Raw genomic sequence first — 57,671 nt, 5'->3', positions numbered from 1 at the left:
CATAACGTTAATGCCGGTATATCAAGATATTTATGTGGTATTTTCTGGTTATGTCGTAACTTGGTTTTCAAGCGCGCTGATTATTTTTATCTATTATAAAAAAGGACATTGGCTGCAGGAGGTTTAGGATGAAACAGGATTTTTTAGACCGGATGAAGGAAATGCTGAACGATGAGTACGCGCTGTATCTGGAAACTTTACAGCAGCCGCCGTATCGGGGACTGCGTATCAATACATTAAAAATCGGCATCGATGAATTTCAGAAGCTGGATTTATATGCGCTGAAACCAACACCCTTTGCTAAAGATTCTTTCTATCTTGATGCGGCTGTCAGCGGGGTAGGCAACCATCCATCTCATTTAAGCGGCATGATTTATCTTCAGGAGCCTTCGGCAGCCAGTGCTGTCAGTGTCCTTGATCCGCAGGAAAATGATTGGGTGCTTGATTTATGCGCTGCACCGGGTGGCAAGAGTACGCAAATTGCTGCAAGGCTGAATAATACCGGTTTTTTACTGAGTAATGAAATAGAAAACAGCCGTGCTAATATTTTATTATCCAATATGGAACGCTGCGGGGTCAGTGAAATGATGGTAAGCAATGCTTCACCGGCAGCTTTATGTGAACAGGTTAAGGGCTGGTTTGATAAGGTTTTAGTTGATGCGCCATGCAGCGGTGAGGGCATGTTTAAAAAGAATGCCAAAGCTTTAGAGGATTGGTCGATTGAACATGTAAAGGCATGTCAAAGCCGTCAGCTGCATATTCTTGACAGTGCTTATCAGGCATTGAAACAGGAGGGTGTACTTGTATATTCGACATGTACCTACGCGCCTGAAGAAAATGAATTAGTGATTCAAAAATTCTTGGCAGCCCATAAGGATATGGAGCTTGTTGACTGTAATGTAAAATTTGGCCGGGCTGGGTTAAGCGGGTATGGTATTAATGAAGCCTATGTCAGAAGAATTTTCCCAATGGATCAGGGTGAAGGTCATTTCATTGCGAAAATGGTCAAGCACGGTGAACAGGAACTTTCGCCGATTAAAGAAATAAAAGCATTAAAGCTGAATGAAGCCGTACAGGATTTTATGAATAAACAAGGCTGTGCGCCTTTGCATTTTTATGAACAGCAAGGCAAGGTGTATGGCCGCGCTGCACCTTTTATTAAGCTGGATAAGATTCGTATCTTAAGGCAGGGAATTGAATGCGGAGAAATCATCAAGAATCGTTTTGAACCGCATCATGCCTTCTATCTGGCCAGTGTCAATCAGCCTTATTTTAAACAAAGCTATGAATTAAAGCCGGATGAAATCAAGACTTATCTGCATGGTGATGTAATAAACGCTGAGCTGAAAGGCTATACGGCAATCCTCTATCAAGGGGTAGGCATTGGCTTTGCGAAAGGTGACGGCCGCATTCTAAAGAATAAATTTCCCAAAGGTCTGCGGGTAAACAGCTTTTAATAAAGTTGATTGTATGTGAATGAGCATGTGCAGTTGGAATGGTAAGGGATAAAGTGCATATCAATGTGATTTATTTTAGGCTAGCTAAATAGCTATTTACGAACAAGTAATTAATAACTAGAGAGGGTATAATATGGAAACGAAAACGTATCTTGGTTGGGTGGATTTTTACATGAAATTGGCTGATAAACTCGTGCCATACAAAGATGATAGAAAAATCTTGATAGAAAAGATCAAAACTATTTATGCTTCTATCAATATACGTTTACCCAAATTAGAAGCAAATAATAATATCATTGATATTGACCCATTTACAATATTTGGGCTTTTTAACAAAGGTATAACTGATGCGAATAGAATATCAATTTTACATGGTTTCGCGCAGGAATTTTCAATAGATGTACCTATTCCGGACGCTTTTGATGGCATTCCTGTCTTAAATAATATGGCGGCAACCTTTTATTATTTCATTGGAGATCGTCAAGAAGATGATATCGAGAATTTATGGCGAGTTTTTATTTCTGCGTTAGAATATGCAGACACACATTCTGAAAGTAGCAAAAAGGCATTTATACTTGCTTATGATGCGGCATTAAAGCAGAAAGGTGTTAAATGGAATTTAACAATGGCACTGTATTGGATACGTCCATATGAATTCATTAATTTAGATTCTCGTAATCGCTGGTATATATGTAATCCGGAAAATATGCCTGAAAATTATATTAAAAGTATTGGTGCTTTAGAAAAGGTTCCCAATGGTGAAGAATATCTAAACATTATAAGTAAAAGCCATACTGCTCTTGAAAAAGGTAATTATCGTTATCAGAATTTTCCAGAACTATCCTATTATGCGTGGATTGTTTCTGAACAAGTTAACGAAGAAAAGCGGATAACAATTCTTGAAAATACTCGGCCTAATGCTGGAGAAGCAATCGGAGATAAAGACGTTCATACGATTCACTATTGGGTATTTACACCTGGTTATGGAGCTGAGAAATGGGATGAATTTTATGAACAGGGAATCATTGGAATTGCAAGAGGATATATCGGTGATTTAAATTTGTATGCTTCAAGAACTGAAATGCAGAAAGCTATGCAAAAATATTTTTTGGAGAATCCAGATCCCACAGTGGAAGCAACCAGTTTCAAAAGTGCTTCATTGGAAACTTGGCAATTTATTCATGACATTAAACCAGGAGATGTTATTTTTGCGAAGAAAGGTAAAAAAACTATAATTGGCAGAGGGGTAGTTACCTCAGATTATACTTATGCGCCAGATCTCTGTTCCGAATATCCCAATATTCGAAAGGTAATATGGACTCATAAGGGGGAGTGGGAACATCCTGGTAATGCAATAACTAAAGTATTAACCGATATTACTCCATATACTGACTATGTCAAAGCAATTTCAGAATTGTTTGATGATGAAGCTATTGAAGAAATTGATATTGAATGCCCGATTTATACTACAGAAAATTTTCTTAGTGAAGTTTATATGAACAAGGCTAATTACGATATTCTTACCAATCTTCTCATTAATAAAAAAATATTATTCTGCAGGGAGCGCCAGGTGTTGGAAAAACTTATGCTGCTAAGCGACTTGCTTATTCAATGATGGGTGTTAAAGATCCGAATAGAGTGATGATGGTACAATTTCATCAAAGCTATAGCTATGAAGATTTTATTATGGGATTTAGACCTGCATCTACGGGTTTTGAACTAAGGAAAGGGCCTTTTTACAACTTTTGCAAGAAAGCAGAGAAAGATCCTGAAAACGATTATTATTTTATTATCGATGAAATTAACAGAGGTAATATAAGCAAGATTTTTGGTGAACTCTTTATGCTTATTGAGAGCGATAAGCGAGGAGCGACTTTACAGCTTCTTTATTCTGATGAACAATTTTCTGTGCCAAAGAACATTTATATTATTGGTATGATGAATACTGCAGACAGAAGTCTTGCAATGTTAGATTATGCTCTGAGACGGCGGTTTGCTTTTTTTGAGCTTTCTCCAGCATTTCAAACTGATGGTTTTCTCCAGTACCGACAGGAAAAAAACAATAAAAAATTTGACAGTCTTATTGCGATTATTGAAAAATTAAATATGTCTATTGAAAATGATGAATCGCTAGGCAAAGGGTTCCGCATTGGTCATAGCTATTTTTGTACAGAAAAAGAGATTGATGATATGTGGCTGAATGCTGTAATTACATATGAAATTATTCCACTCTTGAATGAATATTGGTTTGATGAGCCAAGCAAAGTTAGTGATTGGGAGTATGTTATGCATGAGGCAATTCGATGATTTGTGTTCAAAATATTTACCATATGCTTGCATATGCATTTCAAATTTTACAGGAAAAGGGATATGCAAGTTTTGCAACTGAAGAATTTGAAAATACTGCGGAACTATTATCTGCAATTATTGTTAAAGGCGTATCAATTCAAATAAAACGTGGACTTGGTCAGATATATATTGAAAAAACAACACCTCTAAGTAGTCTGCGTGGTAAAATGAATATAGCTGAGTCTATTAAGCAGCAAACAATTATAAAGCAACAGCTTGTATGTACTTATGATGATTTTTCAGTAGATTCATATATGAATCGTGTGCTGAAAGCAACAATGGAACTGCTTCTACGATATGATATAACCAAAGCAAGGAAAAAGGAATTGCGGAATTTACTTTTTTATTTTAAAGATGTTAAAACAATTGATGTTTATAGTATTAATTGGAGGTTTCAATATAATCGAAATAATTGTAGCTATCAAATGCTGATGTTTGTTTGTTACCTTATTATTAAAGGGTTATTGCAGACAACAGCTGACGGCTCTATGAAATTGATGCAATTTTTAGATGAACAAAGAATGTGTCGATTATATGAAAAATTTATACTTGAATATTATCGAAGACATTATCCTCAAATCAAAACAACTGCATCACAAATAGGGTGGGCTTTAGATGATGGCATGAGTGCCATGTTGCCAATTATGCAGTCTGATATTATGTTGAATTATGGCAATAAAACACTCATTATTGATGCTAAATATTATGGACATATAATGCAACAACAGTATGGTGTTTACACGCTTCATTCAAATAATCTCTATCAGATTTTTACTTATGTTAAAAACAAAGCAGTGTGTGGAGGAGAAGTATCAGGCATGCTTTTGTATGCTCAGACTGACGAAAAAATATTGCCAGATAATACTTACATGATGAGTGGCAATAACATTAGCGTAAAAACTTTGAACTTGAATTGTGCGTTTTCTGAAATTGCTTTTCATTTAAATGAAATAGCAGATAACTTCATGGGGAATTGATCAACATAAGATGTTCTAAAGCTGATGATATATAAGTAAAGGTTTCAAAGATAATTTGAAGCTTTTTATATATATAGGTTTATTTTATCTACTCGTTTTTCAGATTTTAAGTTGAACTTTTATTTTAGTGCCATTACATAAATTTGACATGGATTATGCTTATCCCACAGTGTTGGCAATACTTCAAATTCTTTAAAGCCAAGGCTTAAATAAAAGCGATTCGTGTCATCATAAATCTTGTAACAGCCCAGTTTCACCGTTTTTACCTGCATGAACGAATAACCCTTCTTGAGCGCGGTTTCCTTTGCGGCGGTAAATAAGGCACGGCCAATACCTTGATGGTGATAATCTTTTAAGATACCCATCACTGCCAGTTCAACCGTATCCCTGCCGGTTTCCTTTAGACATAGAAAACCTGCCGCTTTGCCATCGATGAAAGCAGCAAAAAACAATTGTTCAGCACTCTCCATGATATATTCCTCAGTGGCTTCAGGAATACCGAACCATTCAGGCAGTGCTTCAAGAATCATGCGTGCTATCATTTGTTTATCCTCATTATTTAGAATTTGTTTAATCATAAGTTTGCTCCCTGTGTATATATGAATTTTAGGACTATAACTTATCGTTGTCAAATTATAACTGCCTTTGATTTTAAATATTGAGGATGCATGGGAACAATTTGCCATAAATTTCTTGTCTAAGAATTTTACGAAATAAAAAAAGCATGTTATAATGTGCGCGAGGTGACGAAATGAAAAAATTACTTTCTGGATTTCTTGCCCTTACCTTGCTGGCTGGCTGTACAACAGCTAAAGAACCTGAAGCAAGTGGAGACGGTGCAAAGTTCAAAGAAGAATATGAAGCATTAAACAATCAGAAAAATGATAATGACAAGGAATATCTTTCTATGTCAATCGATGCTGATAACCCTATCGTCTATGTAACCATTGATGAATTAATGGAAGTATTAGATGACAGCGGTATTGTTTATTTTGGCTTTCCGGAATGTCCATGGTGCCGTAATGCCGTACCGGTACTTTTAGAAGCTGCGAAAGCGCTGAATGTAGAAAAAATCTATTATTTTAACGCACAGCCATATCGTGATACATTAAGCTTAAATGAAGATGGCAGCGTGAATGAGGAAAAAGCTAAAGATCCTGAATATCAGAAAATCTACGATAAGCTGTATGATTCACTGCCTGTTTATGATGGCTTAAATGATGAGACAATTAAGCGTCTCTATTTCCCAACTGTGTTCTTTATTAAAGATGGTGAAGTGATCGGCATGCATGAAAGCACGGTTGATTCACAAAGTGATCCTTATGCGGGAATGAGTGAAGAAGAGCATCAGGAGCTTTATGATATTTATGCTGAATATATCAAAAAGGTACAGTCAGCAGTTTGTGATTTAAAATGTTAATTAAATAGGAAGTCCGCTGCGGACTTCCTTTGTTTCTATATTACCTTTAACTCATCCTGAAGATGCGGTACGATTTGTTTCTTTCTTGAAATAATGGATTTCACAAAATCATGATCACCATAATATTGCCGGAAAGCCTCTTTAACGACCCAAGCTAATTTACCTAAGGATACAAAGTAACTGCCGCTGCCATCGACATTGGTAAATACCATCAGCAGAATATCGTAGTTATTAATGCTGTTGATTTTGCCCATATAAGACTCAAACTCACGGCGCAGTACCTCAAGCTCTAAGCTGTCTACGATGTTAATCTGACCGATTGCCACCTTGTGTCCGTCCATGTTGTATTCCTTAAAATCATTATATAAGATTTCAGAGAAGGTTTTACCCTTTAAGGTTGCGACTGCTTCAAACATTTCCCTCGACAGATCATCGAGATCAAGACGGGCGATTCTCGCTAATTCTTCCCCAATCTGACGATCCACATCGGTGGTGGTCGGTGAGTTGAAATTCATCGTATCTGAAATGATAGCGCAGCACATTAAGGCTGCCATAGTTCTTGTTGGTACGATATTTTTTTCTTTATAGATCATCGCTATGATGGTCGATGTACTACCTAATGTTTGATTACGGAAATTAATCGGATTTAAAGTTTCAATATCACCGATGCGGTGATGATCGATAATTTCCACAATGTCTGCGTCATGAATGTTTTCAAGGCTTTGTGACATTTCGTTATGGTCAACCAATACGATTTGCTTTTTACGATAATTAAATAAATGGAAACGTGAAACTGCCCCCAGAACATGACGGTCATCATCAAGGATCGGATAAGAACGATAACGGCTCTTTGACATTCGCTTGCTGACTTCGTCTACCATATCGCTGATTTTAAATGAGACAGGATTCTTCGTCATAATCAAATGAATCGGTGAGGATTGATAAATCAATCTAGCTACATAAATCGTGCTTAATGACGTTTGAATCAGCGCACAGTCATTCTCTTTCGCAAGCTGCGCAATCTCCGGCAGAACCACATTGTCTTCAACTAAAACAAGACATGTCGCACCGCCTTCAATCACTCGGCGCTGCAAATCAATGTCATTGCCTAATACAACGGTTGACGTTCTGAAATCAATATCGGTATTCAGATATTCACTGTTGACAAGGATATGCACCTGACCATTGCTTTTATAATTCTCAGAATCATTTACCAAGGTTCCTTCAAGGGTATCCACAATGTTTTGAACACTTGTCTCAGCCATCAGCTTGCGGATATCCACACATTCCTTCATCAGCACATTGGATAGATTCGACATGGTTACAACACCCATCAGTTTTTCTTCTTCATCAACTACAAACAAGCTTTTATTTTTTGTGCCTGCGATGCTGTTCCATGCCTGTTTAATCGTATAAGAAGGCTTGACCAGGATAACCTCATCAATTTCAATATCGCGCAGTGAACAGGTTGCGGTATTCATATAGATTGGCTGCGGAACATTGAATTTTTTTAATACAAAGGCTGTTTCAGCATTGATATCGCCATTCCTTGAAGCGATTGCGTCAATACCCAGCTGACGTTTTAAATCAGCGTATGCGATAGATGAGCATATGGAGTCCGTATCAGGATTTTTATGCCCTGTAATATAAAGATTGTTTTTCATGATTGCTCCCATTCTACAAGTAATTACTACTTGCGTCCTATACTAATATAGTATCATAAATCAATGCTTTATAGGACAACAATCCGAAAGAAATAAACCGCTTGCATAAAATATAGGAATCAGACAAAATAAAATGAACAAGCTGTGATGATTTATAAGTAATTCATTGTAATGAAAGATTTTGCAGGATATAATGGATGAATAAAAAGGGGGAAGATTGAATGAAAAAGCTGGTTTTGAAACATTGGGCTTTGAATATACAGGTGTTGATTTTGGGAGCTTTGGCATCAATGCTGATGGTTGTTTCTTCATTAATATTAGCTAAGGTATTAGATACATTAATACTTGGTGATTTTATCAATGCTTTAATTCAAGTGGGGATTATGCTGCTGCTTTGGGCCCTATGCAATTGCTGCGGATATCTGAAAACAAAAAGCAAGGCTAGAGCCTATGAAAAGATGCAGCGGGATATTTATGAAGAACTTGTATATACTTTTTTTAATATGCAGCTGAGTGAATTTGATGCTAAGAAAACAGGTGATTACATTTCGATATTTACCAATGATATGAATCAAATTACAGCGAATGTGTTTGATTCATTTTATGCAATTGTTGATAATCTTACGCTTTTGATTTTTTCCTTTACAGCCCTTGCTAATATTCATATCTATTTAGCTTTTTATACCATCATTGCATTCCTCGTCCTATATTTTGCACCTAAGTTATTTGATAAGCAAAATGAAAAATATAATCTTGCTTTATCAAAAGAGAATGCGGAATTTACCGATCAGATTAAAGATCAGCTGGCAGGCTATCCGGTTTATGAGTTATATCAAAAGAAGCATATCTTTAAGAAACGGGTTATGTGTTATGTTGATAAGCTATTAAACTTTAAATGCCGCTATTCATATTTTCAGGCCTTAATTTCTTATCTTGTTGATTATATGGGAATACTCTGTCAGCTGGGTTCAACATTTGTGACAGCTGTTTTGATTGGTATGAAATATGTTTCGGCGGGTGTGCTGCTTTCACAGGGGAATCTAACGGGTATGTTTTATAGCTCGGCAATTACCGTTGTATCCTCTACATTAAAATTCCGTGCTTCTAAGTCACTTTTAAAACATGCGGATAAGCAAAGAGAAGTATTAATTAAAACAGATATTCAGAAGCGGATACAGGAAGGAATCGTTATTCAGCATTTAGCGTTTACTTATGGAGAAAAAACAGTATTTAAGGATTTCTCTGCTGAATTTAAAATTGGCAATAAATATGCTGTTTTGGGTGAGAGCGGCTGCGGGAAAACAACTATTTTGAAAATCCTATTAAAAATTCTGCCTTGTGAAAAGGGTCATGTGTTTGTTGACCATGAAGATATTTGTGATTGGGATGCAGAAGATTTATTAAAAAATATAGCTTATATTGAACAATCACCCTATTTGTTTCAGGCTTCAATAAAAGATAATATTACTTTATTTGAAGATGTATCAGAAACATTGCTGAAGGAAGTATTAGAACGCTGTAACCTTTCAGCATTTATTCAGGGATTGGATGCGGGTCTTGAAACAATGATTGGGGAAAGCGCTAAGACGATTTCCGGCGGTCAAAAGCAAAGAATTGCTATTGCCAGGGCTTTGATTCAGCATAAAAAGATTATCGTTATGGATGAAGCAACCTCAGCTTTAGATCAAAAAAATTCAATTGAAATTGAAAAGCGTTTATTGTCAGATCCAGAATTAACCGTGATTTTAGTCAGTCATCATTTATCTGATGAAATCATTCCTTTATTAACCCAATGCTATTATTTATAAGTGTCAGTGAATCAAGATTTCACTGACTTTTCTTTAAGCATGCAAGGTTTGCTTGCATAAGTTATAACATAGATATATAATAAATATTAGATAAATATCTAATATAGGAGGAAATATGGAAATTGAAACGGATCGCCGCTTTCAATTGCGGCTGCTGGATGAAAAGGATGCGGCAGAGCTGCTGGCGTTGGATATGCACAACCGTGCTTTTTTTGAAAAGACATTAGCGACACCGGAAAGTGAATACTATACGCTGCAGCAGCATGTGAAAATGCTTGCTGATTTAAGTGTTAAAGCAGAGCAGGGCAGTGCTTATATGTTTGGTATCTTCATTGACGGTGAACTGAATGGCTGTATCAGCATTACGGATATTGTTTATGGCCCGCTGTGTTCAGGGATGCTTGGCTATTATCTGGATGAGCGTTATAATGGATGTGGAATCATGAGTGCCGCTGTTTCGCTGGTGCTGAAATTTGGCTTTGAAAAGCTGAAGCTGCACCGTATAGAAGCAGGCGCCATGGAACGCAATGCAGGTTCGGTTCATGTGCTTAAGAAAAATGGCTTCATGGTTGAAGGCACTAACCGAAAAAATGTTAATATCAATCATCAATGGGAAGATCATCTCATGCTGGCGGTATTAAAAGAAGAATGGGAGGAACAATTTAATGTTTAATTATCCGAAGAATTTGTATACTGATGTGCGTATTGAAACCGTTATGACTACGAATATCGTGATTGAAAATGATCAGCTTAAAGCGAATAAAAGCAAGCGTGAAAAAGGAGCGTTGATTCGTATTTATGATGGCCGGCGCTGGTATTATAAAGCGAGCAGTGAGGTTGAAAAGCTTCAGGAGGCCATTGATGAGCTGGCTTTGATGGCAGAACCTAATGAACAGGTGATGGATACGCCAATCGTAAAGAAGCTGGAAGTAAATAAGGATACGCTGATGGTTTTTGACGGCGAGGCTTTCTTAAATACAGCGAATGATGAAAAAATGGCTTTGGTTAAGCATTGTGCTTCACTGATCGATGCTGATGAAATTAAAATGTGGCAGTCCATTTATCAGGATCGTCGCATTGTTAAGGACTTCTATTCGAGCAAAGGCAGTGAGCTTCATTTCGACACCCAGTCATACGCGATGTGTCTGCGTTATGTGATAGAAGCAAATGGTCAAAGTCATGGCGGCTCTTATGATGTCATGGGACAAACCTTTGATCAATTATTGAATCATGATGATGAGTATAAGCGTGAAATCGCAAAGGATATTGAATATATCAAGCATGCTGTTCCGGTTAAGCCGGGCATGTATACAGTGGTTATGGCACCGAGTGTTACGGGTGTGTTTGCTCATGAAAGCTTTGGCCATAAGAGTGAATCTGATTTTATGGTGGGCGATGAAACGATGCTTAAGGAATGGGAGCTTGGCCGTCAGGTAGGCTGTTCCGAATTGTCGATTGAAGACCGCGGTGATTGGTTCGGCAACGGATATGTGCCTTATGATGATGAAGGAACGAAGGCTAAATCAACACAGATTATCACTCATGGAATTCTGAGCGGACGTCTGCACAGTGCCGCAACGGCAGCGGCCTTAAATGAGGAGGTCAGCGGCAACGCTCGGGCGATGAATTTTCAGTTTGAACCGCTTGTCCGTATGACCGGCACCTATATTAAACCGGGTAAAGAAACGATTGAGGAAGTATTTGCACCTATCAAGGAAGGTGTTTATATTGAATGCATTAATCATGGTTCAGGCATGTCAACCTTTACCATTGCCCCGCGGAGGGCTTATATGATTCGTGACGGTAAGATTGCTGAGCCGGTTCAGGTTTCAGTCATAACCGGCAATGTGATGGAAACACTCTATCATATCGAAGCACTCTCAACTCATTTTGAGGCGCTTTCCTTTGCTTTAGGCGGCTGCGGCAAGATGGAACAATGGCCGCTGCCAGTAGCCTTTGGCGGGCCTTATATGCGGGTCAGTGGAATTAATGTTCAATAGAAAGGAGCCAGGATTATCAGGAATTGATGATCATACAGAACTATGAAAGAAAAATATAAGATTAAAACGGAGGAATATTCATTTAATATCGTAGCGAGCCAGCTGGAATCTGTACGCTGTAAAAATATAGAGAAAACCGGCTATCGCATCTATGAAAATAATTTTCTGGGAGTCAGCGGCATATTGGGTGAAGGCAGTGATGAAGAGGGTTTTCGTCAGGCCAGAGAGAACCTGAAGCTGAAGATTCCTTATCCTTTTGAACCAACCAAGGGAATCAAAAAGATACGTGATTTAACGAGTGAGAAAATAAATCCAAAACAGATGATTCAGGATCTTGAGGCTTATTTAAGCGAATGCCGTCAGCTTTATCCGGAATTTATCTTCTCCAATAAGGTAAATTGGACAGTCATAACTATCGAATTAACAAATGAAAGCGGCACTCAGCTGATCAACAGAGACCAATATCTGGCGGCAAGCATCCTGCTTAAGCATGTTGATTCCGCGGATATCTTTGAATCAGCGATTGAATTCGCAAGCCGCAGCTGGGATATGGCGTTATTAAGGAAAGAAACCAAAGCGATGCTGACTGGTATGCGCACCGCTGTGGACTTGCCGGAAGATGCTGTTATCTTAACAAACTGGGGCTTACCGGCACAGAAAATCATCACGGATTTAAGCGGCAAGGCCATGGGCTATCAGACTTCCTTGTTTAAAGATAAAATGGGTGAACAAGTATTTAACCCTGAATTCTCATTAATTCAGACATCGGCAGACAGTCAGTTGATGGCACCATTTTTTGATGCGGAGGGAACGGTTCAGGAAAAGGATCTGCCAATAATTGATCAAGGCAGGATCGTTCGCTGTTATACAGATAAACAATGTGCGCAGCAGTTTAGCTATGAATGCAGCGGTGCGGCAGACGGCAATTATGATGATGTGCCAACGCTTGGCTGTCCGAATCTTGATCTGCGTCCAAATGGCAAGACCGTTAAAGAACTGCTTGACGGCCGATTAGGTATTATCATCGTGGCAGCCAGCGGCGGTGATACATCACCGGCCGGCAATTTCGCGACACCGGTACAGTACGCCCTGTTAACCGACGGTGAGCAGATGCTTGGACATTTGCCTGAATTCCAAATCAGCGGCAGTATCTATGATTTATTTGGTAAAGATTATATCGGTTATTCTTCTGATAAGTTAATATTTAATCAAAATCTTTTAGCAATTCGCGCTAAGATCCAAAAGTTAAATTGAATTTTATCTGAACAAACTTTACAATAAGTCATGAATTGTTTATAATTGACTTGACGCAAGGGTCAAAAGAGGTAAAGAAAAATGAAAAAGTTAAATAAAAGTGTAATTGCAGTATTAATGTTAAGTGTTGCTTTATTCGGCTGTTCAAGTAATGGTAACGGCGGCGATGCTGAAGGCAGTAAGGGCGGAACTTTCTCTGCTACTGAAAAAGGTTTCGGCGGCGACGTAACAGTTAATGTAACTGTTGACGGTGACGGTAAGATCACAGATGTTACTTATACTGCTGATGAAGAAACAGATGGCTTAGGTAAAGATGCCGCTGCTAAATTAGCTGAAGCTATGAAGGAAGCTGGTTCAGCTGAAGTTGATGCAGTTTCAGGTTCAACTGTAACTTCTGAAGCATTCATCAAAGCTGCAAAAGCTGCAATCGAACAAGCTAAATAGTTTATGCAACAAGACAGCTGAGGTAAAACTCAGTTGTTTTTTTGTAAGTTATCTTTCAAATCAAGCATCTTATTCATGATATATAGATAAATCTTCCAGTATCTGTCATAATAAGACCAGGAAGAGAGGATTGATGGTTATGAAAATAATTAAAAAATTCTTTAGTTTAGTTTTAGCCTTTAGTTTTATGCTTACAGCTATGCCAGTACAGGCAGAGAATGCGGATGAATTGCCAACTCCTGAAACAAAGGTTTTTGTATGGGGAAAGGTTGAAGCAGTGGGTACTAACCGGATTCAAATCATTAACAGCACTGAGGCAGGCAATGACTGCATCTTAAACATTGGTGAAGATACAGTGATAATTGATGCTCTTACCGGTGATCCGGTAGAATTAACCAGCTTAAAACGTCTGGATCGGATTGCGGCTTATGTATCACCAATCATGACTAAGAGTCTGCCGCCGATCACTAATGCGTCTGTTGTGTTTGTGAATGTAGACAAAGATTATCGTGTGCCTCGTTATATCAAGGCTGGCGAGATTATTGAGACAGAGGATGAATTTGTCAGAGTGCTGAGTGCGGATCAGACATTGATTGCTACTTTTATGAAGGAAGACACGGAATTATTTGCTTATAAAACAAAGAATATTCTAGGTCTTGATGATATTCATCAGAATGATGAGTTCATTGTTTGGTATGAAGTTGAAATGCTGTCAATGCCAGGTCAGGCTGTGATGGTAAAAGCGATGAAGCTGCCTGAAAAGAAACAAGGCTGGCATCTTGAAAACGACAGCTGGTATTATTATCGTGACGGTATTAAAGTAATTGAAACTTGGATCGCGTCTACCGGCGGCCGCTGGTATTATGTCGGTATTGACGGCAAAATGGCTGTAAATACGGAAGTCGACGGCTGTGCTATTGATGCTGATGGTGTTTATCATTCTACAGCTGAATAATTGAATTTGACCCTCTTTTTGATGAGGGTTTTTTTCTTTTTCAGCGCATAAAATGGATATGTAGTGTGGAAGCGTTTATCTCATATTTGCTGATCCTGTCAGAGCAGATATGAAAAAAAGCAGCGCATCAGATAGAATTACTTGAACTAGACAGCCGATTAATGGTATATTTAGGTATAAAAAGGAGGAAGAAGATGGAAAGTAAATATATATTAGTCGCCGAATCAGGCTCCGATATTACTAGGGAACTAGCTGAAAAGTATGGGATTGTCATTGTGCCGATGCATGTATCCTTTGGTGAAACTACTTTGGATGATGGCTCATTTCCAATTCAAAAGATCTTTGACCATTACGAAACAACCGGGGAGCTTCCAAAAACAAGCGCATGCAATCCAATGGATTTTGAAAAGGTCTTTGATGAGCTTCATGAACGGTATCCAGAGAAGCACATCCTGCATCTAGCTTATTCAGCAGTAACGACATGTTCGTTTCAGAATGCGCTGATTGCCGGTGAAAATCGTCCTTATATCACAAGCGTTGATACCGAGAATGTTTCCGTAGGACAGGGAATGATCGTGATGCGTACCGCTGAATATCTGAATGATCATCCAGAGGCTTCTTTAACAGAAGTGCTGGCAGAAGTAGAACGTTTAAAAAAGAAAATTCATATGTGCTTCTTCCCGGATACCTTAGTTTATCTTAAGGCCGGCGGCAGAGTCAGCAATGCGGCTTATCTTGGCGCTAAGGTGCTTAACTTAAAACCGATGATTGAGATTATTGAAGGAAAGCTGGTCAGCACCCAGAAGAAGCGCGGATCGATGCTGTTCATAGCACCTAGAATTGTGGCGAAATATGCCGAGCAATATAATCTCAGCAAAGAGGAGATCATTCTGCTGTGGTCAGAAGGAATTGATCCGGCAGTAAAAGAAAAGGCTGAAAAGGCAGCGGTTGATTATGGTTTTAAATCAATCAAGTGGATGGAAACCGGCGGTGTTGTTTCAACTCATGGCGGTCCTGGCTGCTTTGGAATTGTCGCTTTTTCAGAATAATCAGTGAAGATTTGTCAGTGATGGCAAATCTTTTTGTTTGGCGTGGATTTGTTTGTACTTTTAATTCCGATTTATGATTTAGAATTGTCGATATTAGTCATATATGTTAGAATAATGAACATATAAAGGAATAGTAAAGGGGATATTACAATGAATATGCTTAAGGAGTTAAAAAAAGTCAGCCTGAAAAAAGTGCTGCCGATGCTTTTGATTTGTTTTGTAGTGGGACTGGTGCTGTTGGGAATCGGTGCTCCCAGCGCAATTACTGTCTTATCAGGCGGTACGGATATTAACCGTGTGCCGGTGAATGAATTAGAGGGAAAATATGTAAGTGCTGAGATTACCTTTATCATGGATTCATACGCTTATACGGAAAGAAGAAGCAGCGGTAAAAGTAAAGTAACGGCAAAGGAGTATATCATTCCGGTTGGTCAGGCTGAATACATGGGGATTGAAGTACCGGCTAAGTTTGTAGATCAAGCTGATGCCTTGCTGAGAGCTACAAATGATTATATTATCAATGAAAATGAATTTAATGGTGAACCGTTCACCATTCATGGTACGGTTAAAGCGATGAGCAGTCAGTCTAAAAAGTATTATCATGAGGTTGTCGGTTATGATGAAATGACACTGGAAACCCAGAAGCTGATGCTTCCTTTGGTACTTGAAGAAGGTCAAGTCGGTGATAAGAGTCAGACTGAGGTATGGATGTATACCGGCGGCGGTTTGCTTTTAACAGCGCTTGGATTGTTCTTTTTAATTCGTGTGATGAGCGGCAGTTATCAGAAATCAATTACTCAATATTGCGCGGCACAGTTAGATGCGGATTCAGCGCTTGCTAAGGTTGAGGACTTTTACCAAATGGCTGATCAGGTAAGCGGCATTCGCATGGATCGTAATTTTATGATGTTTCAGGTAGGTGCAAAGACTTGGCTGCTGCCTGCATCTTCGGTTGTATGGGCATATCAGCAGACAACCCAGCACCGCACGAATGGTATCCCAACCGGTAAAAGCTATTCGCTGATGATCTGTCAGGAGAATGGCAAGCAGATTGCACTGGGGATGAAGGAAAAGCAGGCTCAAGATGTATTGGCAGCCTTTATTGAACATTATCCGCGTATGTTTATTGGTTACAGTCAGGAACGGGCTAATATGTATAAAAAAGACCGTGAGGCTTTCTGCAAAGCAGCTCATGAACTAGGCGCATAAAAATAAGGGAGTGTTAATTTCATTTTAATAAATGCGATTAATACTCCCTTTAATATTGCAATCTATGAAAATATAAGACTTATCTTTATTTAATCTTCTAACAGAAATCGCAGATAACGTTTTGGGTCTTGCAGGAAGCTCTTGGTTACCTGATAATTATCGGTATCCTGATAGGCTGTCAGCGTCAGGCCTTCATCACTGCAGACATAAATATCAGCCTCTGGATAAGCCATCAGTATTGGCGAATGAGTAGCTATGATAAACTGTGAACCTTCTTTAATCAGATCATGCATTAAGGTCAGCATCGATAATTGACGGTTTGGCGAGAGCGCGGCTTCCGGTTCATCAAGGATGTAAAGACCATGACCATAGAAACGATTGCACATAAGGGCAAAGAAGCTTTCACCGTGTGACTGCGCGTGCAGGCTTTTGCCTCCATAGCTTCTTAACAAACCTGATCGTTCACGTTCATTCTCATCAATGCTGGTCGCAACATTATAGAAGCTTTCTGCCCGCAGAAAGAAGCCGTCTTTAGCCTGTTCAAAGCCTTTTACCATCCGCAGGTTATCCGCTAACGGGGAATGTGTATCACAGGTTGAAAACATCAGGTTGCGGCTGCCACCCTCTGGATTGAAACCATAAGCAATGGCAATCGCTTCCAGCAAAGTTGATTTGCCGGTACCATTTTCTCCGCAAAGAAAAGTAACCGGTTTATTAAAAGACAAGCTGTTAAAGGCTTGAATCATTGGAATATCATAGACATATGAGTTATTGATTGTCTTATCTTTAATCGATACTTCACGCAGAAACATAGTATCACCTCAAGAACATTATACACGCTTTTTTTTAGAATTGATGTATAATAGATAAGGTGAGGTGAATCTATGCGATATACAAGAAATGGTGAATGCTGGTGCGGAAGCGGCAAAAAATATAAACATTGTCATTTTGAATTTGATCAGAAGATTGTTGATCTGCGTTTAAATGGCTGTCTGTGCCCATCCCATGAGTTAATAAAGAATGAAAAAGAAATTCGGGCAATCAAGGAAAGTGCTAAGATCAATACAGGTGTCTTAGATGCGGTGGCTGAAAAAATCGGCCCAGGAATGAGTACCGCTGAGATAGATAAAATCGTCTATGATTATACGACAGCTCATCACGCGATTCCGGCGCCTTTGAATTATGAAGGATTTCCAAAGAGTGTCTGCACATCAATCAATGATGAAGTATGTCATGGAATCCCTGATGAAAAGCGGATTCTTAAAGAAGGCGATATTGTTAATGTAGACGTATCGACAATCTATAAGGGGTATTTTTCCGATGCTTCAAGGATGTTTATGATCGGGAAGGTATCTGCCGAAGCTGAGAAGCTTGTCCGGGTGACTCAGGAAGCGGTTGAAGCGGGGTTAGCAGCGATTAAACCATGGGGATACCTTGGTGATATGTCGGCGGCAGTCCAGCAGGTTGCTGAAAAGAATGGGTACAGCGTGGTAAGAATGTTAGGCGGACATGGTGTCGGCAAGGCATTCCATGAGGATCCCTTTGTGCCGCATGTAGGAACGCCGGGTACAGGCATGATTTTAGCGCCGGGCATGATTTTTACGATTGAACCTATGATTAATGAGGGAACTCATGAAGTCTATGTGGATAAGGAGAATGGCTGGACGATCTATACTCAGGATCACAAACTGTCAGCACAGTGGGAAAACATGGTGCTGATTACTGAAAAAGGCTATGAGATTCTGACTAAATAAAGCGGGGTAAAAAACATGAAAGCACTGTTTGTTATTGATATGGTTAATGGCTTTGTGAAAGAGGGCGCGATGCATGATATAAAAATTATGAGCATCGTACCATGCATTGAAAATCTTGTTCGTGAATTTGACGGTGACTGTTATTTCATCCGTGATGCGCATGACCGTGATGCTATTGAGTTTAAAAGCTTTCCTTCTCATTGTGTTAAAGGAACCAGTGAATCAGAGGTCATTGATGAACTGCGTCCTTATGTGAAAAAGGAAATTCTAAAGAATTCAACGAATGCTTTTCACGCGATTGATCCGCATCTCTATGATGGCTATGATGAATTTGTGCTGTGCGGCTGCTGTACCGATATCTGTGTGCTGCAGTTCGCGTTATCTTTAAAAACCTATCTGAATCAGATTGACAGCAATCATAAGGTAAAGGTTGTCAAAGCGGGGGTTGCCACTTATGACGCGCAGCATCATAAGGCTGAGGGGTATCACAGTATGGCACTGAAGCTGATGGAACAGTCAGGCATTGAATTAATTTAAAATAATGAGGCTCTTCTGACTTGGAAGAGTTTTGTTTTATGACGCTATAAGTGAGAGTCTTCATTTAGGAAAGCAGGCGGCTATGGGTAAAAAACAATTAAGCGATTTCTATAATGCAAAGCATTTCTGTTTTGATGAAAGTACACGTGCCTGCTTGCGGATATGTGGTTTTCACTCTTCCTTTTGTTATACTGATGATCTAAGCATTGGTCCGCTGATTCCTTATGATTCTTCAGACCAATCACCAACCCTTTCTTATACATAAAATGGCTATACTTCTAATACTAAGCGTAAAATACGGGATTTTTCATAAAATCAACCAGCCGTTGGGAGAAATCCAACGAAGCGTTGTTTTATTCAACCATGCGTCTGTTCATTCCTGACGGCTCGGCATTTATAATAAACGTGTAAGAAAGGATGGGGTGAAGAGCATTTCAGCCCCAAGGTATTGTAATGAAAACATTAGGAACTAAAATAAGTGAATATCGTAAAATGAAAGGCATGACACAGGATGAATTAGCTGAAAAACTGAATGTTTCAGGACAGGCGGTGTCAAAGTGGGAGAATGATTTATCAATTCCGGATCTGCCGCTGTTAATTGAACTGGCGAAATTTTTCCACGTTACCCTTGATGAATTGGTTCTGCCTGAGGAAAAGATTCAGCCAGTGCTGCTGCCGGCCGGTGAGCGCAAGGATATCAATCAGATGTTTCTCAGGATGACCGTTGACAGTGTTAAGGGAGATCGGGTCAGAATGAATCTGCCGATGTCTTTAGTGAAGGCGGCGGCTGAGATTGGCTTGGATATTTCCAAGGTTTCCGGCAATGGTACCCATGGTTTTGAAAATATTGATCTTTCCGCAATCATTCAGTTAGTTGAAAATGGTATGATCGGCCGCTTAATGGAAGTTGACAGTGCAGAAGGCGATCATGTGGAAATCTATGTGGAATAATTATGCTGATTAAAGTACGCACAAAGAAGCTGGCGTTAACCGTCCCGGTTCCTAATTGGCTGCTGCTGAATCCCTTTTGCACATCTTATGTGCTGCGCAGGGTTAATCAAGAACAAGTCGCTGTACCGGTAATCAGTTCGCATCAAATGCAGGCTTTTGGCCGACTGATTCATGATATCAAAAGAACACATGGATCTTTGACACTGCTTGAGGTAGAAGCGGCGGATGGAACATATGTCGAAATAAGGTTATAGGATTCATTGATTGAAAATGATTATCGCTTACATAGAAAATGATATAAATATTTTCAGAAAACTATTTACAAATATTTCATAATGAAGTAAACTTGTTTCATAAATAAAAAACAAGAGGTAGCGATGTAGAAGAGTACATTTGTGAGGAGGCATCCTGTGATCAAATGGAAAGGCAGCCATCGCCGAACATGAGGATAAGGCATTATGCTTGTGTGAGACTATGGGAAATACTCATAGGATTCCTACATTTATTGTAGAGGCGCTTTGTTTTACGATAGAAACTATTGTGAAGCGTCTTTTACCAAAGACGTTTTTTATTTTATACAGGAGGATCAGAATATGAAATATTTTAGAAGTTTTATTGGATTTGGTTTGTTGTCCATGATGCTGTGTACGCTTGCCGCCTGCGGCAGTAATGATGCACCGGCTAATGACATGGATAATCAAAATGTATTGCGGGTAGGAATGGAATGTGCCTATGCGCCGAATAATTGGCAGGAGGATCAGGCCAGTGATACAAATCTGCCGATTGAAAATGTGTCAGGCTTTTATGCGGAGGGTTATGATGTGCAGATGGCAAAACAGATTGGGGAGGCATTGGATGCGGAAATCGTAATTGTTAAGCTGAGCTGGGACGGTTTGATTGATTCATTAAAAAGCGGTCAGATCGACATGGTCATTGCAGGTATGGCAGATACCGAGGATCGCCGTCAATCAGTGAATTTCTCTGATTTCTATTCAGTTCGTAAAACTGAGTATATGATTGTGGTTGATGAAAATTCATCCTACGCGGAAGCTGATTCACTCAGTGATTTTGCCGGTGCCAGTCTTTTAGGTCAGAAAAATACTAAATATGATGAAGTAATCGATCAAATCGAGGGTGTCGATCATCTGCCGCCGGTCACTGATGTGGCAAATATGATTGCCCGTCTGAATCAGGGAGCGGCTGACGGTATTGTTTTAGATACTGAATCAGCGGTTGCTTATACGAACGTCTATCCTAATTTAGTAACGATTTCTTTTCCTGATGGACAGGGTTTTGAGTTAGGCTTTAACGGGGCCTGCATTGGATTACGCAAAGAAGACACGGCTTTGCTGGATCAGGTAAATGCCGCGCTGGCTGAAATACCAACGGAAACACGTCAGGAAATGCTGACGCAGGCACAAGCCAAAATGCCGCAGTAGGGTTTGCTTATGCAACTGAAAATACATGACGCTGCCACGCTGCGTGCTTATCCCCAGCATGCCTGGTTTCTGGGCTGGCTGTTTGCTTTGCTGGATGCATGGCTGCTATTAATAAGTAAGGGGAGTTTTACACTATCAATCTATAACCGGATTCCGATGATTTTGTGGTATTTGCTTTTGGCAGCCGCATTTGCTTATATTCCTTTTTCAGCCTATGCGCATAAGAAAAAAGCGTTACAGAAATGGCTGCATCGATATTTTATCTTTACCCTTGTTTTCTTTGGTATCGTACTGCTTGACTGCGGTATTGCCCGATTCATTCAGCTCTTTATTCAGTCGATCCATGCTGAAAGCAATCCGGAAGGCTTTGTGCCATCGATGATTTATATGGCCTATCAATCAAGGGCGACTTACCTTAGAGGCATCAGCGGTACGCTGCAGGTATCGCTGATTGGAACTTTATGCGGCTTTCTATTGGCAATCCTGCTTTCCTTTCTGCGGATACAGGTTCCTGATCGCCGTGATGCTGACAGCATACAGATTTTAAAACTGATAGGTCAAAGCTTTGCGAAAACCTATACGACGATTATCCGCGGTACACCGATGATGGTTCAGGTCTTGATTATCAATGCTATTGGTTTTACATTAGCCCGTATGGCAATGCCAAACGCACCCATCTCCGAGGTTAATAAAATTTGGTCTTTCTTTTTGGCTTCGGCAATTACCGTTTCATTAAATTCAGCGGCTTATCTGACTGAGGTACTGCGCGGCGGTGTGGAATCCTTGGATAAGGGGCAGAAGGAAGCGGCCCGCTCCTTGGGTATGACTCAGTGGCAGGCGATGATGAAGGTTTTATTTCCACAGGCGGTTAAAAACAGTATACCGGCAATCGGCAATGAATTTATCATTAATATTAAAGATACTTCGGTACTTACCACCATTGGTTTTTTTGAACTGATGTTTGCGAATAGTACAATTTCAGGTACTTATTATAAAGGCTTGGAAGTTTATTTGGTTACAGCACTGATTTATTTGCTGCTGACCTATAGCATTACCCGACTGCTTAATTATGCGGCCCGCCGTTTAGATATGCCGGCATCACGCGGTATTCCAAGCAGTAATTAGGAGGCACTTATGGAAGAAATTATCCGTATTGAAAATCTTGAGAAGTCTTTTGATCAGCTGCGTGTATTAAAGAATATTAATTTGAATGTGAAAAAGGGTGAGGTAGTCTGTATTATCGGAGCCAGCGGCAGCGGTAAAAGTACGCTGTTGAGATGTATTAACCTGCTTGAAGAACCAGATGCCGGTCATATTTATTTCAAAGACCAAGACCTGACGGATCTGAGTACCGATATTAACGTATTGCGGGAAAACATCGGCATGGTTTTTCAGGGCTTCAATTTATTTAATAATAAAAATGTATTGGATAACTGTACGTTGGCAATGACGGCGGTAAAGAAAATGAAGCAAGCAGAAGCTGAAGCAATCGCCATCCGGCATTTAACAGCTGTTGGTTTAAAGGAATTTATTTATGCAGATTCACGAACCTTATCCGGCGGTCAGAAGCAGCGTGTCGCCATTGCCAGAGCCTTGTGTATGAATCCGGAAATTATGCTGTTTGATGAACCGACAAGTGCCCTTGATCCGGAAATTGTCAAGGAAGTGCTGGATGTTATGCAGCGGCTGGCTAATGAGGGCATGACAATGGTTGTTGTTACCCATGAAATGCAGTTTGCCAGAGAAGTGAGTGACCGGGTGGTGTTTATGGATCAGGGAGTAATCTTAGAGGAAGCATCGCCTGAACAAATCTTCACCCAGCCGCAAATGCCGCGGACAAGAGAATTTTTAAGCCGCTATTTATAGGAGAAAAATATGAAAACTGTTTATGAAACATATCAAAATGAAATGATGTATCCAGATTTAGATATCCATCAGGCATGCCGCCGGTTGAGTCAGGCAATCCAATGCAGAACAACCTCTTATGTTGATGTCAGCAAGGTTGATGATGCTCAGTTTAAACGTCTGCATGATGTTATCCGCACATCTTTTCCGCAAGTGATGCATCATGGTGAGGTAAGCATGCATGGCAACAGTATGCTGATTAAGCTGACAGGCAGTGATCAAACGTTAAAGCCAATCCTGCTGATGTCACATCTTGACGTTGTACCAGTTGTTAAGGGTACTGAAAAAGATTGGACCTATGGGCCTTATTCCGGAGCGATTGCCGATGGTATGATCTGGGGCCGGGGAGCTTTAGATATCAAAAATATGGTATTTGCCATCTTGGAAGCGGTGGAATATTGCCTGACCCATGCGATGAATTTAAAGCGTACTATTTATTGTGCTTTTGGCGAGGATGAGGAAACGTGCAACACCGGCTCCGCGAGAATGGCTGCTTATTTGAAAAAGCAGGGCGTTCAGCTTGAATTTGTATTGGATGAAGGCGGCGGTGAAATCATTGATGGAGATGTCTATGGCGCAAAAGGCTCACTGGTTTCTTCCATCTGCCTAAGTGAAAAGGGCTATGCGGATCTTTTACTTGAAGCGAAGAGTGTTGGCGGTCATTCTTCCAATCCGGTGCATGGGACATCCTTAGGTCATCTTGCGAAGGCAATCACAGCCATTGCAGAGCATCCGCTGCCTGCGCGGTTAAGCGAATTAAACAAAGCGGCATTGAGAACATTGGCTCCTAAAATTAATCAGGAACCGATGAAGACATATGTCAGCAGCATTGAGGCTCATGAAAATGCAATATTAGATTATTATTTAAACAGTGAAGAATTATACAATCAAGTATCAACAACAATAGCACCGACGATGATCTGTGAGGGGGCGCAGGCAGGCAATGTTATGCCGCAGAATATGTGGGCTGTCATCAACTTCCGTCTGGCCTGCCATGACAGCATTGATACGCTGCTTGAAGCTTGTTCCAAATTGGTTGGTGATGAAATTAAATGCAGCTATATCCAGGCTAATGATGCATCTGCCATTTCCCGTTATGACAGTTATGGTTATCAAAAACTGACAGAAACATTGCAGACCTTCTTTGGCGGTGTGAGCTTTATTCCTAATCTGGTTACCGGCAGTACCGACGCTCGTAATTATGAGTGCATCTGTGATACCGTTCTGCGTTACGGTCCTTTTATTGAAGAAGCGGAAATTGTATCAAAGGGCGTTCACGGTACGAATGAGCGAATCAGTATCCGAGCCTATGCGCAGGGTATTCGTTCATTAATTCATTTGATTCAGCAGACATGTAAATAAAAGATGGCGCGCCGCGCCATCTTTCTTTATAAACTTTCAGATATAAAATTATTCTCATGAATCGGCAGATGCAGACTCATCATTGAAGGCTCTTCAATCGTATCACCGACAATTTCATCATCGACATGATAAACAATGATTTCTTTATCACTGTCACAGATACAGCACATCATCGCATTGGCTGTTTTCTGTGAACGGCAGATTAATTCATTGACAATCAGCTGATCTTCATTTTCATCATATACCAAGTAACCGTCAATTTCATCTTGTGAGCGGTGAATTAAGATTCGTCCGCTGCATTTCGCATAGGGAATCAGATAATCTTGATAATAGCTCAGATCACGGATGCGGTAACCATTCTTGTCCTGTACATATTCATTATACAAGCTAAGCAAGGCCGCGGCGTCTTCACAGCAGTCACAATGCTTCTCCAATCCCTCATAGGCCGCTTTGCGAAGGATGGTTTTGCGCCGTTTATAACTCGTTTCAAACCCGAAAGGCTTATACAGCTCCCAATCATAGGCTTGAATCAATAAAGGTATCTGAGTATTCTTATCAAGCACATGAGTAAGCAGCTGGCGCATATATCCGCATTCCTGATATTCAGGATCGGTGGCAATTCCTAAAATTAATTTAGCCGCTGTCACTTTACCATCCATCATCAGTTCCATATCCCGCAGATGCAGCATACAGACAAGCTGATCATCATGAAGCAGACACTGTGTTTGTTTAGGGTCATAGAGCTTATCAAAATAAAAGGCAGTGGTTAATGGGTTCTCATCAGGGAAGCTGTTCAGCCAAAGATTTTTAATCTGTGGCAGCAGATTATCATTGGCGGGTACGATCTCTGCCTTGCCGGGTAAGATTCTGAAACGCTTAATCCGATAAATCGGATGCATATCAAGCTTAGCTTTTCTAAGCTCCGGCAAGCCTAAATCATCCTCCCTATCCATTTTGGTATAGGCAGCAGGCAGGGATTCCAGGAAGCATTTTAAAATAGCGACACTTAACCCGCGGTATTCATGATTCACCTTTTCCACATGGATCTGAATCAGCTCATCATCAATCGGCGATGCGAGAATGAAGCCTTCAATCTGACCATGAATTCTCAATATTCCGCCTAATAATGGCAGCTGATCAAAATTCGCAAGCATGCGTCGGATACCGATCAATTCATTTTCAATATCCTGAATATGACTGTGGTTATTTTTCCATGTATCTAAGAAAACGTATAATTCATCAAATTGTGAGGGAGCTAAAGGTTCAAAGCTATAATCACTGCCATTTTCCTTTATAAAGGCATTGTAATGATTGCGTCTTTTCTGCATCTTTTTACCAGATAAATCACGATGCTGGGCAATATCATAGACATAATCATCTCTTTCTCTTTCCCGCTGATAGACAAATGGATAGTGTGCTTGCTGACACCAGCGTTTGAAATCATCTAATACTTCACAGAGAACAAAAGGGAAGTGATGCTCATTACTATAACGCTGCATGGCATCCATCGCTTCATGGCGGTATCGTTCATCACATAAAGGGGTCAGCCATTCCCATGTGTCATGCATATGAATCAGCAATAATGTATAGTTTTCGTGCATTTCCATATACAGCTCATAAACATGATCCCACATGATCCATGAACAGATATTGGAATTAAAATCATGATTGTTGTATTGCTTAAACAGCGCTGCCAGCTGTTTATAATCTTGAGGATTGAATTTTATCATAACACACCTGCTTTTTTATTAATCAAGAGAAAATCCGGCTGAACCGGATTATTGAATACCTGCATTTTCTTTGTCAATCTGATCGACGGCGCTTAAGCCTGCGACATGACCTTCACCGGCTGCTTTCATATACTGATAAGGCTTGCCTGTGCAGTCGCCAGCCGCAAATAAACCATGGAAATTAGTTTCCATCTGACGGTTTACTTTGATGTGGCCGTCTTCAATTTCAAGTCCGTTAACGAGCTGAGAAGGCTCAACACTGTCTCTGAGTACAAAGATACCATCGGTATTCAATGTCTGATTTTTTAATACGAGACGGGTTGCTGACTGCTCACCTTCAATGCGCAAAGGCACATCCTTGACTACATTGATTGAACTTTTCAAATCATCAGTCTTAACATTAACCGGTACAAAATCAACATGCTCCGCGATTTCCGCAATGTAATTTGCTTCATGGATACTTTCTTCACTATAACCGACAACCACTACAGAGCGGCCCTTATAAAGCGGCGCGTCACAGGTAGCACAGTAGGAAACACCCATGCCTAAGAAATCAGCTTCATTTTCAATGGAACGTGTCAGTTCCACGCCGCTGGCCAGTATGACCTTGCGGGCTTCATACATATTACCGGCACCAGCCAGCATAAAACTGTCGCCATTTGGATAAACGGCGGTAATCTTTTCTTCAGTAATTTCAATATTCATTGCCTGAATATGTTCTTGAAACGCTTGGGCAATTTCACTGCCGCTCTTACCATAAAAACCAAGATAATTATCAATGCGGTGGGCTTTGACTAACTTGGTTGATAAATTTTTATTGCCAAATACAATGATGTTCTTTTTCCGGATCGTTGCATTGATGGCGGCCTGAAGACCGGCTACCCCGCTGCCAATGATCGCAATATCGTATAATTCGTTCATGCTGCACCCTCTTTTCCTTATTAGTATAGCCGATTCTTTGCTTAACGTCATCTCTTTTGCATAAGAATATAAAAAAAACCGGACACCGGTTTTCTTAATCATGGATGGCTGTCAGCTGACACCAGCATCGGCATTGGGTAATCCGTTTGCCGTTATCACCCTGATCTGTATCATAGGCAAATTGCTGAAGTAGGGCGCAGGGAAAATCATGACATAACCCACAATGAGCCAATGCCTTATCCTCACAGCACGTTTTTACCGGACATGCCTCACCCCAAAACGGTTTCTTAATGTTTGTACATCCCTGACAATTCATCGAATTTCTAAACTCACACTCGCTGCATAACAAGCCGCATCTTGATTCAATCATCATTCCACTCTCCTTTATAGGATAGAGTGTAACATAGGCATGATGACAGCTGTATGTCACTATTCAAAATATTTATTATATAATGCCAGTGCCCGTGCTTTTAATTCCTGGCGATATTCTGCCGGTTCAATCAATTCAGCCTGATCATGAAAGCTCAGCACCCATTCAAGCAGATATTCTTTATTGGTAAAATCAAATTCAAAACGCAGCAAATGATCATTCAGTTCGGTGCAGGAATCGATGCCATACTCTTCAATCACCCGATATTTAACATTCTTATTAAAATGGATGACGGCATGAATCGTATCGGTAAAATAAGTGTTAAAGGCCAGCTTTTCCTGAGGGATATCCATTAGCTCAAAGGGTTTTTCACTCTGCTTTAGATTCCACAGGCGATTTAATTTAAACAGCTTGAATTGTTCAGCGGCTGCTTCATAGCCCAACACATACCAGCTCGACCATTGAAATACGATTAAATAGGGATTGAGCTGCACTTGATGCTCACCCTTTGAACCGCAGTAATCAAAACCGATTACACAGCTTGTCTCAATCGCTTTGCGGATCAGTTCAATCTTGGGAGCCAAGGTGTTTTTGTAATGGGAAGACAAGTCAATCAAAATGTGCTGATCGGCATAGATGCCATGTTTATCAGATAAAAATTTATCCATGATCTGTTGATAGCGATTATCGGCAGCAATGCTGTCCAAACTTAAAAGGCCGGTAAATATCGCCTGCAGTTCTTTTTTGGTAAACAGTGTTTTATCAAGCTTATAATTTTCATCCATCATGATGCCGCCATTGCTGCCGGTGTTACTTATGATAGGAATGCCTGCCAAGGTTAGATCGTTAAGATCGCGGTATATCGTGCGTTTCGATACATTAAATTTCTGTGCCAGCATAGCTGCTGTGACTTTCTTGTTTTGCAGCAAGATTATAATTATTGCCATCAGCCGTTCAATTTTCATCAGTATCCCTCAGCTTTCATTTGATATTTTAACACAGAACAAAAAATAAGACACTTTTTCAAGTGCCTGTTTATTCAAGAATCATGCGGTCAGAAAATTCATTTTCAGTCTTACTGCTGTATAAGCTGATTAATTTTTCCACCGTCATATTTTTTCTTTCTTCACCCTCTAAGATGAAAGCAATCTGTCCGTCATTCATGACCAGTGTTTTATTGCCATATTCAAGGGCATTGGAGATATTATGGGTAATCATCAACGTCGTAATGTGATGTTCAGCAATAATATCATTGGTAATCGTCATTACTTTTTCACTGGTTTTCGGATCAAGGGCCGCTGTATGTTCATCAAGCAGCAGCAGCTTTGGCGTGACAATCGTTGCCATCAGCAAGGTTAATGCCTGACGCTGACCGCCGGAGAGTAAGCCGACTTCTGTTTTCATCCGATCTTCTAATCCGAGGTTTAATGCCTTTAATGTTTCATAGAAGAATTCTCTTTCTTTCTTTCGGATACCCAATGACAGCGGTCCATGTCCGCTGGCGCGGCAGTAGGCAAGACCGAGGTTTTCCTCAATCGTCATATTGGGTGCCGTTCCTTTCATAGGGTCCTGAAAGAGATGACCGATCACATTGGCCCGCTTATGTTCTTTGGTGAAGGTCATATCCTGACCATCGATAAAGATGCTTCCCTCATCTGGCTCATACGTACCGGCAATCACGTTCAGAAGCGTCGATTTACCAGCGCCGTTGCTGCCGATGACGGTCACAAAATCACCATCATCAAGATGCAGATTCAGATGGGATAAAGCCTTGCGTTCATTAACGGTATGGGCATTAAAGGTAATACTGATATCTTTTAAATCAAGCATGATTGCGGCCTCCTTTGCGGCGTCTGAAAGCGATGGCTGACTGGATAGAAGGGATTGAAATAGCAGCCGTAACGAGAATGGCAGAGAGCAGTTTTAAATCACTGGCCTCAATGCCGAACTGCAGGGCAATCGTTAAAATATAACGATAAATAATTGCCCCGGCAGCAACGCTGATCAGACGCACAAGCAGAGGTTTGCGGTTAATCAGACTTTCGCCGATAATAATTGAGGCTAGTCCGATTACCATCATGCCGATGCCGCTTGATAGATCCGCAAAGCTCTGGTGCTGAGCAAAGACGGCGCCGGATAAGGCAACAAGGGCATTCGCTAAAGCTAAACCAAGAATTTTCATTCGGTCAGTATTGATTGAAGACGCGCGAACCATGACTTCATTATCGCCGGTAGCCCGCAAAGCAAGACCGCTTTGCGTTTTGAGAAACAGCAGCATGAAGACGATGATTAATACGACCAGCAGAAAGAGCACAATCGTTTTCGCATAAGCACTGCCAAATAGCTGATTAAATGGAGTGAAAATTGAATCAAAGCCAAACAGTGAAATCGTTGGCCGCTTATCCATGATCCGCAGATTAATGGAATACAGACCGGTCATTGTTAAAATGCCGGATAAAATGTATTGAACTTTTAATTTAGTCTGCAGGATACCGGTTACAGCACCTGCCAAACCACCGCAGCCAAGCGCCGCAGCCAAGCCTAAAAAGGGATGGCCGGCCAGCGTCAGCATGGCAGAAACGGCCGCTCCAAGGGTAAAGGAGCCATCGACTGTCAGATCGGGGATATTCAAAATTTTAAAGGAGATGAATAAACCGAGGGATAGGATCGTAAAGATACACCCCAGTTCAAAACCGCCTTGAATGATAAATAGATTCATGTTCTCACTCCTGTTGTTATCGTTTATTCAAAAATTACTGTCGTATCGCTGTTCTTTAATGCGTCAGGAATTGTAATACCTAAAGCATCAGCGGTTGTCTGATTGAAATATGTGTAAAGATTCGTATCAAATACTTTTACCGGAATCTCTGAAATATCACTGCCTTCAATTACCTTGGCAATCATTCTTGCTGTTTCTTTGCCTAAATCTTCATAATTGATACCGATACTTGCAAAGCCGCCGTCCTGAACCATGCTGTCAGCGCCGACATATACCGGACATTGTACTTGCTGAGCTGCCATATTCAAAGCGTCAATGCTGCTGGCAATCGTATTGTCATTAGGGGCAAAGATAGCGTCTACCTTACTGGCAAGCACTTGTGCTGTCTGCTGAATTTCAGCGGCTGCGGAAATCGTAGCTTCAACCAATGTCAGATCATTTTCTTCACAATATGCTTTTACTTTATCAAGATTGGATACGGAATTCGCTTCACCGGCATTATAGATATAGCCTAAGGTTTTTAATTCAGGATCGATGGTCCGTGCTAAGTCAAGAATCTGAGCAACCTGAATCTCATCACTGGTACCGGTAATATTCTTATCCGGCTTATTTGGATCAGTGATTAAACCGGCACCTACCGGGTCAGATACAGCTGAGAAGATCACCGGAATATTTTCGGCATACGGGGCAGCCGCCGCCGCGGTTGGTGTAGCAATCGCTACGATTAGATCCTTATTATCACCGGCAAAAGTCTGCATGATTGAATTAAGTGTTGATTGTTCACCCTGAGCATTCTTGGCATCTACCTGAATATTCTCGCCGTCCTTATAGCCTAAGACCGCAAGCTCTGCAAGCATACTTTCACGAATCGTATTCAAAGACGTATGTTCAATGATCTGTGCTAAACCAATCTTATAAACATGATCCGCAGTTGACGGGTTTTCAGTTGGCGCTGTTTCATTAGCACAGCCTGCCAGCATACAGGTCATTAAGCCTGCCAATAAGTAAGTCGATATTTTTCTCATTTTCAATTTCCTCTCTTTCATGAAATGAATCGCTACTTATGTTTGTATTGAGAAGGGAACTAATAAAAAAAGCACCCGTCCTGAAAGAATCTCTTTCATAAGGACAAGTGCGTTGAAATCGCTCCTGCGGTACCACCTTAATTGATGTATAACATCCACTCTTCAAAATGCAAACACATTTCTGTTCGATAACGGGAACTTCCGTACTCAGATACTTGGACTTTCATCCTTTCACCTGTCCCTCCAAGGTCCATTTACAAGACCGCATTTCTGTCAGGCTTCCACCAATGCCTAACTCTCTATCAGCGCGTATCAGGTTTTATCTCCCTGTCTTAGGTTTGTATATAGAATACTCCTGATGAAAGAGTTTGTCAATATGAAAATGAAAATTTACAATAAATATTCATGCTCTTTCATAGTTTACATCTTTTATACATCTGTGAAATTATAATAAAATTGTAAATTTAATTTGGAAAAGCAATTTCTATATTTCTTAATTTCTTATATCTGTTAAAATAATATATATAGTCTTAAAGGGGCACATCATATGGATACAGAGCACAGCAAAATAAAAAAACGTAAAAGCCGGGTTGATTGGCAGGTTTCGGTTTTAACTGCGGCCATTGTGATCGTTTCCTGTTCTCTGATCTTTTTTATTAATTATCGGCTTTCTTATAATAATATGATTGACGAGCTTCAAAGCCGGGCGTCTACGATCAGAGATACACTGGAAGATGAGATGATCCGTGAAATGTTCACTGAATTAAATGTGCGTGAGGATGATCAAAGTGAGCTCTATCAGATTGCTAAGGATAAAATGGAAGATATCCGCAAAGTAACCAGTGTGCGTTATCTATATACGGCGAAGAAAACAGCAGACGGTGATTTTATATATTTAGTTGATGGCTTGCCAAGTGACAATGATGATTTCCGTTATATCGGTGATTTGATCGAACCTGAGTGTATCCCTGATCTGCAGCGGGCGCTGAATGGCGAGACGGTTTTACCTAATGAAATCAATCATACGACATGGGGAAATGTATTTATCTCGTATTTTCCAATTGTTGAGGATGATGAGATTGCGGGTGTTTTAGGCATTGAATTTGATGCTAACCGCCAGTATGCTACCTTCCGTACAATGCGGATCGTAACTCCCTTGGTAATTTTGGCTGCTTGTTTTGTTGCGGCATTTATTGCGATAAAGCTATTTAAGCGAATCTCCAATCCTACTTATCAGGATTTGGCAAACACCGACTTTTTAACGGGTTTAAAGAACCGCAATGCCCTGGAGGTAGATTTAAGTAATTTTGAGTTTGCCGGTGAATACCCATTCTCGGTACTGATGTTAGATCTTGATGGATTGAAGCAGGTAAATGACAACTACGGTCACTCTGCCGGCGATCAGTATATTAAACGCTGCTGCGATATTATCAGAAGCTGTATTCCTGATGACAGTGCTGTTTATCGCATGGGCGGTGATGAATTTATCGTAATTCTTAAAAACTATACGCCGGATTATCTAAAGGATATGGTTCATATAATGGTTCATAAAGTCAAAGAGGAAAATGAAAAACAGGCATATCTTTTCAGTATTTCAATCGGTTATGCCGTTTATGACACGACTGTGGATAAGAATATTTTAGATACAATTAAGCGGGCTGATTCATCAATGTATGAATATAAGAAAAAGCATAAAATAAGCAACAGTGATAAGGATGTCTGATCCTTATCTTTTTTTTGATTGACACTATATACTATGCAATGTATAATATGTTGCATAAGGAGGTATTTAGATGGACATACAATTAAAAAAAGGCTTGATTGAGATTTGTGTACTTGCCTCTTTGAAGAAGAATGATTCCTATGGGTATCAAATCATTAAAGATTTATCTGTCTGTGTTGCCATTTCTGAATCGACTTTGTATCCGATTCTAAGACGGCTTGAGAGCAGTGAATGTCTGAAGGTTTATACTATGGAACATAATGGCAGATTAAGAAAGTATTATCATCTGACCGTAAAGGGAAGAGAGCGCATCGATGAATTTCTTGAAGACTGGGATCAGATTATGAATATTTATGAGTACATCAAAGGAGGAAATGAAAATGAATAAGCAGGAATTTATGCAGCTGCTTGAGCAGCGGATCAAACTGCTTCCCTTATCGGAAAGACATCGTCTCATTAACTTTTATAATGAAGCGTTAGAGGATCGTATCGAAGAGGGAATGAGTGAGGAGGATGCAGTGGCGAGTCTGGATGGCTTGGATGAATTGTCGCTGAATCTGTATGATGAAATTAAAGAGGAGCCAATTGAGAAAGATAAACGTACAAATATCATACCTTGTGCTGTGAAATGGTTTCTGATCGTCTTAACATCACCAATCTGGCTGATGATTCCTGTTATACTTTTGATTCTCTTGTTGGTATGGGGCTTATTGCTGGTGATCCTGCTTGTTTTTGGCCTTTGCTTTTTGATTATGGCGGTCTGCGGAATCTTCTTAATGCCAAGTGTATATAGTGTCAATTTCCCATCTTTTGTTGTTTTGACTGGGACAGTGCTGCTCAGCATCGGGTTGGCCCCATGGTGCTGGTTTGGCTTTAAAGCATGGACGCCAACCTTTGTGAATTGTTGTAAAAGCATGCCTGGCTGGTGTTTGAGCCAATGGCAGAAGGCGGTGAAAGCATGATTAAAATGATAAAGCAAATCAGTTTAATGCTGATTTCAGCAGGGCTGCTGCTGATTCTGGGTGGTTTTGCATCAGTGGATTTTGATGTATACAAGCTGAGTACCGTCATTGATGAAGAGGTTGTTTATCGGACGAAAACCATACCGTTGGATGAAATCAGAAAATTGACGGTTTCTGTATCATACAGCGATTTAGTGATTGAAACTTCGCCGACGGATGATTTTGTTATTACTTATCCGGAAAGTGAATCCTTACAATATAATTTAAATGTTACAAGTAATCGAATTGATCTTGAAAAGAAATCAGTGCTGAAGCTGATGAATTGGTTTACCATTACAGATCGCGAGGATACGGTTGTTACGATACAGGTGCCGAAAGCTTTTCAAGGCGTGCTTGCGGTTAATGGCAGTCATGGTGATGCACAAATTAAGGATTTACAATCATTAAGTATGTTTACGGTAGATTATAAATATGGTGATTGTTGGCTGACGTCAATTGATGCTGAGAGTGTTAGTCTGCAATTCGCACATGGCAAATCAGTTCTTGAAAACTTCCAATGCGAATCATTGAGTATAGAGGATGGGTATATGGAAAGTGAATATGATACGCTAAAGATTAGTGAAGACTTAAGGATTAGCAGCAGCCATGGCAGTGTTGAGATGTCAAATGTAGAAGCTGATTTAATGAGAAATGATTTTAATTACAGCTCCTTAACGATCGCGGATAGTAAGTTTGCCGAACAGGTCAATATCATTATGGCTCATGAAGATGTCAAAATCAAAACCTCATCCATGGCGGGTCTTTGCGTAGATGGCAACTATGTCAATCTGCAGCTGCAGGATAATGATGTTCAGTCAATTTATGTGGATCTGCGCCATGGTGATGTAGAAGGTACATTAAAGGGTGCTGAGGATGAATATTCAACCAATGCTGTGGTAACTCATGGTGATGCCAATATAAGTTCTCAGTATAGAGAGGGTGCAAAATATGAGCTTGATTTGATGCTTGACTACAGCAACGCCAAACTGGCATTCACGAAATAATTGATTCACATAAAAAAACATAGTTTTCATGTATTTTATTGATAGACTTGGGGTATAGTATTATCAGGCAAGGAAAAGAACTTGCCGATGAAAATAGACAATCCCTAATCTAGTTTCATTCATATTCTATCCCCTTATAAATAATTTAGTAGAAGAAGCGTTTCCCCTGACGCTTCTTTTACTTTGCGGATTTTTTTCATATCACATAAAAAAACATAGTTCTCATGTATTTTATTGATAGACTTAGGGTATAGTATTATCAGGCAAGGAAAAGAACTTGCCTAATGAAAATAGACAATCCCTAATCTAGTTTCATTCATATTCTATCCCCTTATAAATAATAATTAGCAAAAGAAGCGTTTCCCCTGACGCTTCTTTTGTTTTATAATGTGCATGGTGATACGATGAAACAGGTTTTATTACAATTAAAGTGTCCGCATTGTTTTCATGTGAATCTGAAAGTTGCGGAAACGATTGTCAATCCGAATATTGAATCTGATCTCAAGCGTCAGATTTTAAATGATGAGTTTTTTACGCTTCGCTGCCGATGCAACACGCCCATTCATTTTCTTTATCCATGTGTTTATGTGGATAAGAAGCAGCATTTGATTTTATTCATGAAGGAAGCAGAGGTTCTGCATGACGACCGCTGTATTCAGAGGCTGGTACATGACGCTGAGCAGTTTAAAGAAATGATCCGCATCGCAGATGCGCATTTAGATGATCGGGCAGTGATTCAAATCAAGCGCCGGCTGCTGTCAAAGAATGGGAAGCAGCTTCTGTATTTTCTTGATTGTGACGGCGAGTATTTATGGTTTACCTGTGAGGGTCAAATCAGCGGTGTTGCGAAAGCTGATTATGATAAGCTTGCTGCCAAGCTGGCGCCGCCCACGCATGAGGTAATTGATGTAGATTTGTTATAGATAGAAAAGCGATAGCCGTCATGACTATCGCTGTTATTATTTTATGGGAATGGTTTTGCCGTTTAAGAGCCGCTCTACATATTCATTGGCCGGCTGCTCAACAATGGTCTTCGGTGGAGCGAATTGCTGGATTTGACCTTGATCAAGCACTAAGATTTTGGTGCCAAGTGTTAAGGCTTCATTGATGTCATGGGTGACGAAAATAATCGTGATTCCTGTTTTTTGATGAATGTCCTTGATTTCCTTTTGCAGCTGTTTGCGGGTAATTTCATCGACAGCACCAAAGGGTTCATCCATCAGCAGGATATTCGGTGAAGCTGCCAAAGCACGGGCAATGCCAACTCGCTGCTGCTGACCGCCGGATAATTCAGAAGGGTAACGGGTACGCAGTTCATCAGAAAGCCCAACAATTTTCATCCACTTTGCGACTGCAGCTTTGGTTTTCTGTTTATCCCGCTTGTTCCAAAGGTTAGGCACATAGGATATATTTTCTTCTACATTCATATGCGGGAAAAGCACGCTGCCTTGAATGCAGTAGCCGATACTGCGGCGCAGGGTAATTAAATCCTCCTCCTGAATATTTTTGCCATTCACCAAGACGCTGCCGTGATCGGGCAGAATCAGACCGTTGATCATTTTCAGCAGTGTTGTCTTGCCGCTGCCTGAGGAGCCGATCATGCATAAAAATTCGCCTTGTTCAATTTCTAAATTAAAATCTTTAATGATTGCTTTATCGTTATATTTTTTCTCTATATTTTTAAATTGCAGAATTGCTGTCATAGTCACACCTCCTATATTAAACCTTTCTGCCGCAGAAATTTCATGGCAATATCCCTTGGCTCAGCCCCCATGGTTTCAACCTCATAATTCATCTCAGCCATTTCCTTGTCGGTTAAAATTTGTTCCAGCTGTTTAAAGATTTCATTGAGTTCAGGATGCTGCTGCAGCACCTCAGAGCGGATTACGTTGCCGCATTGATAGGAAGGATAGAAATTAAAATTATCATTCAGCACGGTAATATCAGCAATGCTGTATTGACCATCCGTGGTAAAAATCGGCATAACATCAATTTTACCTTCATTGATTGCCTGATATTTTAAACCGATGTCAAGATCAACGGTGCTTTTAAAATGCAGATTGTAGGCCGCGCACAATGGGTCATAGCCGTCCTCACGTTCAAAGAAGTCATATTCAGCACCAAAGATCAGCTGATCGGCAATTGCCTGCAAGTCCGATATATCCTCTAAATGATATTGATCAGCAATGGATTTTCTTACTGCCAGTGCATAGCTGTTCGCAAAACCGTACATGCCAACCCATTCCATTTGATATTGATCCTGATAGCCGCTTTGCAGCTGATCAAACATGTCTTCAGTATACAGCTTTGATTGTTTTAAAACCATGTTCCAGCCCGTACCGGTATATTCAGGATATAGGTCAAACTCACCGCTTTCCATGGCTGGCTGAATGTTTGATGTGCCGCCGCCAACACCTTGAGTAATTTCTACATTCAAATCAGTTTTTTCTTCAATCAGAATCTCAAGCATTTCGCCGAGAATATATTGCTCCGTCATAGGCTTGGTTGCGATATGGAGCGTATTGTCAGCGGGTTTACTGAAGAACATGAAGGCCGCAAGCAAGAATGCAAGGCCGGCGATACTGCCGCTGATGATCGTGATTTTTTGCTGATTGCGGCGGATGTGTTTAACCTGCAGCGATTTTTCAATAAAGCCTAAAACGGCATCAAAAACCAGGGCAAGAAGTGCAATCAGCAGACTGCCGGTAATTGTCATTGCCGCGTTATTAGTCGTAATGCCGCGATAAATGGCGACACCTAAGCCGCCGGCACCGATAAAGGATGCAATACCGGCTAAGGCGATTGTCATCGTTACCATGTTGCGGATACCGGACATGATTACCGGCAGGGCTAACGGCAGCTTGATTTTGGTAAGAATCTGAAAATCAGTGCTGCCCATGCCTCTTGAGGCTTCGATGATATTCTCATCCACATTGCGGATGCCGGTATAAGTATTTCTGACCATTGGCAGCAAGGCATAAAGTGTAAGGGCAATGATCGCCGTCGTATTGCCGATGCCGCTTAGCGGAATTAAAAAGCCGAGCATGGATATAGAAGGAATTGTATAAAGAAAATTGATGATGCCCAGAACGGGCTTAGAGGTTTTGCTGTATTCACTGACGAAGATGCCGATGCAGCCGCCGATAATGATAGCAATACAAATGGCAATCATAGATATGGTTATATGCTGAATACAAAGATTAATGAAAAAAGCACTTCTTTCAGTAAGTAATGTCAGTATATCTTGAATCATAAGATCCTCCTTTTGATCGCATGGATCGGACATACTTCCATGCAGTATCCACAATGCAGACAGTGTGTCTGCTTGATTTCATAAATGTTGCCTTGCTGAATGCATTGCTGGGGACAGCCTTTTGCACATTTTCCACAGCTGATACAGGCATCGCTGATTTCAAAACCCTCTGTTAATGGCTCAGCAGTTCCAATCGCCGATGATGCTCTGGTGATCGGCGTTTTACTTAAGTCAAAGTATTCAAGCGTACCGTTGCGGATACAGAAAGGCTCAAGCACGTAGCGGGATTGACCGGGATAAACGGTATTCATAACAGGATTCGCTTCAAAAATTTTATCAATCCAATATTTCTGATCGGATAAATGTTCTGCTTTGCCGGTAAGCCGAATCGTTTGGTATGTCTTAGTCATGCCTAGGATTGCGGTATTCGGATTTAAGCAGAGCTGGCGGTAAAACGCCTTGCCCCTAGCGGTACAGAATATCAGGGCATCATTCTCTACAAGCATGATATCGATGATTCGATTTTGCGGACAGCCGTTTTCATCAACCGTTGCGAACGCGGCACTTTTAATTTCTCTTAACATATTCAGATAGTGATTGTTTTTCATCGGGAACCTCCTGTCGATTTTGATGATAAAATTGTTATTAGTTTATAGGATAAATAGGAAGTAGGTACAAAAATGTGGGTTGCAGCTAAAAAGCAGTCAATGGGAGTTAGAGACAAAAAAGTGTGCAGATATAGAGTATCGCACACTTAAAGCTTTAATGAATGATATGGTAATGCTCCTATCCAAACTATACACGTTCTTAAGCTGACAGGCAAGCGAGATGATTATTTAAGCTTCTGCCAGTCTTTTCGCAAGAAGAGATAGGTAATGACAGGAATTAACGCGGAGCCAATGAATGACATGATAATGGCAGCTGCTAGATTTGTATCAGTGGTAAAGCCGCTGATTAAACCATTAATAAATGAACACAGATAGCATACACACATGAAGAGATAGCCGGCTTTTCTTTCGGTAAACAGCAGGATGCACAGACCGGCCAAGGCAGTCAAGGCAATCACCACTGAAAGCATGCGGCCTGAAAAGGCGTTAAGAAGGGTGGTTGCAGCCGAGAGAGCCAGCGCACACCAAAGCCAGATTTTAGCGGCTTTACGCATGGCTGTTCACCTTCTTCCACATTGCTTCAGCAATCGCTTTGAATTTGTTTAAATCATTGTTATCCGGATGGGTTTGTCCCTGATCGAAATTGTCGATTAAGGATTGAAATTTTTCAGGTTCCTGATCCAGCATCGATTCATATCGTTTTCTAACAGTTATCGGCATCTTGCCCTGACACATGAACTGACCAACGAGGGTGTTGTCTGGTTCAAGCAGGTTGGTAACATTCGTTAATATACGGCTGAAATATTCATCGCTGCGGCCAAATCCGGCAGTGCCAAACAGAAAAATCTGTTTATGATGCACGGTTTTTAAAAATGCTGTCAGCGCTTCATCACAGCAGCCTTTATCCGTCCAGAAACCTATGCAGATCAAATCAGCTTCTAAGGCTTGCTGATCCGGCAGACCATAATAGATACATTCACTATCAGGCAGGGTGTTTTTTAATGTTTCAGCAAGCTGACGGGTGTTGCCGGTATGACTGCTGAATAGAATTGAAAATTTCATAAATCAAACCTCCTTCATCAACCAATTAGTATGATTTAGACCGGCGGACACAATGCTGATCACTCTGAATCAGTTTTTCAAGCAGCTTCATCAGCTGCTCCCTTTCTTCAGCAGAAAAGGCGGCAAGTACCTCGTTGTCCCAGCTGTAAAATAATTCGTGGCTGAGCTTAAAAGCCTGTTCACCTTTTTCGGTTAAGGTCAGGATATGGGCGCGGCGGTCCAAAGGGTTCGTTTCCTGCAGCAGCAAATCAGCCTGCTCCAGCTTAACAATGGAACGGGTAGTGTGGCCAATGTCCATATGCAGTGCTTTTGCCAGATCTTTAGGTGAACAGGCAGGGTGTTTGCCTACATATAAGATAAAAAATAGCATACCCTGTGAAAGTCCGAGTTCACCAAGCTTTTGATTGCAGTAATCAGTAAAGTCCTTGCGCAGCAGCGTTGTAATATAAGCTAATGATGTCTGCATAAACATACCTCCTAAAGTTGACTAGGTCAAGTATAAATCTAATACATGACTTTGTCAACTATATTCAGCAATAAAAAACCATCCTAATCAATAGGATGGCTGCGATTACTTAATCATTGAACGGATACTGGCATAGAGCATAGGTTTGATTTCAAGCAGTTCAAATGGTTTTTTTACAATGATAGAGGCATAGGCAACACTGGATACCAATTCAAAAATCACATATAATGTAGCAATGGCTTCTTTTTCAGTGTAATTTTTATTTGTCATAATTAGTTCAATATATTCTTTCATCATGATTTGAATCGAAAAGTTCTGATGGTTTTTCATATCAGTTAGGATATCATCCCATGATAAATGATTGCGGACGACTTCAAGTATGTTCTGGTTCTGTTTGAAATAGTCAAGAATACAGTCTACCATGACAATGAATTGATCTAGTTTGTTATCCAGCTGCAGGTAGTTTGCGTGGGATAGGGCATCCATTAAAATATCGCCGCTTTTTTTCATGATAATGCGGTTCAGCAGCTGTGTCTTATCTTCAAAATAGAGATAAAAGGTGCCTTTTGCGACACCGGCCTTTTTTACGATCTGATCGATTGAGGTTTTATCAAAGGTGTTATTCATAAATAGTTCATAACCGGATTCCTCCAGTTTTTCTTTTTTTAACCGCTTATTGCGTTCTACTTTACTTTCAGCCATAGATACCTCCTGAAATGCTTCTGATGATATTTTACACTATTATTGATAATTAATCAAAAAACTGACTAATTTGATAATAAAGTTTTAATGAATTGTGGGTTTGATGCAAGTTTTTTTAAAAAATGATTGACAATGTTTTTTATTGATGATATATTTATTGAGCATTCGGTATTGAAAAATATCGAATTTAATATACATGGGGTTTTAGCTCAGCTGGGAGAGCGCCTGCCTTGCACGCAGGAGGTCAACGGTTCGATCCCGTTAAGCTCCACCATATTAAAAAGTAATGTCTAAGAAAAGTTCTTAGACATTTTTTATTTTCCGGTACGAATTTAGATAAAGTTATACAAATTCCTTTAAAAAGCATTGCTTAATAAATCAACCTTGCGTTGGTGTGCAATATACTGGTAGTTTTTCTTTGATTATACTTGTTTCTGGTGTAATACATACTCTTTTGGAGATACACCATAAAACTCTCGAAAAGCTTTATAAAAATTACTGCTGTTACTATATCCCAACATCAAGGCAATTTCTTCATTTGTCAAATTCGTCCCATTCAAAAGAATGGAAGCTCTTTCCATGCGCTGCTCAAGTAAAATTTCTGAGAAAGACTTACCGATTTCACGATGTAGTAAAGTTGAAATATAATTTGGATGATAAGAGAAACGCTTGGCGATATCTTTAAGTGTTACTGTGTCGAAATGTTCCCCTATAAAATTTATAATTTTATCTGAAAGACTCTCACTGATGAATTTTTGATTAACTAATGCATATTGCCGTGCAATCTGCATCAGAAATGATAATACCAAAGGCTTGAGTATTTGTTGTGAATCATCCTGCCGGTTTGCGAATTCAATTACCATCATTTCTAATAAAGTCCTTATATTGCAATCATCCTCAATCTTAAAATGAATGTATTCATCAGAAAATTGGTTTGTAGCAGGATCTAACAGGAAATGAAAAAAATGAGAATTAGCGGACAGCATAGGTAAAAAAGATCGAAAGAAAGTCTCTTTTTGAATCAATACACCAATAATTATTGTTTCTTTGTTATCATGGACGCAAAGGGCATGGCCGGCAAAGGGCTGACCGGCATAGATTTCTCCCTCTTTGATCGTTATACGATTATCATATTTGTAGCTGAGGGAATCATACTCTCCCATATAGGTATAATTAAAATAGAAAAAATCATGTCGATGAAACAATTCCTGTATGCCATTACTTTTATGTACGCAAATCAATATTTTATCTTCTGGATTGCCGGGCCAACGATACATTTTTTCTGATGGAGTACCTACGGGGGATTCATGATAAGTCCAATCCAATGTTAAAAATTGATTTTGAAGAGCTTCAATCGCAGCGCATAATTCCTTTTTACTCATTTTCTTCGTTCTCCAATGTCCACCCGAAATCATTATGATAGATCATTTGTTTTGTCATACCGCCATCAATGCAGATATTCTCGCCAGTAATAAAACCCGCTTTATCTGAACAGAGAAACAAAACCATATTTGCTATATCAAGAGGATAACCAACTCGATGCACAGGGTGCTGTAAAGCATCAGGACCGGTATATTGAACTGATGATGTATCAATCCAACCGGGAGAAATCGAATTTACTCTAATTTTTCCAGCAAGACTTACAGCCAATGCGTGAGTTAGGGCAGAAATACCACCCTTAGCTGCTGTGTAACTTTCTGTGTTTGGCTGGCTCATGCGGTCACGGGAAGAGGATATATTGATAATACATGCATTAGGAGCAAAGTATGGTAAAAATAGTTTTGCTAAGTAAAAGGGTGCAGTGACGCCTACGCGCAGTGCATAATTAAATTCATCATAGGTACATGTATCAATACCTTTCATTAACGGAAGGGCATTATTGATTAAATAATCGATATGTCCATAGTCAGCGATTACTTTCTCTGAAAAACGAACAAGAGTATTTTCATCAGCAAGATCACCTGTAAAATAACCGCCGGGCTGTTTATCTATAATGCATACAACCGCACCTTCTTTTTGAAATTGTTTTGCTATGCATTTGCCAATCCCTTGCATACCGCCGGTAATGACAACAATTTTATTATGGAACATATCCGCTGCCTCCTTCATTTATTTTAACTTCATTATAGCAATGGATATTAGAAAAAGCCAGTGATGTTGTTAAGTTTTAGCGCTGCTTTGTCAGTCGCTTTTATTTATAATCAGATCATTAAGTTTAGGAGGTGTTTTATGAAATCTAAAACATTAAACAGTGAAAACACTGTCTTTTACCGAAAGCTGTTATCCCTCGTATTGCCAATTGCATTTCAACAGTTTATGTTAGCAGCTGTTAGTGCATCAGATGCATTGATGCTTGGCTTTGTTAATCAGGATTCACTTTCAGCAGTATCTCTGGCCGGTCAGATAACATTTGTATTCAATCTTTTTATGGGTGGCTTGACAATGGGAACAAGTATTTTAGCAGCACAATATTATGGTAAAAATGATATGAATTCAATTGAAAAAATATTTGCTTATGTTACAAAAGTATCGTTTTTAATCTCTTCAGCATTTTTCCTGATTTCTTTTTTTGCTCCGGAAATGCTGATGCGGATTTTCACACAGGAGCCACAATTAATAGCGGGTGGTGTCGTATATCTGCGACTTGTTGCAGTATCTTATATATTTACTGGAATATCACAAATTTATCTCTGCATATTGAAAAATACCGGTTTTGCTGTAAAAAGTATGGTTATTGGATCAACTTCTGTGATTATCAACATTTTCTTTAATGCAGCACTTATTTTTGGCTTGTATCTTTTCCCTGAAATGGGTATCGCCGGTGCCGCTCTTGCAACTTCTATATCAAAATTTATTGAATTGATATGGGCATTTGCTGAATCCTTGCGTAAGAAGCATGCGCGGCTTCATCTAAGACTGTGTTTTTCTGCAAATAAGCAATTAGTAAAAGATTATTGGCGATACAGTTTACCAATGCTGGGTGATTATCTTGTTTGGGGTGTTGGCTTTACAATGTATTCGGTTATTATGGGTCATTTGGGTAATGACGCAGTTGCTGCTAACTCGATTGCCAATATTGTAAAGAATTTAATTGTAAGCTTTTGTACAGGGCTTGCTAATGGTGGCGGTATCATTGTCGGCAATGAGCTCGGTATGGGAAATTTGCAGCAAGCAAAAAAATACGGCGGCATTCTTTGGAAAATGGCGGTAATCAGTGGTATTATATCGGGTTTGCTGTTAGTTGCCATTTCGCCATTGATTATACATGTGACAGTCTTAAGTCCGCAAGCAACTGATTATTTAAAATGGATGCTTTTGTTTTGTGCTTGTTACATGATTGCTAAATCAATAAATATGATGACAATTGCTGGTGTATTTCCCGCTGGCGGTGATTCTAAATTTGGTTTGATATGTGATACTGTCACGATGTGGGCATTTGCTGTTCCGGCAGGATTCTTAGCAGCTTTTTATTTTCAACTGCCCGTAGTCATTGTATTTCTTATCATCAATCTTGACGAGGTAGTGAAAGTTCCGGCTGCTATTCTACATTATAAAAAATATGGCTGGCTGAAAAATATCACAAGAGAGGAAACAATTTTGGTGATTGAGTAGCGAGGTATATTTGAAGCGACATGAAATAAAATGCGCTGCTGATCATATAAATAAAGCTTTTATCTGTGCGTGAATTGGCTATTCTGTCAATCAGCATTAAAAATGATATAATGAATAAGAAATAAAATAACTGGGCAGGTGACGCATAATGGGTGTACAAAAGGAAAATGAATTAATTAAAAATAAGATTCCTAACAAAATTCAAGTACGGAATGCTAGGGTGCATAATTTGAAAAATATTGATGTGGATATACCATTAAATCAGATTGTTGGTATTGCTGGCGTATCAGGTTCTGGGAAATCTTCGCTGGCACTGGGTGTTTTGTATGCGGAAGGTTCAAGACGCTATCTTGATGCTCTTTCAACTTATACTCGCCGCCGTATGACACAGGCAGCCAAGGCACAGGTAGATGAGGTACTTTATATTCCAGCAGCGTTGGCATTACATCAGCGGCCGGGTGTACCAGGTATTCGCAGTACATTTGGGACTGGAACTGAACTTTTAAATAATCTGCGTCTGATGTTTTCACGACTTGCTAATCATTGCTGCCCCAATGGACACTATTTGCAGCCATCATTGGCAGTTGCGGCTGGGCAGGAGCTAGTCTGTCCTGAATGTAATCAGCGTTTTTTTGGTCTTTCGGCTAAAGAACTATCTTTTAACAGTCAGGGAGCTTGCCGTACCTGCGGCGGCACAGGTATTGTGCGTACAGTTGATCAAGAAACCCTTGTTCCTGATGAATCTTTGAGCATTGATGAGGGGGCGGTTGCACCTTGGAATACTTTAATGTGGTCGCTGATGACTGATGTATGCCGTGCAATGGGAGTTCGTACTGATGTCCCATTTAGCCAATTAACTGAAAAGGAGCGCGATATAGTTTTTCACGGTCCAGCAATAAAAAAACATATTTTCTATAAACCTAAGAATGGCAGTAATCAAGCAGGGGAATTGGATTTCACTTATTTCAATGCTAATTATACGGTGGAGAATGCCCTTGCCAAAGTAAAAGATGAAAAGGGCATGAAGCGCGTAGAAAAGTTTTTAAAACAGGGAGTCTGTCCGGATTGCGGCGGTTCTCGGCTTTCAGCAGCGGCAAGAAAGCCTAAGCTGATGGGTATTTCCCTGGATGAAGCCTGTAAGATGACGCTCGATCAATTAGTGTTATGGGTTGCTGAGGTGCCGCTATCATTGCCAAAGGAAATGCAGTCGATGGCTGAATCAATCTGCGAATCATTTCAGTCAGCGGCGAAACGACTGATAGATTTGGGTTTGGGATATCTTAGCCTTGACCGTGCGGCCGCAACACTTTCTACCGGCGAGCGGCAGCGGATGCAATTAGCACGGGCTGTTCGCAATCGTACTACAGGAGTTTTATATGTACTTGATGAACCATCGATTGGTCTGCACCCTTCAAATATTGTAGGACTTTCAGGTGTTATGCATGATTTGCTGGCCGATGGGAATTCCATTGTGCTAGTGGACCATGATACACAAATTTTGTCGGAAGCTGATTGGCTTGTGGAAATGGGGCCAGAAGCTGGTGCTGATGGCGGTCAGGTGATTGCGCAAGGAAAGATTTCAGAGATAAAAAAGAATCCTGCTTCTCAAATTGGACCATTTCTTTCAAATGAATATATACGGATAAGAAAAAGGACAGCACTCAATCATATATTTGATTTTGGAAAAATTCATTTATTAACAGATACAATCCATACCGTAAAGCCATTAACGGTTGATATTCCACAAGGCAGACTTACAGTCATAACTGGTGTGTCTGGATCTGGCAAAACAACCTTGATACTGGAAAGCTTGCTGCCTGGTTTAGAAGCTGTTATTGCAGGGAAAAGACTTCCTAAGCATGTAAAGGAAATTTCAGCAAAGCAGATACAGCAAGTTAAGTTAATTGACGCGACACCAATTGGTATCAATGTACGCTCGACGGTGGCTACCTACGTCAATGTGCATGATGAATTGCGCAAGATTTACGCAAGAACATCAGATGCTAAAGCCTTGCAGTACAAGGCTGGTGATTTTTCATATAACACAGGTAAGCTTCGCTGTCCAATTTGTGATGGTACTGGAAGTATCAGTTTGGATGTACAGTTTCTTCCAGATGTAGAAATACCATGCCCAGAGTGCAGAGGGTCGAGATATGCAAGGCAAGCAGAACAGATTAAGCGTGTAAATAAGGCTGGAAAAGCATACTCTTTGTCAGAAATAATGGCTATGGATGTGAAGCAAGCATTGACGGCATGTGAGGATATTAAAACAGTGAGCCAGCGGCTGCAGATTTTACAGGATTTAGGACTCGGTTATCTTACGCTTGGCGAAGCAACACCTAGCTTGTCCGGAGGTGAAGCTCAACGATTAAAGCTAGCATCCGAAATGGGCAGGCAGCAGTCTGGAAAGGTATTTGTTTTTGACGAACCAACCATCGGACTGCATCCGCTTGATGTCCGAGTTTTATTGTCAGTGTTTGATCGTTTGGTAGAAGCTGGTGCTACGGTTCTTGTCATTGAACATGATTTAGATATTATTTCCAATGCTGATTATATTATTGATATGGGACCAGGAGGAGGCATGGCAGGTGGTTGTATAGTTGCGGTTGGAACACCTGAGGAAGTTGCTGCTAATCCAAAAAGTATTACGGGGAAATACTTAAATAATCGAAAAAGGTAATGTATAATTTTCAGCAAATTTTAGCTGTGAATTAATTTGATTTGATACGAGGAGATTACTATTATGAATAACAATATGAAAAATATGACTTTAACTGCAATGTTTCTTGCTATTGGTATGGTGCTGCCTATATTTACTGGACAAATTCCACAGCTAGGCAGTATGCTGCTGCCTATGCATTTACCTGTATTCTTGTGTGCATTGATCTGTGGCTGGAAATATGGTCTATCAATGGCTTTTGTACTGCCGATTTTACGCAGTGTGGTATTTGGTATGCCGCCTTTATATCCAACCGCTTTATCAATGGCTTTTGAATTGTCAACATATGCTGTTGTTGCTGGCTTGCTGTATGAAAAATCACGCTGGCAGTGTATCAAAGCCTTATACTGCTGTTTGTTTACTGCAATGATTGCCGGCCGTGTAGTTTGGGGTATCGTGCAGAGTGTGCTTTTAGGCATTATCGGGAATACGTTTACCTTACAGGCATTCATTGGTGGGGCGCTCTTGAATGCTGTTCCTGGTATCCTGTTGCAGCTCGTACTTGTTCCAGCCATTATGGTTGCGCTGGACCGCACTAAAGTGCTGCCGTTTAAGAAAAAAATAAATAACACATCTAAACTGTCAGCCAACTAATAAAACAAAGATAGTGTTGCTGCTAAGTTTATCGTGTTTTTAACACATAGCTGTTATTTTATGAATCAGAGTCATACCGCTGTCCGCAAAAGGAAGGCGGTATTTTTTTGATGCTGCTACATGTTAAGTGCTGAAACATAATGTGAGAATTTACCACCATATTTATTAAGATTTAGCGCTGAATATGTGAACACAGAATCTTATACTTTAACTAAAGTTAATAAACTTTAGGAGGAATTATTATGAATAACTTTACTTTTAACATGCCAACTCGTGTGCTTTTTGGATTTGGACAGCTGAATCATCTGCATGAAGAAAAGCTGCCGGGTAAAAAAGCATTAATTGTTACTTCGAATGGACAATCTGTAAAGAAATACGGTTATCTATCACGGCTGCAGAAGGAACTAACGGCTGCTGGTGTGGAGTATGTTCTATTTGATCAGATTCGACCGAATCCAACCCGCAAAAATGTTATGGATGGCGCACAAGCAGTCAAAGATAACAGCTGTGATTTCGTAGTTGCTTTAGGCGGCGGTTCAGTCATGGATTGCAGTAAGTGTATCGCGTTAATGGCTGTAAATCCAGGGGATATCTGGGATTACAGTTTAAGTAAAAATGGCGGTAAGAAGATTGCTGAGTTTGAGGCTTTGCCTATCGTATGTATTACTACTTCTGCTGGAACCGGCAGTGAAGTAGATATTGCCGCTGTTATCTCTGATGATGAATTAAAGGAAAAAACAGGTATTTTCTTCCCGTCTATGTTTCCAACACTCTCTATTGTAGATGCTGAATTGATGATGAGTGTGCCGCCAGCGCTGACTGCTTATCAAGGAATGGATACATTTTTTCATGCTTCTGAAAGTGTAATTAATAAAAATGAACATCCGATGGGTGAAATGTTTGCGCTCAAGGCAATTGAATTAGTTGCTAAATATCTGCCCATTGCATATAAGGATGGAAGTAATAAAGAAGCGCGTGAAAATATGGCACTAGCTAATTCGCTTGCTGCTTACTATATGCTTTGTACTTCAGCTCATACTATTGAACATGTTATGGGAAGCTTTCATGAAAATCTAATTCATGGTGCCGGTCTGATTATGACGGCTCATGCATATTATGATTTCTTTGCTGAAAGAAAAGCTGCTGAAGAACCAATGATAAAGATGGCAAAGGCTATGGGTGTTGAGAATCCTTCCTCTGGGAAAGATTTTATTAAGGCATTGGATGCATTAATTGCTGCTGTTGGCTGTGATGATCTTAAAATGAGCGATGCAGGTATTACAAAAGAAGAATTGTCATTGTATCCGCAGAAAATTCATGAAGTGCTTGGCGGTGATATTACGGCTGATCCGTTGCCATTAACAGATAGTGATTATTTAGAAATCTATTTAAAATCTTATCGGTAAGGTGACAGCTCTTGGATGATAAATTGAAACAGGCCGGTCTTGCATATGGAAAAGGCTATACTTGTTCGCAAGCGGTATTTTGTGCATATGCTCAAGATATGGGAATTGATGAATTAACAGCATGCAGAATTATGGAAGGCTTCGGCGGAGGCATGGGCGGTATGCAGGAGGTTTGTGGTGCGCTTACTGCTGCTACTGCCATCATTAGCTATTATTCCAGTAAAGGAGTGCCTGACCATGGTGTAACACGGCAAAAAGTTTATGACAAAGTCTGTCAAGCTGCGAAAATTTTTCGAAAAGAATATGGCGGCATAACTTGCCGGGAAATACTTCATGACGAATGTCCGAAAGCATTTCAGTGCGGGATGAAGGTAAAAGATGCAGTATTAATTATCAATCAAATTCTTAACAATTCTTTGAAAGAAAATGATTAGAGGGGATAAGACTGTGAAAAGAACGATATCCATAATATTTATTATTTTGATGATAGTGTCCGCCTGTAATGTGGAAAAATATCCTGAAGCTGCAATGAATCGAGAATCTTTGCAGACAGATGATTCAGAAAATTCTGCAACATCTGGAGTATTTAAATCGCAGGAGGAATCACAAATGATAGAAGAAAGTCAAAACGCAATTGGTGCTTTGTCACCAGAAGAAGCGTTAGATTATATGAAAAAAACAGAAAATTTGGTAATTATTGATGTAGCAGCTGCAAAATGGTACAACAAAAACCATTTTGTAGGTGCTATAAATATTCCGATTGAAGAGTTGAACAGTGAAGAAGAAGATGCATTTTATATGGATATACCAACTGACAGACCTGTTTTGATGCATTGTAGGCTTGGAATGATTGTTCCGGAAGCTTATGAACGTATGCGGGAACTTCGGCCTGATATACCTGAAATTTCATATATAGATGGTTCACCTTTGTTTGATGATTATAATGAATGGTTATCTAAACAATAAGCTAGCTGTTCATGAGGGTTCAATTGGTTAATGGCTTTTTTTCATGAAAAGGGAAATCTATTTTACACTTGCAAAGTGACAGTGTCCTAATAAGTATAATTCATGTACAGATATCTTATAGGAGAAAAGATGTATAACTGTATTGCTTAAAAAAGCAATAAAAAATGACTATGTTTTGATGATTTAGCTAATGAAACGCCTAGTATAATGCAGGCGACTGATGGGATAATTATTGGTTTCCCTGTATATTATTAGGAGGAGAGAGCTTGACATACAGAAATACAATAACAAATGATATGACAGTAGGCAGCCCAGTTAGACTGATTTTAGTTTTTGCGATTCCGTTGTTTATTGGCAATGTTTTTCAACAAATTTATAATGTGGCAGATACAATGATAGCAGGATATAATATCGGCGATGCTGCAATTGCGGCAATTGGTGCTACAAGCTCTTTATTTTCATTGCTTATGAATTTTGCTTCAGGTTTGAATAGCGGATATGGTATCGTAGTGGCTCGTGCATTCGGAGCCAAGAATCAAGAGAAATTAAAACGATCAATTGCATCAATGGTGATATTGAATTTGGCTATTACTTTAATGATAACGTCATTTTCACTATGTTTTTTAACACCCTTAATGAAATTGATGAATATACCAGATAGTATATTTTCGGATGCTTATGCTTATATAGCAATCATTATCGCTGGTATGCTGGCAACAATTATTTATAATATGCTGGCAGGTATCATGAGAGCAGTTGGAAATAGCAAAACACCGCTTTATTTTTTGATTATATCCTGTGCCATTAATCTTAGTCTTGACTGCTTGTTCATTATTGGTTTTAGCTGGGGTGTAGAAGGTGCAGCTTTGGCAACAGTAATTGCAGAAAGTCTCAGCGCAATTTTATCTGGTATTTATGTGCTTTGTAAATACCATGAAATACTTCCCAGCCGACAACATTTTTATTTAGAAATACCACTGCTTAAAGAAATGGCAGCAACTGGCTTTGCGATGGCGTTCATGCTGTGCGTAGTGGATATTGGTTCAGTTCTTTATCAGCGAGCGATTAACGGACTTGGTGAAATGCTGATAGTGGCTCATACATCAGCTAGAAAGATTATCGGTATTATGATGATGCCGTTAGCATCTATTGCCACTGCATATTCAACCTTTACCAGTCAGAATTGGGGTGCCGGTAAAACAAGACGTATCCATCAGGCTCTGAAAAAGGTGATGGCTATGGAAATAGGCTGGGGCTTGCTTTCATGTTTTATTGTTTTATTACTAGGTTCAACGACTGTACGAATGCTGACTGGTACTGCCGATAATTATATAATTGATAATGCAGTACTTAGTTTAAATTTTCATTTTGTATGCTTTCCGGCATTGGGAGTATTGCTGGCACTTAGGACAAGTTTACAGGCAATAGGACGCAAATTATTACCCATTATATCAAGTTCCTTAGAATTAATTGTAAAACTGATTGCAGGAATATGGCTGATTCCTAGATGGGGTTATTGGTCTGTTTGTTTGACTGAACCGATTATCTGGGTTTCTTGTGCGCTTTTCTTAATTATTGTGTTTTTGATACAAAAGCCCTTTAACATAAAGGAGGAATTAAATGACAGAACTTGAAAAATTAGAAGCAGGCATGGAATATGATTTTTGGGATGCAAAGATAGATGGCAGAAAGCTGCATGCGTTAAAATGGTGTCAAGCATTGAACGCAATCCCTATGCAAGAAAATGAAGAACGGACGGCAGTTATCAACACCTTATTTGGTTCTGCCGGGGAAAATGCCACGGTTTTACCTGTATTTAACTGTGACTGCGGCAGAAATATACATGTGGGAAAGAATTTTCTGGCAAATTATAATGTGACCATTTTGGATGTTGCTCCCGTTAATATTGGTGATTATGTGATGATAGGGCCAAACACACTGATCACTACGGTAAATCATCCGCTTTCACCGCTTGGCCGCCGCCGTCATCTTGGCATTGCCAAGCCAGTCAATATTGGCAGCGATGTATGGATCGGCGGTAATGTTACAATTTTACCGGGTGTTACTATAGGCAGTAATGTCGTAATAGCCGCTGGTGCTGTTGTTACAAAGGATATACCAGATAATTGTCTAGCTGCAGGTATTCCAGCTTCAATTATTAAGCAGTTAGAAAATGATATTTAGGAGGAGATAATGAGTCTAGCAATAAAAATGCCCAAATTAGGGTTTGGTTTGATGAGATTACCAGTAAATAACGGTGAGATCGATATACCGAGAATGAGTAAAATGGTCGATGCCTACATGCAGGCTGGTTTTAATTATTTTGATACAGCCTATGTGTATCATGGCGGCAAGTCTGAAACTGCCATTAAGGAGACTTTGGTAGATCGTTATCCGCGAGAATCATTTTATCTGGCTACCAAGCTGCCTGCATGGACAATGAAAAATCCAGAGGATTGTGACATTATTTTTAATGAACAACTGAAACGTGCCGGGGTTGATTATTTTGATTTTTATTTGCTGCATAGTTTGGAAGACGGCAGCAATTACAATACTTATGTTAAATATGGATGCTTTGAATGGGCGATGAAAAAGAAGGCTGAGGGAAAAATTAAGCATTTTGGTTTTTCTTTTCATGGTACACCAGAATTATTAATACAAGTGCTAAACAGTCATCCGGAAGTAGAGTTTGTCCAAATTCAGCTCAACTATGCTGATTGGAATAATCCATTGGTTCATTCAGGCAGACTTTATGAAATTCTTTATGACCGTCATATTCCAATCATAGTGATGGAGCCAGTTAAAGGCGGGATGCTTGCATCATTGCAGCCAGAGCTTGAAAATATGATGAAAGAGGTTCATCCAGATAAGTCGATTGCTTCTTGGGCATTGCGCTTTGTCGGTTCACTAGATGGGGTAGTTACCATTTTAAGTGGTATGTCAAATGAGGAACAAATAAATGATAATTTAAAAACCTTTACAAATTTTGAGGCTTTAAACGAACAAGAAAAACAAATTATAGAAAATGTAGTGAAAAAGATGCAGGATATGCCGCTGATTCAGTGTACGGCTTGTCAATATTGCTGTGACGGTTGTCCATCAAGTATTCGAATACCGGATGTATTTAGGGCATTAAACACTATTCGCTTGTACCCAGGTGATAATCGGCCGAGGTTGTTCTACCGAGGCTTGGTAAGCAGTTCTGGACATGCGTCAGATTGTATTGCGTGCGGACAATGTGAGAGCGTATGTCCTCAGCATCTGTCAATTATTGAACTTCTGAAGGAAGCAGCCGCTAAATTTGATCAGCAATAGGAGGAAATTAAAATGGAAAAAATTACTGATTCATTTATTTTACAAAATAGTTATCCGATTCCATGTGTTGGATTTGGCACATGGCAGACACCCAATGGTGATACAGCGATTCAAGCTGTTAAAACAGCGATTGATGCGGGTTACAGACATATTGACACAGCTGCCGTTTACGGCAATGAAATCAGTATTGGTCAAGGTATCAAAGCGTCTGGAATCGATAGAGAAGCATTATTTATTACAAGTAAACTATGGAATACTGAAAGGGGCTACACAAAAACATTGGCCGCTTTTGAAAAAACACTGACTGATCTTCAATTGGATTATCTGGATTTATATCTTATTCATTGGCCGGCTTCTGAATCAAAATATTTTGATTGGGAACAAATCAATTTGGATACATGGCGGGCAATGACTGAACTTTATAAAGCAGGCCGCATTAAAGCAATAGGGGTATCGAATTTTATGCCGCATCATTTAAAAGCATTACTGGAAACAGAGATTGCACCAATGGTTAATCAGATTGAGTTTCACCCAGGTCACATGCAGGCAGAAACGGTTGCTTATTGTCAAAGTAAGAATATTTTGGTGGAAGCATGGAGTCCGCTTGGTACCGGGCGTGTACTTAAAAATGAAATGTTGCAAAAAATTGCTGCAAAGTACAATAAGTCGACAGCTCAGCTATGCATTCGCTGGTGTCTGCAAAACAATGTGCTTCCGCTTCCTAAATCGATTACCCCAGCTCGCATTATTGAAAATTCACAAGTGTTTGATTTTGTAATAACCGATGAGGATATGGAATTGATCAATAGAATGCCGCCATTTGGAGCCTCTGGGAAGCATCCAGATCAAGTTGATTTCTAATCGCAGGGTCAAATCTTGATTCGATTTATATTATAAGTTGTTAGAGTTAAATTAATGATTATTTTTGATTAAATTAATTACTACTGTAGTTAGATGGCTATATGATTTAGATTTTGATTGTGTGCCAATTCTACCCCATAATTTCACATGTTTAAAAGTATGCAATTTTCTAGCTTTGGTGTAAAATATCTTTATGCTATTAGTGAGGAGCGGATATTGTGAATCGAAGAGTCTTAATCATTGTAAACCCCCATGCCGGTAAGGGCATGATTAAACGTTATCTGTGCGATGTCATTGATCTTTTTGTCAAGCATCAGTGGCAGGTTTCGGTCGTAACGACTCAGGCTAAAGGGGAAGCGACACAGCTTGCCAGTGATGCGGCCCTGCATTATGATTTGCTTGTCTGCAGCGGTGGTGACGGCACATTAAATGAAGTTGTCAGCGGTTTGGTAAAGGATGAACGCCATATACCGATTGGTTATCTGCCGGCAGGCACAACCAATGATTTTGCTTCATCATTGCAGATACCAAAAAACAATCTGCCGGCGGCTGCCCAGCAAATTATCGATGGAAAGGGCTTTTTGTGTGACGTAGGTCATTTTAATGATCGGATTTTCATGTATGTAGCCGCCTTTGGCGCGTTTACAGAGGTTTCCTATTCTACCCCACAGGATTTTAAAAATAACTTTGGCCGTGCTGCTTATATCCTTGAAGGCATCAAAAGCCTGACCAACATTGTCACCTATCATTTGAAAGTGGAATGTGAAAATGAATTGATCGAGGGTGATTTTATCTATGGTCAAATCAGTAATTCTACTTCCGTCGGCGGGTTTCAGGCAATGTCCTTAAAAGATGTGCAGCTGGATGACGGTCTGTTTGAATTGCTGCTTGTCCATCGGCCGAATAATCTGCTTGATTTACAGACAATTATCGCCGCCCTGCTGACTCAGGATGAAAACTCCAGCTGGCTGGTTCACCGCAAATTATCAAAGGTAAAAATCACCTGTGAAACACCAGTGCCATGGACACTTGACGGTGAATTTGGCGGAAATCATCAAACGATGGTAATCAGAAATCTGCCAAAAGCCGTTGAATTTATTGTGCGCAATGAGGAGCAGCCTTTGGTATGAATCAGCCGCAGTCATTGAATTCACGGTTTCTGGTATTAACCGCTCTGCTTCAGATAGCGAATGAGCTGGATGCCTGCGGTAACGCGTATTTTACTGAATTAACCTTTAAACAATGGTATTTTATGCTGGTGGTTACCCATTTGTTTGAAAAACCGCCGACCTTACGGGCAGCGGCTGATGCATTGGGTACCTCACATCAAAACGCGAAGCAAATTGCTGTTAAGCTTCAGGAAAAGAACTATCTAAAAATTGAGAAGGATAAAAGTGATTCACGCTCACTGCGTCTGATTCCCACACGAAAATATCAGATTGCATCCCGGCAATGGCTCGAAAAAGACCGTGAGTTTGCGCTGACAATTTTTAAAGATGTTTCTTTGGAAGAACTGACAACATTATATACAGCCTGTGCTAAAATAGAAAAAAATCTAAAGGCACTGCAGACGGATAAATGATAAATAGCATTAATAGGCTCCATATTAGACTGTTGCAAAGAATAAGTCTAATATGGGGCTTTTCTACGGTTATATGGATAAGCACAGGGTTTAATCTTCTTGAGGTAATGCAAAGCGTGTGAAGCTGTATTATAATAAATTTATAAGATTCAGTATTCGGATAGTTCGGCAATGAGCGAAAAGGTATGGGATGGAGGGAGAAAATTATGAAGAGTAAATTCAAATTATTTGTTGCGATTTCTTGCTGCAGCATCGCATTGCTGCTTTATGACAGTGTGAGACATGAGCGGCCGGCAGAAAGCCCATCAGTAATTGCCCAGCAGTTTCATGTTGAATGGCAAACTGATGATTTTAAGCTGAATCAAACCCATCATTATTACAGTATTCTTTTCCCATCTAAGAAAACATACGTGATGTTTGGCATTTACCCTAACAATGATAAGGTCTATATGCAAGTATGCAAAAGTACAAAGGGTTATGACATATTAAAATTCAATGATAAGTATTGGAATCGTGTTGATAAAACAATAAACATTAACTATCATGAACTGCCGATGACAATAAACTTAAAAAAGGATACTTCGATTAATGATCCGAGAATGCTTGTGCGTGCATCTTTAGTCAATCAATCGGTGTATGTGAATGTGCTTTATATTGACACAAACGATGTAGATGGGGAATTGACAAATAAGAATCCAACAATTTCGAAAATAATTCAATTTTTAGATCGCACACTTATATTAAATGAATAATTCATCATAAAAATAGCTGCTTCATAGGTATTAATCCTATCAAGCAGCTATTTGTTTAATAATCAAGCAGAAAATTCAAGAAATAAGGAAGCTGACGGCGCCACCAGCACCAATCATGAGCAACATCATAGCCCCAATAATCAAACCATGCATGAACACCCATTTTCTCAAACAGATACTGCATCTGATGGGTACTTTTCACCATGTCATGTTCCCAGTCACCCTGTCCGCAGCATAATACGATGCGTGATTGATTGTATTTTTCAATATAAGGATGATTCGCAGGCAGATTCTTTAAATAATCAAGCGGTGAATTGCGGTATACCAGCTCGTCCATGTATCCCTTGAAGAAATATCCGGCATCATAAATACCGCTTAAAGCCAGACAGATGTTGAAGATATCGGGCCGGCGCAGGAAGAAATTGACGCAATGAGCTGCTCCCATGCTGTTGCCGGTCGTCATCAGACCTTGAGCATAATAACCTTGATCATTTTTGTTGATTTCAAAAATTCTCGGTACTAATTCTTCAATAATATAGTTATAATAGCGTTCATGCAGTTCAATGCGGTGTCTGGCATCGCCATATTCATCAGACCATGTTTCTTTATCGATGCTGTCAACACAGAAAAACTGAATCTTACCCGCATCGATATACTCCTTCGCTGCCTCAATCATGCCATTGTTTTCATAATCAAAGAAGCGCCCATCCTGAGATGGAAAAACCAGGCATGGCTTGCCGCCGTGT

The 57,671-nt window shown here is 40.0% G+C and carries 61 protein-coding genes, 1 tRNA gene and 1 riboswitch (1 of these 63 only partly in view); of the genes, 42 read left to right on the top strand and 20 right to left on the bottom strand.

Translation table 11 applies throughout. The features are described from left to right. From DAHG_RS03850 to mcrC, 5 genes are all read left to right on the top strand, one after another. Positions 1-127 carry the final stretch of an MATE family efflux transporter gene (locus DAHG_RS03850; protein WP_022937007.1) on the top strand. It extends 1,211 nt beyond the left edge of the window, so the window shows 127 of its 1,338 coding nt (coding positions 1,212-1,338); the start codon falls outside the window, past its left edge; it ends in the stop codon at positions 125-127. Between the two features lies 1 nt (position 128). Continuing rightward, entirely contained in the window at positions 129-1,457 is a 1,329-nt protein-coding gene (locus DAHG_RS03845; protein ID WP_022937006.1) for an RsmB/NOP family class I SAM-dependent RNA methyltransferase, read from the top strand. 133 nt (positions 1,458-1,590) lie between these two features. Beyond that, a complete protein-coding gene (locus tag DAHG_RS18710) occupies positions 1,591-3,072 on the top strand; it encodes a hypothetical protein (RefSeq protein WP_022937005.1) in 1,482 nt (493 codons plus the stop codon). After that, positions 3,006-3,764 carry an AAA family ATPase gene (locus tag DAHG_RS21715; RefSeq protein WP_205408100.1) on the top strand — a complete coding sequence of 253 codons (759 nt, stop codon included), beginning with the start codon at positions 3,006-3,008 and terminating at the stop codon, positions 3,762-3,764. The genes DAHG_RS18710 and DAHG_RS21715 overlap by 67 nt, the downstream gene beginning before the upstream one ends. Further along, on the top strand, positions 3,761-4,783 hold the full coding sequence (gene mcrC / locus DAHG_RS03835) for a 5-methylcytosine-specific restriction endonuclease system specificity protein McrC (protein ID WP_022937003.1): 1,023 nt from the start codon (positions 3,761-3,763) through the stop codon (positions 4,781-4,783). The genes DAHG_RS21715 and mcrC overlap by 4 nt, the downstream gene beginning before the upstream one ends. Positions 4,784-4,902: 119 nt before the next feature. On the opposite strand, the gene DAHG_RS03830 is transcribed toward mcrC, so the two are convergent. Beyond that, positions 4,903-5,361 (bottom strand): GNAT family N-acetyltransferase, encoded by a 459-nt coding sequence (locus DAHG_RS03830; protein WP_022937002.1) that lies wholly within the window; start codon positions 5,359-5,361, stop codon positions 4,903-4,905. A 173-nt stretch (positions 5,362-5,534) separates the two neighbouring features. On the opposite strand from DAHG_RS03830, the gene DAHG_RS18705 reads away from it, so the two are divergent. After that, on the top strand, positions 5,535-6,203 hold the full coding sequence (locus DAHG_RS18705; RefSeq protein WP_022937001.1) for a TlpA family protein disulfide reductase: 669 nt from the start codon (positions 5,535-5,537) through the stop codon (positions 6,201-6,203). Between the two features lie 35 nt (positions 6,204-6,238). Here the strand turns inward: DAHG_RS18705 and DAHG_RS03820 are convergent, their stop codons facing one another. Further along, a complete protein-coding gene (locus DAHG_RS03820) occupies positions 6,239-7,867 on the bottom strand; it encodes a putative manganese-dependent inorganic diphosphatase (RefSeq protein ID WP_022937000.1) in 1,629 nt (542 codons plus the stop codon). A 221-nt stretch (positions 7,868-8,088) separates the two neighbouring features. On the opposite strand from DAHG_RS03820, the gene DAHG_RS03815 reads away from it, so the two are divergent. From DAHG_RS03815 to DAHG_RS03780, 8 genes are all read left to right on the top strand, one after another. Further along, on the top strand, positions 8,089-9,675 hold the full coding sequence (locus DAHG_RS03815) for an ABC transporter ATP-binding protein (protein ID WP_022936999.1): 1,587 nt from the start codon (positions 8,089-8,091) through the stop codon (positions 9,673-9,675). A gap of 115 nt (positions 9,676-9,790) precedes the next feature. Further along, complete coding sequence (locus DAHG_RS03810) at positions 9,791-10,348, top strand: GNAT family N-acetyltransferase (protein ID WP_022936998.1); 558 nt, start codon at positions 9,791-9,793, stop codon at positions 10,346-10,348. Continuing rightward, complete coding sequence (locus DAHG_RS03805) at positions 10,341-11,675, top strand: TldD/PmbA family protein (RefSeq protein WP_022936997.1); 1,335 nt, start codon at positions 10,341-10,343, stop codon at positions 11,673-11,675. The genes DAHG_RS03810 and DAHG_RS03805 overlap by 8 nt, the downstream gene beginning before the upstream one ends. Positions 11,676-11,717: 42 nt before the next feature. Further along, entirely contained in the window at positions 11,718-12,929 is a 1,212-nt protein-coding gene (locus DAHG_RS03800; RefSeq protein WP_022936996.1) for a metallopeptidase TldD-related protein, read from the top strand. An 81-nt stretch (positions 12,930-13,010) separates the two neighbouring features. Continuing rightward, entirely contained in the window at positions 13,011-13,373 is a 363-nt protein-coding gene (locus DAHG_RS03795) for an FMN-binding protein (RefSeq protein WP_022936995.1), read from the top strand. 139 nt (positions 13,374-13,512) lie between these two features. Beyond that, positions 13,513-14,328, top strand: a complete 816-nt coding sequence (locus DAHG_RS20425) for a hypothetical protein (protein ID WP_146211900.1) — start codon at positions 13,513-13,515, stop codon at positions 14,326-14,328. Positions 14,329-14,522: 194 nt separating this feature from the next. Beyond that, positions 14,523-15,377, top strand: a complete 855-nt coding sequence (locus DAHG_RS03785) for a DegV family protein (protein WP_022936993.1) — start codon at positions 14,523-14,525, stop codon at positions 15,375-15,377. Between the two features lie 150 nt (positions 15,378-15,527). Next, positions 15,528-16,586, top strand: a complete 1,059-nt coding sequence (locus DAHG_RS03780; protein WP_022936992.1) for a DUF6709 family protein — start codon at positions 15,528-15,530, stop codon at positions 16,584-16,586. 89 nt (positions 16,587-16,675) lie between these two features. Here the strand turns inward: DAHG_RS03780 and DAHG_RS03775 are convergent, their stop codons facing one another. Further along, complete coding sequence (locus DAHG_RS03775; protein ID WP_022936991.1) at positions 16,676-17,398, bottom strand: AAA family ATPase; 723 nt, start codon at positions 17,396-17,398, stop codon at positions 16,676-16,678. Between the two features lie 72 nt (positions 17,399-17,470). Here DAHG_RS03775 and map point away from each other — a divergent pair, with 72 nt between their 5' ends. The 9 genes from map (at position 17,471) to DAHG_RS03730 (ending at position 24,534) form a co-directional block, all read left to right on the top strand. After that, positions 17,471-18,340, top strand: coding sequence for a type I methionyl aminopeptidase (gene map / locus DAHG_RS03770; RefSeq protein WP_022936990.1), 870 nt, complete (start codon positions 17,471-17,473; stop codon positions 18,338-18,340). Between the two features lie 15 nt (positions 18,341-18,355). Next, a complete protein-coding gene (locus DAHG_RS03765) occupies positions 18,356-18,877 on the top strand; it encodes a cysteine hydrolase family protein (protein WP_022936989.1) in 522 nt (173 codons plus the stop codon). Between the two features lie 82 nt (positions 18,878-18,959). Further along, positions 18,960-19,142 carry a hypothetical protein gene (locus tag DAHG_RS03760; RefSeq protein ID WP_022936988.1) on the top strand — a complete coding sequence of 61 codons (183 nt, stop codon included), beginning with the start codon at positions 18,960-18,962 and terminating at the stop codon, positions 19,140-19,142. Between the two features lie 188 nt (positions 19,143-19,330). After that, positions 19,331-19,828, top strand: coding sequence for a helix-turn-helix transcriptional regulator (locus DAHG_RS03755; RefSeq protein WP_022936987.1), 498 nt, complete (start codon positions 19,331-19,333; stop codon positions 19,826-19,828). Between the two features lie 2 nt (positions 19,829-19,830). Further along, positions 19,831-20,082 (top strand): hypothetical protein, encoded by a 252-nt coding sequence (locus DAHG_RS03750; RefSeq protein ID WP_022936986.1) that lies wholly within the window; start codon positions 19,831-19,833, stop codon positions 20,080-20,082. A 104-nt stretch (positions 20,083-20,186) separates the two neighbouring features. Then, positions 20,187-20,355, top strand: a riboswitch (Lysine riboswitch). A gap of 66 nt (positions 20,356-20,421) precedes the next feature. Continuing rightward, on the top strand, positions 20,422-21,267 hold the full coding sequence (locus DAHG_RS03745; RefSeq protein ID WP_022936985.1) for a transporter substrate-binding domain-containing protein: 846 nt from the start codon (positions 20,422-20,424) through the stop codon (positions 21,265-21,267). 9 nt (positions 21,268-21,276) lie between these two features. Then, a complete protein-coding gene (locus DAHG_RS18695; RefSeq protein ID WP_022936984.1) occupies positions 21,277-22,392 on the top strand; it encodes an amino acid ABC transporter permease in 1,116 nt (371 codons plus the stop codon). 9 nt (positions 22,393-22,401) lie between these two features. Further along, on the top strand, positions 22,402-23,133 hold the full coding sequence (locus tag DAHG_RS03735) for an amino acid ABC transporter ATP-binding protein (protein ID WP_022936983.1): 732 nt from the start codon (positions 22,402-22,404) through the stop codon (positions 23,131-23,133). Positions 23,134-23,142: 9 nt separating this feature from the next. Next, entirely contained in the window at positions 23,143-24,534 is a 1,392-nt protein-coding gene (locus DAHG_RS03730; RefSeq protein ID WP_022936982.1) for a M20/M25/M40 family metallo-hydrolase, read from the top strand. A gap of 26 nt (positions 24,535-24,560) precedes the next feature. Here the strand turns inward: DAHG_RS03730 and DAHG_RS03725 are convergent, their stop codons facing one another. The 7 genes from DAHG_RS03725 to DAHG_RS03695 all read right to left on the bottom strand — a co-directional run bounded on the left by DAHG_RS03725 (position 24,561) and on the right by DAHG_RS03695 (position 31,299). Beyond that, complete coding sequence (locus tag DAHG_RS03725; protein ID WP_022936981.1) at positions 24,561-26,264, bottom strand: GNAT family N-acetyltransferase; 1,704 nt, start codon at positions 26,262-26,264, stop codon at positions 24,561-24,563. 48 nt (positions 26,265-26,312) lie between these two features. Further along, a complete protein-coding gene (locus DAHG_RS03720; RefSeq protein WP_022936980.1) occupies positions 26,313-27,185 on the bottom strand; it encodes an NAD(P)/FAD-dependent oxidoreductase in 873 nt (290 codons plus the stop codon). A 94-nt stretch (positions 27,186-27,279) separates the two neighbouring features. After that, positions 27,280-27,558 (bottom strand): DUF3795 domain-containing protein, encoded by a 279-nt coding sequence (locus tag DAHG_RS03715; protein ID WP_420870386.1) that lies wholly within the window; start codon positions 27,556-27,558, stop codon positions 27,280-27,282. Positions 27,559-27,614: 56 nt separating this feature from the next. Further along, the gene (locus DAHG_RS03710; protein WP_022936978.1) at positions 27,615-28,520 is read right to left on the bottom strand and encodes a helix-turn-helix transcriptional regulator; all 906 of its coding nucleotides are present in this window, start codon (positions 28,518-28,520) and stop codon (positions 27,615-27,617) included. A gap of 70 nt (positions 28,521-28,590) precedes the next feature. Beyond that, positions 28,591-29,385: an ABC transporter ATP-binding protein gene (locus tag DAHG_RS03705; RefSeq protein WP_022936977.1), complete on the bottom strand. Its 795-nt coding sequence runs from the start codon at positions 29,383-29,385 to the stop codon at positions 28,591-28,593. Next, positions 29,378-30,274: an ABC transporter permease gene (locus DAHG_RS03700; RefSeq protein WP_022936976.1), complete on the bottom strand. Its 897-nt coding sequence runs from the start codon at positions 30,272-30,274 to the stop codon at positions 29,378-29,380. Before DAHG_RS03700 ends, DAHG_RS03705 begins: the two co-directional genes overlap by 8 nt. Before the next feature lie 23 nt (positions 30,275-30,297). Then, positions 30,298-31,299: an ABC transporter substrate-binding protein gene (locus DAHG_RS03695; protein ID WP_022936975.1), complete on the bottom strand. Its 1,002-nt coding sequence runs from the start codon at positions 31,297-31,299 to the stop codon at positions 30,298-30,300. 547 nt (positions 31,300-31,846) lie between these two features. Between DAHG_RS03695 and DAHG_RS03690 the strand changes: the two genes are divergently transcribed. From DAHG_RS03690 to DAHG_RS03670, 5 genes are all read left to right on the top strand, one after another. After that, entirely contained in the window at positions 31,847-33,022 is a 1,176-nt protein-coding gene (locus DAHG_RS03690; protein ID WP_022936974.1) for a GGDEF domain-containing protein, read from the top strand. Between the two features lie 70 nt (positions 33,023-33,092). Beyond that, positions 33,093-33,410 carry a PadR family transcriptional regulator gene (locus DAHG_RS03685; protein WP_022936973.1) on the top strand — a complete coding sequence of 106 codons (318 nt, stop codon included), beginning with the start codon at positions 33,093-33,095 and terminating at the stop codon, positions 33,408-33,410. Next, positions 33,403-33,984 carry a DUF1700 domain-containing protein gene (locus DAHG_RS18690; RefSeq protein ID WP_022936972.1) on the top strand — a complete coding sequence of 194 codons (582 nt, stop codon included), beginning with the start codon at positions 33,403-33,405 and terminating at the stop codon, positions 33,982-33,984. Before DAHG_RS03685 ends, DAHG_RS18690 begins: the two co-directional genes overlap by 8 nt. Next, positions 33,981-35,027 (top strand): DUF4097 family beta strand repeat-containing protein, encoded by a 1,047-nt coding sequence (locus DAHG_RS03675; protein ID WP_161650502.1) that lies wholly within the window; start codon positions 33,981-33,983, stop codon positions 35,025-35,027. Before DAHG_RS18690 ends, DAHG_RS03675 begins: the two co-directional genes overlap by 4 nt. Positions 35,028-35,431: 404 nt before the next feature. Further along, a complete protein-coding gene (locus DAHG_RS03670) occupies positions 35,432-35,950 on the top strand; it encodes a CpXC domain-containing protein (protein WP_022936970.1) in 519 nt (172 codons plus the stop codon). Between the two features lie 36 nt (positions 35,951-35,986). Here the strand turns inward: DAHG_RS03670 and DAHG_RS03665 are convergent, their stop codons facing one another. From DAHG_RS03665 to DAHG_RS03635, 7 genes are all read right to left on the bottom strand, one after another. Beyond that, a complete protein-coding gene (locus DAHG_RS03665) occupies positions 35,987-36,730 on the bottom strand; it encodes an ATP-binding cassette domain-containing protein (protein ID WP_022936969.1) in 744 nt (247 codons plus the stop codon). A gap of 11 nt (positions 36,731-36,741) precedes the next feature. After that, positions 36,742-38,280: an ABC transporter permease/substrate-binding protein gene (locus DAHG_RS03660; RefSeq protein WP_022936968.1), complete on the bottom strand. Its 1,539-nt coding sequence runs from the start codon at positions 38,278-38,280 to the stop codon at positions 36,742-36,744. Beyond that, entirely contained in the window at positions 38,277-38,888 is a 612-nt protein-coding gene (locus DAHG_RS03655) for a pyridoxamine 5'-phosphate oxidase family protein (protein WP_022936967.1), read from the bottom strand. Before DAHG_RS03655 ends, DAHG_RS03660 begins: the two co-directional genes overlap by 4 nt. Before the next feature lie 224 nt (positions 38,889-39,112). Beyond that, positions 39,113-39,442: a hypothetical protein gene (locus DAHG_RS03650; protein WP_022936966.1), complete on the bottom strand. Its 330-nt coding sequence runs from the start codon at positions 39,440-39,442 to the stop codon at positions 39,113-39,115. Next, positions 39,435-39,950 (bottom strand): flavodoxin family protein BilS, encoded by a 516-nt coding sequence (gene bilS, locus DAHG_RS03645; protein ID WP_022936965.1) that lies wholly within the window; start codon positions 39,948-39,950, stop codon positions 39,435-39,437. The genes DAHG_RS03650 and bilS overlap by 8 nt, the downstream gene beginning before the upstream one ends. Before the next feature lie 25 nt (positions 39,951-39,975). Then, complete coding sequence (bilQ, locus tag DAHG_RS03640) at positions 39,976-40,416, bottom strand: bilirubin utilization transcriptional regulator BilQ (protein ID WP_022936964.1); 441 nt, start codon at positions 40,414-40,416, stop codon at positions 39,976-39,978. A 105-nt stretch (positions 40,417-40,521) separates the two neighbouring features. Next, positions 40,522-41,118: a TetR/AcrR family transcriptional regulator gene (locus DAHG_RS03635; protein ID WP_022936963.1), complete on the bottom strand. Its 597-nt coding sequence runs from the start codon at positions 41,116-41,118 to the stop codon at positions 40,522-40,524. 198 nt (positions 41,119-41,316) lie between these two features. Between DAHG_RS03635 and DAHG_RS03630 the strand changes: the two genes are divergently transcribed. Beyond that, a tRNA-Ala gene (locus tag DAHG_RS03630) sits at positions 41,317-41,392 on the top strand. Between the two features lie 148 nt (positions 41,393-41,540). On the opposite strand, the gene DAHG_RS03625 is transcribed toward DAHG_RS03630, so the two are convergent. Continuing rightward, positions 41,541-42,500, bottom strand: a complete 960-nt coding sequence (locus tag DAHG_RS03625) for a helix-turn-helix transcriptional regulator (RefSeq protein ID WP_022936962.1) — start codon at positions 42,498-42,500, stop codon at positions 41,541-41,543. Beyond that, positions 42,493-43,209, bottom strand: a complete 717-nt coding sequence (locus tag DAHG_RS03620) for an SDR family oxidoreductase (protein ID WP_022936961.1) — start codon at positions 43,207-43,209, stop codon at positions 42,493-42,495. The genes DAHG_RS03625 and DAHG_RS03620 overlap by 8 nt, the downstream gene beginning before the upstream one ends. A 138-nt stretch (positions 43,210-43,347) precedes the next feature. On the opposite strand from DAHG_RS03620, the gene DAHG_RS03615 reads away from it, so the two are divergent. The 13 genes from DAHG_RS03615 (at position 43,348) to DAHG_RS03555 (ending at position 56,925) form a co-directional block, all read left to right on the top strand. Then, the gene (locus DAHG_RS03615) at positions 43,348-44,730 is read left to right on the top strand and encodes an MATE family efflux transporter (protein WP_022936960.1); all 1,383 of its coding nucleotides are present in this window, start codon (positions 43,348-43,350) and stop codon (positions 44,728-44,730) included. Between the two features lie 148 nt (positions 44,731-44,878). Continuing rightward, positions 44,879-47,410 carry an excinuclease ABC subunit UvrA gene (locus DAHG_RS03610; RefSeq protein WP_022936959.1) on the top strand — a complete coding sequence of 844 codons (2,532 nt, stop codon included), beginning with the start codon at positions 44,879-44,881 and terminating at the stop codon, positions 47,408-47,410. 63 nt (positions 47,411-47,473) lie between these two features. After that, positions 47,474-48,043 carry an ECF transporter S component gene (locus tag DAHG_RS03605; protein WP_022936958.1) on the top strand — a complete coding sequence of 190 codons (570 nt, stop codon included), beginning with the start codon at positions 47,474-47,476 and terminating at the stop codon, positions 48,041-48,043. Between the two features lie 242 nt (positions 48,044-48,285). Continuing rightward, on the top strand, positions 48,286-49,449 hold the full coding sequence (locus tag DAHG_RS03600) for an iron-containing alcohol dehydrogenase (RefSeq protein ID WP_022936957.1): 1,164 nt from the start codon (positions 48,286-48,288) through the stop codon (positions 49,447-49,449). 11 nt (positions 49,450-49,460) lie between these two features. After that, positions 49,461-49,883 carry a C-GCAxxG-C-C family protein gene (locus DAHG_RS03595; RefSeq protein WP_022936956.1) on the top strand — a complete coding sequence of 141 codons (423 nt, stop codon included), beginning with the start codon at positions 49,461-49,463 and terminating at the stop codon, positions 49,881-49,883. Positions 49,884-49,896: 13 nt separating this feature from the next. After that, on the top strand, positions 49,897-50,415 hold the full coding sequence (locus tag DAHG_RS03590; RefSeq protein WP_022936955.1) for a rhodanese-like domain-containing protein: 519 nt from the start codon (positions 49,897-49,899) through the stop codon (positions 50,413-50,415). Positions 50,416-50,681: 266 nt separating this feature from the next. Next, on the top strand, positions 50,682-52,049 hold the full coding sequence (locus DAHG_RS03585; RefSeq protein ID WP_022936954.1) for an MATE family efflux transporter: 1,368 nt from the start codon (positions 50,682-50,684) through the stop codon (positions 52,047-52,049). Further along, positions 52,036-52,599, top strand: coding sequence for a sugar O-acetyltransferase (locus tag DAHG_RS03580; protein ID WP_022936953.1), 564 nt, complete (start codon positions 52,036-52,038; stop codon positions 52,597-52,599). Before DAHG_RS03585 ends, DAHG_RS03580 begins: the two co-directional genes overlap by 14 nt. Before the next feature lie 9 nt (positions 52,600-52,608). Continuing rightward, positions 52,609-53,730 (top strand): aldo/keto reductase, encoded by a 1,122-nt coding sequence (locus DAHG_RS03575; protein WP_022936952.1) that lies wholly within the window; start codon positions 52,609-52,611, stop codon positions 53,728-53,730. A 12-nt stretch (positions 53,731-53,742) separates the two neighbouring features. Continuing rightward, positions 53,743-54,591 carry an aldo/keto reductase gene (locus DAHG_RS03570; RefSeq protein ID WP_022936951.1) on the top strand — a complete coding sequence of 283 codons (849 nt, stop codon included), beginning with the start codon at positions 53,743-53,745 and terminating at the stop codon, positions 54,589-54,591. A 218-nt stretch (positions 54,592-54,809) separates the two neighbouring features. Further along, positions 54,810-55,721 (top strand): diacylglycerol/lipid kinase family protein, encoded by a 912-nt coding sequence (locus DAHG_RS03565; RefSeq protein WP_022936950.1) that lies wholly within the window; start codon positions 54,810-54,812, stop codon positions 55,719-55,721. After that, the gene (locus DAHG_RS03560; protein ID WP_022936949.1) at positions 55,718-56,173 is read left to right on the top strand and encodes a MarR family winged helix-turn-helix transcriptional regulator; all 456 of its coding nucleotides are present in this window, start codon (positions 55,718-55,720) and stop codon (positions 56,171-56,173) included. Before DAHG_RS03565 ends, DAHG_RS03560 begins: the two co-directional genes overlap by 4 nt. Positions 56,174-56,379: 206 nt before the next feature. Continuing rightward, positions 56,380-56,925 carry a hypothetical protein gene (locus DAHG_RS03555; protein ID WP_022936948.1) on the top strand — a complete coding sequence of 182 codons (546 nt, stop codon included), beginning with the start codon at positions 56,380-56,382 and terminating at the stop codon, positions 56,923-56,925. A 55-nt stretch (positions 56,926-56,980) separates the two neighbouring features. Here the strand turns inward: DAHG_RS03555 and DAHG_RS18685 are convergent. Continuing rightward, the coding region (locus DAHG_RS18685) for an esterase family protein (RefSeq protein ID WP_034456588.1) at positions 56,981-57,671 on the bottom strand (691 nt) is incomplete at its 5' end.

Source organism: Dielma fastidiosa, from assembly GCF_000313565.1.
GTDB lineage: Bacteria > Bacillota_I > Bacilli_A > Erysipelotrichales > Erysipelotrichaceae > Dielma > Dielma fastidiosa.
Note: the sequence above shows the minus strand (reverse complement) of the source record. Positions and strands in the feature narration are given on the sequence as shown.

Excerpts from the sequence above, each read along its gene's own strand:
- DAHG_RS03620 (WP_022936961.1), bottom strand. The coding sequence starts at position 43,209 with ATGTTCCATAATAAAATTGTTGTCATTACCGGCGGTATGCAAGGGATT.
- DAHG_RS03750 (WP_022936986.1), top strand. The coding sequence starts at position 19,831 with ATGCTGATTAAAGTACGCACAAAGAAGCTGGCGTTAACCGTCCCGGTT.
- DAHG_RS03830 (WP_022937002.1), bottom strand. The coding sequence starts at position 5,361 with ATGATTAAACAAATTCTAAATAATGAGGATAAACAAATGATAGCACGC.
- DAHG_RS03575 (WP_022936952.1), top strand. The coding sequence starts at position 52,609 with ATGAGTCTAGCAATAAAAATGCCCAAATTAGGGTTTGGTTTGATGAGA.
- DAHG_RS18695 (WP_022936984.1), top strand. The coding sequence starts at position 21,277 with ATGCAACTGAAAATACATGACGCTGCCACGCTGCGTGCTTATCCCCAG.
- DAHG_RS03665 (WP_022936969.1), bottom strand. The coding sequence starts at position 36,730 with ATGACAGCAATTCTGCAATTTAAAAATATAGAGAAAAAATATAACGAT.
- DAHG_RS18705 (WP_022937001.1), top strand. The coding sequence starts at position 5,535 with ATGAAAAAATTACTTTCTGGATTTCTTGCCCTTACCTTGCTGGCTGGC.
- DAHG_RS03690 (WP_022936974.1), top strand. The coding sequence starts at position 31,847 with ATGGATACAGAGCACAGCAAAATAAAAAAACGTAAAAGCCGGGTTGAT.
- DAHG_RS03560 (WP_022936949.1), top strand. The coding sequence starts at position 55,718 with ATGAATCAGCCGCAGTCATTGAATTCACGGTTTCTGGTATTAACCGCT.
- DAHG_RS03760 (WP_022936988.1), top strand. The coding sequence starts at position 18,960 with ATGGGTAAAAAACAATTAAGCGATTTCTATAATGCAAAGCATTTCTGT.
- DAHG_RS03775 (WP_022936991.1), bottom strand. The coding sequence starts at position 17,398 with ATGTTTCTGCGTGAAGTATCGATTAAAGATAAGACAATCAATAACTCA.
- DAHG_RS03695 (WP_022936975.1), bottom strand. The coding sequence starts at position 31,299 with ATGAGAAAAATATCGACTTACTTATTGGCAGGCTTAATGACCTGTATG.
- DAHG_RS03555 (WP_022936948.1), top strand. The coding sequence starts at position 56,380 with ATGAAGAGTAAATTCAAATTATTTGTTGCGATTTCTTGCTGCAGCATC.
- DAHG_RS03735 (WP_022936983.1), top strand. The coding sequence starts at position 22,402 with ATGGAAGAAATTATCCGTATTGAAAATCTTGAGAAGTCTTTTGATCAG.
- DAHG_RS03785 (WP_022936993.1), top strand. The coding sequence starts at position 14,523 with ATGGAAAGTAAATATATATTAGTCGCCGAATCAGGCTCCGATATTACT.
- DAHG_RS03670 (WP_022936970.1), top strand. The coding sequence starts at position 35,432 with ATGAAACAGGTTTTATTACAATTAAAGTGTCCGCATTGTTTTCATGTG.
- DAHG_RS03800 (WP_022936996.1), top strand. The coding sequence starts at position 11,718 with ATGAAAGAAAAATATAAGATTAAAACGGAGGAATATTCATTTAATATC.
- DAHG_RS03805 (WP_022936997.1), top strand. The coding sequence starts at position 10,341 with ATGTTTAATTATCCGAAGAATTTGTATACTGATGTGCGTATTGAAACC.
- DAHG_RS03635 (WP_022936963.1), bottom strand. The coding sequence starts at position 41,118 with ATGGCTGAAAGTAAAGTAGAACGCAATAAGCGGTTAAAAAAAGAAAAA.
- DAHG_RS03715 (WP_420870386.1), bottom strand. The coding sequence starts at position 27,558 with ATGATGATTGAATCAAGATGCGGCTTGTTATGCAGCGAGTGTGAGTTT.
- DAHG_RS03605 (WP_022936958.1), top strand. The coding sequence starts at position 47,474 with ATGAATAACAATATGAAAAATATGACTTTAACTGCAATGTTTCTTGCT.
- mcrC (WP_022937003.1), top strand. The coding sequence starts at position 3,761 with ATGATTTGTGTTCAAAATATTTACCATATGCTTGCATATGCATTTCAA.
- DAHG_RS03820 (WP_022937000.1), bottom strand. The coding sequence starts at position 7,867 with ATGAAAAACAATCTTTATATTACAGGGCATAAAAATCCTGATACGGAC.
- DAHG_RS03810 (WP_022936998.1), top strand. The coding sequence starts at position 9,791 with ATGGAAATTGAAACGGATCGCCGCTTTCAATTGCGGCTGCTGGATGAA.
- DAHG_RS03615 (WP_022936960.1), top strand. The coding sequence starts at position 43,348 with ATGAAATCTAAAACATTAAACAGTGAAAACACTGTCTTTTACCGAAAG.
- DAHG_RS03780 (WP_022936992.1), top strand. The coding sequence starts at position 15,528 with ATGAATATGCTTAAGGAGTTAAAAAAAGTCAGCCTGAAAAAAGTGCTG.
- DAHG_RS03725 (WP_022936981.1), bottom strand. The coding sequence starts at position 26,264 with ATGATAAAATTCAATCCTCAAGATTATAAACAGCTGGCAGCGCTGTTT.
- DAHG_RS03745 (WP_022936985.1), top strand. The coding sequence starts at position 20,422 with ATGAAATATTTTAGAAGTTTTATTGGATTTGGTTTGTTGTCCATGATG.
- DAHG_RS20425 (WP_146211900.1), top strand. The coding sequence starts at position 13,513 with ATGAAAATAATTAAAAAATTCTTTAGTTTAGTTTTAGCCTTTAGTTTT.
- map (WP_022936990.1), top strand. The coding sequence starts at position 17,471 with ATGCGATATACAAGAAATGGTGAATGCTGGTGCGGAAGCGGCAAAAAA.
- bilQ (WP_022936964.1), bottom strand. The coding sequence starts at position 40,416 with ATGCAGACATCATTAGCTTATATTACAACGCTGCTGCGCAAGGACTTT.
- DAHG_RS03815 (WP_022936999.1), top strand. The coding sequence starts at position 8,089 with ATGAAAAAGCTGGTTTTGAAACATTGGGCTTTGAATATACAGGTGTTG.
- DAHG_RS03765 (WP_022936989.1), top strand. The coding sequence starts at position 18,356 with ATGAAAGCACTGTTTGTTATTGATATGGTTAATGGCTTTGTGAAAGAG.
- DAHG_RS03600 (WP_022936957.1), top strand. The coding sequence starts at position 48,286 with ATGAATAACTTTACTTTTAACATGCCAACTCGTGTGCTTTTTGGATTT.
- bilS (WP_022936965.1), bottom strand. The coding sequence starts at position 39,950 with ATGAAATTTTCAATTCTATTCAGCAGTCATACCGGCAACACCCGTCAG.
- DAHG_RS03705 (WP_022936977.1), bottom strand. The coding sequence starts at position 29,385 with ATGCTTGATTTAAAAGATATCAGTATTACCTTTAATGCCCATACCGTT.
- DAHG_RS03755 (WP_022936987.1), top strand. The coding sequence starts at position 19,331 with ATGAAAACATTAGGAACTAAAATAAGTGAATATCGTAAAATGAAAGGC.
- DAHG_RS18710 (WP_022937005.1), top strand. The coding sequence starts at position 1,591 with ATGGAAACGAAAACGTATCTTGGTTGGGTGGATTTTTACATGAAATTG.
- DAHG_RS03675 (WP_161650502.1), top strand. The coding sequence starts at position 33,981 with ATGATTAAAATGATAAAGCAAATCAGTTTAATGCTGATTTCAGCAGGG.
- DAHG_RS03845 (WP_022937006.1), top strand. The coding sequence starts at position 129 with ATGAAACAGGATTTTTTAGACCGGATGAAGGAAATGCTGAACGATGAG.
- DAHG_RS03660 (WP_022936968.1), bottom strand. The coding sequence starts at position 38,280 with ATGATTCAAGATATACTGACATTACTTACTGAAAGAAGTGCTTTTTTC.
- DAHG_RS03625 (WP_022936962.1), bottom strand. The coding sequence starts at position 42,500 with ATGAGTAAAAAGGAATTATGCGCTGCGATTGAAGCTCTTCAAAATCAA.
- DAHG_RS03795 (WP_022936995.1), top strand. The coding sequence starts at position 13,011 with ATGAAAAAGTTAAATAAAAGTGTAATTGCAGTATTAATGTTAAGTGTT.
- DAHG_RS03700 (WP_022936976.1), bottom strand. The coding sequence starts at position 30,274 with ATGAATCTATTTATCATTCAAGGCGGTTTTGAACTGGGGTGTATCTTT.
- DAHG_RS03710 (WP_022936978.1), bottom strand. The coding sequence starts at position 28,520 with ATGAAAATTGAACGGCTGATGGCAATAATTATAATCTTGCTGCAAAAC.
- DAHG_RS03655 (WP_022936967.1), bottom strand. The coding sequence starts at position 38,888 with ATGAAAAACAATCACTATCTGAATATGTTAAGAGAAATTAAAAGTGCC.
- DAHG_RS18690 (WP_022936972.1), top strand. The coding sequence starts at position 33,403 with ATGAATAAGCAGGAATTTATGCAGCTGCTTGAGCAGCGGATCAAACTG.
- DAHG_RS03720 (WP_022936980.1), bottom strand. The coding sequence starts at position 27,185 with ATGAACGAATTATACGATATTGCGATCATTGGCAGCGGGGTAGCCGGT.
- DAHG_RS03730 (WP_022936982.1), top strand. The coding sequence starts at position 23,143 with ATGAAAACTGTTTATGAAACATATCAAAATGAAATGATGTATCCAGAT.
- DAHG_RS03580 (WP_022936953.1), top strand. The coding sequence starts at position 52,036 with ATGACAGAACTTGAAAAATTAGAAGCAGGCATGGAATATGATTTTTGG.
- DAHG_RS03610 (WP_022936959.1), top strand. The coding sequence starts at position 44,879 with ATGGGTGTACAAAAGGAAAATGAATTAATTAAAAATAAGATTCCTAAC.
- DAHG_RS03650 (WP_022936966.1), bottom strand. The coding sequence starts at position 39,442 with ATGCGTAAAGCCGCTAAAATCTGGCTTTGGTGTGCGCTGGCTCTCTCG.
- DAHG_RS03570 (WP_022936951.1), top strand. The coding sequence starts at position 53,743 with ATGGAAAAAATTACTGATTCATTTATTTTACAAAATAGTTATCCGATT.
- DAHG_RS03685 (WP_022936973.1), top strand. The coding sequence starts at position 33,093 with ATGGACATACAATTAAAAAAAGGCTTGATTGAGATTTGTGTACTTGCC.